The sequence below is a fragment of the Microbispora triticiradicis genome (assembly GCF_005864065.1).
Lineage (GTDB): Bacteria > Actinomycetota > Actinomycetes > Streptosporangiales > Streptosporangiaceae > Microbispora > Microbispora triticiradicis.
In genome coordinates this window covers 114658-172328 of the sequence record NZ_VANP01000006.1, presented here as the reverse complement: position 1 = coordinate 172328, position 57671 = coordinate 114658, and the positions used below count along the sequence as shown (strand labels likewise).

General features: G+C 71.2%; 46 protein-coding genes, 1 tRNA gene and 1 pseudogene (2 of these 48 only partly in view). 19 read left to right on the top strand and 29 right to left on the bottom strand.

Going from position 1 to position 57671, the window contains the following annotated elements; all coding sequences use genetic code 11:
* The 5 genes from FED44_RS17510 to FED44_RS17490 form a co-directional block, all read left to right on the top strand.
* On the top strand, positions 1 to 45 hold the final stretch of the coding sequence (locus tag FED44_RS17510; protein ID WP_138461320.1) for a PhzF family phenazine biosynthesis protein. It extends 825 nt beyond the left edge of the window; only the last 45 of its 870 coding nucleotides appear in the window; its start codon lies beyond the left edge, outside the window; its stop codon occupies positions 43 to 45.
* 105 nt (positions 46 to 150) lie between these two features.
* Complete coding sequence (gene phzG / locus FED44_RS17505) at positions 151 to 786, top strand: phenazine biosynthesis FMN-dependent oxidase PhzG (protein WP_138461319.1); 636 nt, start codon at positions 151 to 153, stop codon at positions 784 to 786.
* A 41-nt stretch (positions 787 to 827) separates the two neighbouring features.
* Positions 828 to 2513 (top strand): flavin-containing monooxygenase, encoded by a 1686-nt coding sequence (locus FED44_RS17500; RefSeq protein ID WP_244302025.1) that lies wholly within the window; start codon positions 828 to 830, stop codon positions 2511 to 2513.
* A 205-nt stretch (positions 2514 to 2718) separates the two neighbouring features.
* On the top strand, positions 2719 to 3045 hold the full coding sequence (locus FED44_RS17495) for an antibiotic biosynthesis monooxygenase (RefSeq protein WP_117410145.1): 327 nt from the start codon (positions 2719 to 2721) through the stop codon (positions 3043 to 3045).
* Positions 3046 to 3237: 192 nt separating this feature from the next.
* Positions 3238 to 4455: an FAD-dependent monooxygenase gene (locus FED44_RS17490; RefSeq protein WP_138461318.1), complete on the top strand. Its 1218-nt coding sequence runs from the start codon at positions 3238 to 3240 to the stop codon at positions 4453 to 4455.
* Positions 4456 to 4906: 451 nt separating this feature from the next.
* Here FED44_RS17490 and FED44_RS17485 read toward each other — a convergent pair whose 3' ends face one another.
* A complete protein-coding gene (locus FED44_RS17485; RefSeq protein ID WP_117410147.1) occupies positions 4907 to 5620 on the bottom strand; it encodes an FMN-dependent NADH-azoreductase in 714 nt (237 codons plus the stop codon).
* A 129-nt stretch (positions 5621 to 5749) separates the two neighbouring features.
* Complete coding sequence (locus FED44_RS17480) at positions 5750 to 6220, bottom strand: MarR family winged helix-turn-helix transcriptional regulator (RefSeq protein WP_133306161.1); 471 nt, start codon at positions 6218 to 6220, stop codon at positions 5750 to 5752.
* A gap of 86 nt (positions 6221 to 6306) precedes the next feature.
* Here FED44_RS17480 and FED44_RS17475 point away from each other — a divergent pair, with 86 nt between their 5' ends.
* Positions 6307 to 7902, top strand: coding sequence for an FAD-dependent monooxygenase (locus FED44_RS17475; RefSeq protein ID WP_138461317.1), 1596 nt, complete (start codon positions 6307 to 6309; stop codon positions 7900 to 7902).
* Between the two features lie 53 nt (positions 7903 to 7955).
* Here the strand turns inward: FED44_RS17475 and FED44_RS36475 are convergent, their stop codons facing one another.
* On the bottom strand, positions 7956 to 9206 hold the full coding sequence (locus FED44_RS36475) for a cellulose-binding protein (protein WP_187406107.1): 1251 nt from the start codon (positions 9204 to 9206) through the stop codon (positions 7956 to 7958).
* 250 nt (positions 9207 to 9456) lie between these two features.
* Between FED44_RS36475 and FED44_RS17465 the strand changes: the two genes are divergently transcribed.
* Positions 9457 to 10365 (top strand): hypothetical protein, encoded by a 909-nt coding sequence (locus FED44_RS17465; protein WP_138461316.1) that lies wholly within the window; start codon positions 9457 to 9459, stop codon positions 10363 to 10365.
* Positions 10366 to 10563: 198 nt separating this feature from the next.
* Here FED44_RS17465 and FED44_RS17460 read toward each other — a convergent pair whose 3' ends face one another.
* Positions 10564 to 11304, bottom strand: a complete 741-nt coding sequence (locus FED44_RS17460) for a hypothetical protein (RefSeq protein ID WP_138461315.1) — start codon at positions 11302 to 11304, stop codon at positions 10564 to 10566.
* 630 nt (positions 11305 to 11934) lie between these two features.
* Here FED44_RS17460 and FED44_RS17455 point away from each other — a divergent pair.
* Complete coding sequence (locus tag FED44_RS17455) at positions 11935 to 12675, top strand: trypsin-like serine protease (protein ID WP_208759034.1); 741 nt, start codon at positions 11935 to 11937, stop codon at positions 12673 to 12675.
* A gap of 80 nt (positions 12676 to 12755) precedes the next feature.
* Here the strand turns inward: FED44_RS17455 and FED44_RS17450 are convergent, their stop codons facing one another.
* Positions 12756 to 13616 carry a hypothetical protein gene (locus FED44_RS17450; protein ID WP_138461314.1) on the bottom strand — a complete coding sequence of 287 codons (861 nt, stop codon included), beginning with the start codon at positions 13614 to 13616 and terminating at the stop codon, positions 12756 to 12758.
* A gap of 23 nt (positions 13617 to 13639) precedes the next feature.
* Positions 13640 to 14161, bottom strand: coding sequence for a SigE family RNA polymerase sigma factor (locus tag FED44_RS17445; RefSeq protein ID WP_117410154.1), 522 nt, complete (start codon positions 14159 to 14161; stop codon positions 13640 to 13642).
* 412 nt (positions 14162 to 14573) lie between these two features.
* Between FED44_RS17445 and xynC the strand changes: the two genes are divergently transcribed.
* Positions 14574 to 16301: a glucuronoarabinoxylan endo-1,4-beta-xylanase XynC gene (gene xynC / locus FED44_RS17440; protein ID WP_117410155.1), complete on the top strand. Its 1728-nt coding sequence runs from the start codon at positions 14574 to 14576 to the stop codon at positions 16299 to 16301.
* A gap of 82 nt (positions 16302 to 16383) precedes the next feature.
* Here the strand turns inward: xynC and FED44_RS17435 are convergent, their stop codons facing one another.
* The 12 genes from FED44_RS17435 to FED44_RS17380 all read right to left on the bottom strand — a co-directional run bounded on the left by FED44_RS17435 (position 16384) and on the right by FED44_RS17380 (position 31211).
* Positions 16384 to 18339 (bottom strand): hypothetical protein, encoded by a 1956-nt coding sequence (locus FED44_RS17435; protein WP_138461313.1) that lies wholly within the window; start codon positions 18337 to 18339, stop codon positions 16384 to 16386.
* Entirely contained in the window at positions 18336 to 19571 is a 1236-nt protein-coding gene (locus FED44_RS17430; protein WP_138461312.1) for a glycosyltransferase, read from the bottom strand. Before FED44_RS17430 ends, FED44_RS17435 begins: the two co-directional genes overlap by 4 nt.
* Positions 19564 to 20592 carry an ABC transporter substrate-binding protein gene (locus tag FED44_RS17425; protein WP_167521503.1) on the bottom strand — a complete coding sequence of 343 codons (1029 nt, stop codon included), beginning with the start codon at positions 20590 to 20592 and terminating at the stop codon, positions 19564 to 19566. Before FED44_RS17425 ends, FED44_RS17430 begins: the two co-directional genes overlap by 8 nt.
* 47 nt (positions 20593 to 20639) lie before the next feature.
* Complete coding sequence (locus FED44_RS17420; protein WP_117410159.1) at positions 20640 to 21401, bottom strand: ABC transporter permease; 762 nt, start codon at positions 21399 to 21401, stop codon at positions 20640 to 20642.
* Entirely contained in the window at positions 21398 to 22162 is a 765-nt protein-coding gene (locus FED44_RS17415) for an ABC transporter permease (protein WP_117410160.1), read from the bottom strand. Before FED44_RS17415 ends, FED44_RS17420 begins: the two co-directional genes overlap by 4 nt.
* Complete coding sequence (locus FED44_RS17410) at positions 22155 to 22940, bottom strand: ABC transporter ATP-binding protein (RefSeq protein ID WP_208759033.1); 786 nt, start codon at positions 22938 to 22940, stop codon at positions 22155 to 22157. Before FED44_RS17410 ends, FED44_RS17415 begins: the two co-directional genes overlap by 8 nt.
* A complete protein-coding gene (locus FED44_RS17405; protein WP_165900902.1) occupies positions 22937 to 24004 on the bottom strand; it encodes a Rieske (2Fe-2S) protein in 1068 nt (355 codons plus the stop codon). The genes FED44_RS17410 and FED44_RS17405 overlap by 4 nt, the downstream gene beginning before the upstream one ends.
* Before the next feature lie 19 nt (positions 24005 to 24023).
* Entirely contained in the window at positions 24024 to 24857 is an 834-nt protein-coding gene (locus FED44_RS17400; protein ID WP_133306163.1) for a TauD/TfdA family dioxygenase, read from the bottom strand.
* Positions 24850 to 25965 (bottom strand): hypothetical protein, encoded by a 1116-nt coding sequence (locus tag FED44_RS17395; RefSeq protein ID WP_117410164.1) that lies wholly within the window; start codon positions 25963 to 25965, stop codon positions 24850 to 24852. The genes FED44_RS17400 and FED44_RS17395 overlap by 8 nt, the downstream gene beginning before the upstream one ends.
* 18 nt (positions 25966 to 25983) lie before the next feature.
* A complete protein-coding gene (locus tag FED44_RS17390) occupies positions 25984 to 27123 on the bottom strand; it encodes an amidohydrolase family protein (RefSeq protein WP_138461309.1) in 1140 nt (379 codons plus the stop codon).
* A gap of 37 nt (positions 27124 to 27160) precedes the next feature.
* The gene (locus tag FED44_RS17385) at positions 27161 to 28144 is read right to left on the bottom strand and encodes a TauD/TfdA family dioxygenase (protein WP_165900903.1); all 984 of its coding nucleotides are present in this window, start codon (positions 28142 to 28144) and stop codon (positions 27161 to 27163) included.
* Positions 28145 to 28466: 322 nt separating this feature from the next.
* The gene (locus FED44_RS17380) at positions 28467 to 31211 is read right to left on the bottom strand and encodes a helix-turn-helix transcriptional regulator (protein WP_138461308.1); all 2745 of its coding nucleotides are present in this window, start codon (positions 31209 to 31211) and stop codon (positions 28467 to 28469) included.
* Between the two features lie 333 nt (positions 31212 to 31544).
* On the opposite strand from FED44_RS17380, the pseudogene FED44_RS38465 reads away from it, so the two are divergent.
* Together FED44_RS38465 and FED44_RS17375 are read left to right on the top strand one after the other, a co-directional pair.
* Positions 31545 to 32075: pseudogene (locus tag FED44_RS38465) on the top strand (ABC transporter ATP-binding protein); the annotation flags it as partial.
* 45 nt (positions 32076 to 32120) lie between these two features.
* On the top strand, positions 32121 to 33365 hold the full coding sequence (locus FED44_RS17375) for an ABC transporter permease (RefSeq protein ID WP_464515800.1): 1245 nt from the start codon (positions 32121 to 32123) through the stop codon (positions 33363 to 33365).
* A 20-nt stretch (positions 33366 to 33385) separates the two neighbouring features.
* Here FED44_RS17375 and aspS read toward each other — a convergent pair whose 3' ends face one another.
* On the bottom strand, positions 33386 to 34684 hold the full coding sequence (gene aspS, locus FED44_RS17370; protein WP_117410169.1) for an aspartate--tRNA(Asn) ligase: 1299 nt from the start codon (positions 34682 to 34684) through the stop codon (positions 33386 to 33388).
* Between the two features lie 330 nt (positions 34685 to 35014).
* On the opposite strand from aspS, the gene FED44_RS17365 reads away from it, so the two are divergent.
* Positions 35015 to 36904, top strand: a complete 1890-nt coding sequence (locus FED44_RS17365; protein WP_208759032.1) for an ABC transporter ATP-binding protein — start codon at positions 35015 to 35017, stop codon at positions 36902 to 36904.
* Positions 36901 to 38736 carry an ATP-binding cassette domain-containing protein gene (locus FED44_RS17360; RefSeq protein ID WP_138461306.1) on the top strand — a complete coding sequence of 612 codons (1836 nt, stop codon included), beginning with the start codon at positions 36901 to 36903 and terminating at the stop codon, positions 38734 to 38736. Before FED44_RS17365 ends, FED44_RS17360 begins: the two co-directional genes overlap by 4 nt.
* A gap of 31 nt (positions 38737 to 38767) precedes the next feature.
* Here the strand turns inward: FED44_RS17360 and FED44_RS17355 are convergent, their stop codons facing one another.
* From FED44_RS17355 to FED44_RS17330, 6 genes are all read right to left on the bottom strand, one after another.
* On the bottom strand, positions 38768 to 39964 hold the full coding sequence (locus FED44_RS17355; RefSeq protein ID WP_138461305.1) for a hypothetical protein: 1197 nt from the start codon (positions 39962 to 39964) through the stop codon (positions 38768 to 38770).
* The gene (locus FED44_RS17350) at positions 39961 to 42888 is read right to left on the bottom strand and encodes a DEAD/DEAH box helicase (RefSeq protein WP_138461304.1); all 2928 of its coding nucleotides are present in this window, start codon (positions 42886 to 42888) and stop codon (positions 39961 to 39963) included. The genes FED44_RS17355 and FED44_RS17350 overlap by 4 nt, the downstream gene beginning before the upstream one ends.
* 15 nt (positions 42889 to 42903) lie before the next feature.
* Positions 42904 to 44004 carry an HNH endonuclease gene (locus FED44_RS17345; RefSeq protein ID WP_208759031.1) on the bottom strand — a complete coding sequence of 367 codons (1101 nt, stop codon included), beginning with the start codon at positions 44002 to 44004 and terminating at the stop codon, positions 42904 to 42906.
* 72 nt (positions 44005 to 44076) lie between these two features.
* Positions 44077 to 44478: a DNA-binding protein gene (locus FED44_RS17340; protein ID WP_138461302.1), complete on the bottom strand. Its 402-nt coding sequence runs from the start codon at positions 44476 to 44478 to the stop codon at positions 44077 to 44079.
* Positions 44475 to 44723 (bottom strand): hypothetical protein, encoded by a 249-nt coding sequence (locus tag FED44_RS17335; RefSeq protein WP_138461301.1) that lies wholly within the window; start codon positions 44721 to 44723, stop codon positions 44475 to 44477. Before FED44_RS17335 ends, FED44_RS17340 begins: the two co-directional genes overlap by 4 nt.
* Before the next feature lie 119 nt (positions 44724 to 44842).
* Positions 44843 to 46441, bottom strand: coding sequence for an ATP-binding protein (locus FED44_RS17330; RefSeq protein ID WP_208759030.1), 1599 nt, complete (start codon positions 46439 to 46441; stop codon positions 44843 to 44845).
* A gap of 492 nt (positions 46442 to 46933) precedes the next feature.
* Between FED44_RS17330 and FED44_RS17325 the strand changes: the two genes are divergently transcribed.
* Positions 46934 to 48199 carry a serine hydrolase domain-containing protein gene (locus FED44_RS17325; RefSeq protein WP_244302024.1) on the top strand — a complete coding sequence of 422 codons (1266 nt, stop codon included), beginning with the start codon at positions 46934 to 46936 and terminating at the stop codon, positions 48197 to 48199.
* Positions 48200 to 48336: 137 nt separating this feature from the next.
* On the opposite strand, the gene FED44_RS17320 is transcribed toward FED44_RS17325, so the two are convergent.
* Positions 48337 to 48413, bottom strand: a tRNA-Ile gene (locus tag FED44_RS17320).
* 230 nt (positions 48414 to 48643) lie between these two features.
* Between FED44_RS17320 and FED44_RS17315 the strand changes: the two genes are divergently transcribed.
* Positions 48644 to 49708, top strand: coding sequence for a substrate-binding domain-containing protein (locus tag FED44_RS17315; RefSeq protein ID WP_167521500.1), 1065 nt, complete (start codon positions 48644 to 48646; stop codon positions 49706 to 49708).
* Positions 49709 to 49793: 85 nt separating this feature from the next.
* Here FED44_RS17315 and FED44_RS17310 read toward each other — a convergent pair whose 3' ends face one another.
* Together FED44_RS17310 and FED44_RS17305 are read right to left on the bottom strand one after the other, a co-directional pair.
* Entirely contained in the window at positions 49794 to 50045 is a 252-nt protein-coding gene (locus FED44_RS17310; protein ID WP_111700015.1) for a hypothetical protein, read from the bottom strand.
* Positions 50046 to 50054: 9 nt separating this feature from the next.
* Positions 50055 to 51728 (bottom strand): sodium:solute symporter family protein, encoded by a 1674-nt coding sequence (locus FED44_RS17305; protein ID WP_244302023.1) that lies wholly within the window; start codon positions 51726 to 51728, stop codon positions 50055 to 50057.
* 186 nt (positions 51729 to 51914) lie between these two features.
* Between FED44_RS17305 and FED44_RS17300 the strand changes: the two genes are divergently transcribed.
* Positions 51915 to 52112 (top strand): DUF2795 domain-containing protein, encoded by a 198-nt coding sequence (locus tag FED44_RS17300; RefSeq protein ID WP_111700017.1) that lies wholly within the window; start codon positions 51915 to 51917, stop codon positions 52110 to 52112.
* 57 nt (positions 52113 to 52169) lie between these two features.
* Here FED44_RS17300 and FED44_RS17295 read toward each other — a convergent pair whose 3' ends face one another.
* Positions 52170 to 52994, bottom strand: a complete 825-nt coding sequence (locus FED44_RS17295) for a patatin-like phospholipase family protein (RefSeq protein WP_138461299.1) — start codon at positions 52992 to 52994, stop codon at positions 52170 to 52172.
* A 215-nt stretch (positions 52995 to 53209) separates the two neighbouring features.
* On the opposite strand from FED44_RS17295, the gene FED44_RS17290 reads away from it, so the two are divergent.
* From FED44_RS17290 to pta, 3 genes are all read left to right on the top strand, one after another.
* Complete coding sequence (locus tag FED44_RS17290; RefSeq protein ID WP_138461298.1) at positions 53210 to 55975, top strand: cellulose-binding domain-containing protein; 2766 nt, start codon at positions 53210 to 53212, stop codon at positions 55973 to 55975.
* 130 nt (positions 55976 to 56105) lie between these two features.
* Positions 56106 to 56888 carry a phosphotransferase gene (locus FED44_RS17285; protein WP_464515799.1) on the top strand — a complete coding sequence of 261 codons (783 nt, stop codon included), beginning with the start codon at positions 56106 to 56108 and terminating at the stop codon, positions 56886 to 56888.
* A 191-nt stretch (positions 56889 to 57079) separates the two neighbouring features.
* Positions 57080 to 57671, top strand: the 5' end (the start) of a protein-coding gene (gene pta / locus FED44_RS17280) for a phosphate acetyltransferase (protein WP_111700021.1). Its footprint extends 1466 nt past the window's final position; 592 of the gene's 2058 nt are visible here — the first part of the coding sequence; it begins with the start codon at positions 57080 to 57082; its stop codon lies beyond the right edge, outside the window.

The window sequence follows — 57671 nt, the reverse complement described above, 5'->3', positions numbered from 1 at the left end:
GGCGGTTCGGCCGTGACCGTCGCCCGCGGCGTGATCTACGCCTGAACGGCGCGCGGACCCGCCGGCGGATCGCCCGCGCGGCCGGGTCCGCGCCCCGTCCTCGCCATGCGGCCAGGGCCGCCCGTACCCCCACACAGCCCGGAGGCGACAGTGAGCAGCAGGTTCGAGAGTCTGACCGGCGCCATCGACCCGGCGTTCCCCGAGTACGACACGCCGCCGGCCGAGCCGATGGTCCTGGCCCGGCAGTGGATCGCGTCGGCGGTGGAGGAGGGGGTGCGGGAGCCGCTGGCCCTCGCCCTCGCGACCGCCGACCGCGGCGGCCGGGCCTCCTCCCGCATGGTCGCCGTCATCGACGTGAGCGATCGGGGTCTGGTCTTCACCAGCCACAGCTCCAGCCGGAAGGGCCGGGAGATCGCCGAGACCGGCTGGGGCTCGGGCCTGCTCTACTGGCGCGAGACCGCGCGGCAACTGATCTTCTCCGGTCCCGTGGTCATGCTGCCCGAGCCCGAGGCGGAGCGGCTGTGGAACGCGCGGCCGGTGCCGCTGCACGCGATGTCGGCGGTCTCGCGGCAGAGCGAACCCCTAGAGGACGTCGCCGGGCTCAGGGCGGAGGCGGAGCGCCTGGCGTCGTACGGAACCCCCCTGCCCCGCCCGGCGCGGTTCGCCGGATACCGCCTGGAGCCCGCCGCCGTGGAGTTCTGGTCGGCCGACGCCGACCGGCTGCACCGGCGGCTGCGTTACGACCGGGATTCCTCCGGTTGGCACATCTCACGGCTACAGCCGTGACCCCCTCCCCACAGGGACAGGAAACACGAAGGAGTGCGACCTTGACCGACTCGATAACGACCGGCCCCATAACGACCGACAAGAGCACGAACGATCAGAGCACGAACGAGCCGGGCACGACCGACTTCGACGCGATCGTCGTCGGCGCCGGCTTCGCCGGCATCTACATGCTGCACAGGCTCCGCAACGAACTCGGCTTACGGGTGCGGGCCTTCGACCGCGCCGGCGGCGTGGGCGGCACGTGGTACTGGAACCGCTACCCCGGCGCCATGTCGGACGTCGAGGGCTTCGTCTACCGCTACTCCTTCGACAAGGAGATGCTCCAGGAGTGGAACTGGACCACCAAGTACACCCCCCAGCGTGAGCTCCTCGCCTACCTGGAGGCGGTCGTCGAGAAGCACGGGCTGGGCGAGGACATCCAGCTCAACACCGGCGTCGAGAGCGCGGTCTTCGACGAGTCCCGGGGCGTCTGGACCATCGGCACCGACACCGGTGAGACCTTCACCACGCGGTACCTGGTCACCGCGCTCGGGCCGCTGTCGACGGCGAACATCCCCGACATCGAGGGCCGCGAGCGCTTCCGGGGCAGGATCGTCCACACCGGCGCCTGGCCCGACGACCTCAGCATCGACGGCAAGCGCGTCGGCGTCGTCGGCACTGGGTCCACCGGCACCCAGTTCGTCTGCGCCGCCGCCAAGGTGGCCGGGCATCTGACGGTGTTCCAGCGTTCGGCGCAGTACTGCGTCCCGTCCGGCCACGGCCCGGTCACCGACGAGTACGTCGCGGAGGTGCGGGCCGGCTACGACCTCATCTGGGACCAGGTGCGCGGCTCCCGCGTCGCCTGCGGGTTCGAGGAGAGCGAGGTCCCCGCGATGAGCGTCTCCGAGGAGGAGCGCCGGCGCGTGTTCCAGGAGTACTGGGACAAGGGGAACGGCTTCCGCTTCATGTTCGGCACCTTCTCCGACATCGTGACCGATCCGGCGGCCAACGAGGCCGCCGCGGAGTTCATCCGGTCGAAGATCAGGGAGATCGTGAAGGACCCGGAGACGGCGCGCAAGCTGACGCCGACCGACCTCTACGCCAAGCGCCCCATCTGCAACCCCGACTACTACGAGAACTTCAACCGCGACAACGTCACGCTGGTCAGCATCAAGGAGAACCCGATCAGGGAGATCACCCCCAACGGGGTCGTCACCGAGGACGGCGTGGAGCACGAACTCGACGTCCTGGTCTTCGCGACGGGCTTCGACGCCGTGGACGGCAGCTACAAGCGGATGGACATCCGCGGCCGGGGCGGCGTGACGATCCGGGAGCACTGGGAGGACGGCCCCACCGGCTACCTCGGCGTCGCCACCCACGGCTTCCCCAACCTGTTCATGGTCCTCGGGCCGAACAGCGCCTTCAGCAACCTGCCGCCGGGCATCGAGACCCAGGTCGAGTGGATCGCGGGCCTGATCCGCACGGCTGAGAAGAACGGCACGACCGTGATCGAGGCCACCGCGAGCGCCGAGGACGCGTGGACCGAGACCTGCCGGGAACTCGCGGCGTACACGCTCTTCCCCAAGGTCGCCTCGTGGATCTTCGGCGCCAACATCCCCGGCAAGAAGAACACGGTCATGTTCTACTTCGCCGGGCTGGGGTCCTACCGGGCCAAGCTGAGCGAGGTGGCGGAGGCGGGGTACGAGGGATTCGACCTGCAGGCCAGTCCCTCGCTGACGCCGGCCTGAGACCGTGCGGGGGCGTGCCCCGCGCCGACATACGAGGGTCCGGACGGCCGGGAAGGCCGTCCGGACCCTCCGCGTCCGCTTGAGATAAGCGGCATTTCCTGCTCTCCGGACGAGATATTCAGTGAGGAGTTCTCGTGTTCGAGGCCCGCGATTGTTTAACAAAGAGGCTTGACTCTAATGGTTCATTGTCGGATACGATGAAGTCATGACTGAGACCGTGATTCGCGTCGACGACCAAGTCGCAACCTTCATCAACATCTTCGACGTCGACCCCTCGAAGCAGCAGGAACTAATCGCCATTCTGAACGAGGGCACCGAGAAGGTCATGCAGCACCGGCCCGGCTTCGTCTCGGTGAACATTCTCGCCAGCGCGGACGGCACCCGCGTCGTGAACCTCGCCCAGTGGCGCAGTGTCGACGACATCAAGGCGACCATGGGCGACCCCGAGGCGCAGGCCATCGCGAAGCGGACGGCGGAGATCGCCAAGGCGGCTCCGGCGCCCTACAAGGTCATCTCCGTCCATCACGCCTGACCAGGCACTCCGCGGCAACCCACAAGCGGGTCCGGGCCCCATGCGACACACTCCGTCCGCCTCTCGGCATCGGCGGACGGACGTCGCCCGCGCATCCCCCAGAGCGGGCGGTGTCCGGGGCCCGGCCCTGACCGCACCGCCCACCCGAAGGTGACGAAGAGTAGCCACCCCCGGCCCAGGGAGCGCGACGCCATGACGACTGCCAACACCGCCGACATCGTGATCGCGGGCGCGGGGATAGGAGGGCTGGCCGCCGCGCTCGCCCTGCACGCCAAGGGGATCCACGCGGTCGTGCTGGAGGCCGCGCCCGAACTCGCGCCGCTCGGAGTGGGAATCAACATCCAGCCGGCCGCGATCGGCATACTGACTGAGCTCGGGCTCGGCGAGACGCTGGCGGCCACCGGCATCCGCACCCGCGAGCACCGCTACCTCGACCACAAGGGCACCACGCTGTGGACCGAGCCCCGGGGCGTCGACGCCGGCCACGAGCACCCCCAGTACTCCATCCACCGCGGCGAGCTGCAGATGCTCCTGCTCGCGGCCGTACGGGACCGGCTCGGCCCCGGCGCGGTGCGCACCGGGCTCCGCGTCATCTGCTTCCACCAGACCCCCTCCGGCGTCCGCGTCCTCGCGCACGACGAGAGCGGGGGAGCGGTCGAGATTCAGGCCGCCGCGCTGGTCGGCGCCGACGGGCTGCGCTCCGCCGTGCGGTCCCAGCTCCACCCCGACCGCGTCCCGCTGTCGCCCGCAGGGGTCGACATGTGGCGTGGCCTGTCCGAACTGGACGAGTTCCTCGACGGGCGGACGATGATCCTGGCCAACGACGAGCAGGCCACCCGGCTGATCGCCTATCCGGTCTCCCGGCGCCACGCGGAGCGCGGCAAGGCGCTGGTGAACTGGGTCTGCCTGGTCGCGGCCCCGTCGAAGAGCCTGGCCGGCGACGCGGGCTGGAACCGCCCGGGACGGATCGAGGAGGTGCTGCCCCACCTCGCCGACTGGGACTTCGACTGGCTGCACCTGCCCGCGATGCTCGCCCGCAGCCCCCGCATCCTGCGCTACCCGATGGTCGACCGCGACCCCCTGCCGCACTGGGGAGAGGGCCGGGTGACCCTGCTCGGCGACGCCGCCCACCTGATGTACCCGATCGGCGCCAACGGCGCCTCGCAGGCCGTCATCGACGCCGCCACGCTCGCCGCCGAGCTCGCGGAAGGCGACGACGTGGCCACCGCCCTGCTGCGGTACGAGGCCGCCAGGCGCCCCGCCACGACCGCCATCATCCTCGCCAACCGGAACATGGACGGCGCGGAGCGCGGCATCGCCGGTCGTCCCGGCCACGACAAGACCGCCGAACTCGCGACCATCACGCACCGCTACCGGGTGGCGGTGGAGCGGCGACAGCCGCTCACCTGAGCGGATGGACCGCCCGGCCGGTAGCCGCACTTATCGCCGGGCGGTCCATCCTGGCAGGCGTGACCCGCGTGGAAGGCCGTCGGCGGGAAAATCCGTCCGAGAACGTGGCCGATGAATGGCAGGACCACGCCGCGAGAAAATGGCACGTAAATCGGAATCGACCGCCCCGCGGACGCGATTCTCGATTCACCGGGCATGAAGCGTCGAGACATCCTGACAATGCGTTTACAGAATGTCTTCGGTAGGCCTGGTTACCGGGCTTCGCCGGTTACGGGTGCGGCATCGGACGCCGGACGTCAACGTGGAAACGGCCTCCCGCCGGGTCATGTCTGCGGTCCTCGTCCTTAAGACGAATCGCGGCGCGGAAAGGTGACACGCGGCGGCCGTGCGGGCGGTGTCCGCCGGTGGGCGGACACCGCCTCTCACGACAGGCCGCCGGGCGGCCGGCGCCTCACCGCGTACGGGCCGCCGCGCCGCTGCGCGCCGCACGGCCCGCCAGCTCCGACACGGCGGTCCGGGCCGTGGCCAGCGAGTCCGCCGCCAGGGGCTTGAAGCGGGCCAGGGCGGGCACGTCGGACGCCCTGGTCATCTCCGCGCCGACGAAGCAGAGGTTCTCCGGGGCCACTCCCAGGTCGGTGAAGTACGCCCTCAGGTAGGGCGTCTGGAAGTCGAAGTCCTCCCGTGGCGTGCCCGGGGCGTAGCACCCGCCGTGGGCGGTGACCACCACCACGTTCGTCCTCCGGAGGAGGTGGTCTCCCGTGCCGGCGTCGAGGAAGGCCCCCGGGAAGGTCACCCGGTCGATCCAGGCCTTGAGGGACGCGGGCACGGAGTAGTTGTACATCGGGACGCCCACCAGCACCGTCTCCGCGGCACGCATCTCCGCGATCAGCGGCAGGGTCAGCGCCCACTCACGCTCCTCGGCGGGGCCCTCGGTCATCTCCGCCACCTCCGGCAGCGCGACCGGGCCCCTTCTCTCCACCCGGATGCCGAGGGAGACGAAGGCCGGGGACACCAGCGGGACCGGTTCGGCCGCGAGGTCGCGGTACCGGTACCCCGCGCTCCCGTGCAGACACCGCCAGGTGTCGGCGTACAGTGCCGTCAACTGCCTGGTGACCGAGTCGCCGTGGTCGCTGGCGCTGGAGTCCAGGTGAAGCAGGGACGTCACAGGCTCACCTCCTGTCGCTGCGCGTGCATCGCGCACTCCCTTCCCGATACTTTCCGTCACACACCTATGACGTTCCGTAGTCGACAGAGGTGACAGGGGCGTATCGGTGGGGCCGGAGAGCGGCACGGGTCACTGGTGAGGGCGGCCGGTGAGGAGGGTCGTCACCTCCCGGGCACGCGCGTTGAGGCGTCCGACGAACTCGGTGAGCATCTCCAGCTGGCCGTCGTCGTAGCCGTCGACCACCGCGAGGAACTCCGTCTCGATCCTGGAGAAGATCTCCGTCAGCGCCGCCTCGTGCCGCCCCGTCGACCGGATCAGCACCCTGCGGCGGTCGAGGGGGTCGCGGTGGCGCTCGACGAAGCCACCGCGTTCGAGCCGGTCGATCAGCGCGGTGACGGCCGAGGTGCTGAGGCCGGTCGACTCGGCGAGCCGCCCCGCGGTGAGCTCCGGCTCGTGGCGGGCGAGGTCCAGGCACTTCAGGTCGGTCGGCCCGAGCCCGAACCGGTCCGCGATGGCCTGGTGCAGCGCCAGGCCGCGACCGGCGTTCTCGCGCATCGCGTCCATGAGGGATCGCAGCGCTTCGGATCGATGCCTTGACACGGACGCTCCATCCGGCTGAAGTAGATATCTCGATGCATCGAGATTTCCTATCGGTCGAATGAATTCTATCTGTCAGGGAGCGGAGCATGCCAGGAGAGTCCGTACCCGTCCTCGTCGCCGGGGCAGGCCTGGCGGGCCTGTCCACCGCGATGTTCCTCGGCGTCCACGGGGTGCCCGCGCTCGTCGTGGAGCGCCACACGGGCCTGTCCACCCAGCCCAAGGCGCGGGGGCAGATGCCTCACACCATGGAGGCGCTCGCCACGGCCGGGGTGGCCGGGCGGTTCCTCGCCGCGGCGCCGCCGGGGACGGACGAGAGCATCATCGTGATCGCGGAGAGCGTCACGGGCCGGGTCCTGCACGACTTCGTGCAGGCCGCTCCGGACATGTCCGCCCTGTCTCCCGCGCCGATGGGCATGGTCAGCCAGGAGCGCGCCGAGCGCATCCTCGCCGAAAGGGCCGTCGAACTCGGGGCGGAGATCAGGTTCTCCACGGTGCTGGAGTCGTTCCGGCAGGACGGCGACTCCGTCGTCGCGTCGCTCGTGGACCGCGCGACCGGACGGCGGCGGACCGTCACGGCCCGCTATCTGGTCGGCGCGGACGGGCACAAGGGCACGATCAGGGACGCCGCCGGGATCGCGGCGCACGGCAGGACCTCGTCCGGGCCGATGCGGACGATGTTCCTGCAGTTCGAGGCCGACCTCGACGTGACGCTCAAGGGCGCCGCGTTCGGCCTGTTCTACATCCAGAACCCCGCCCTGCCCGGCGGGTCGGCCACCGTGGTCACCACCGATCACCCCGGCCGCTACGTGCTGAGCTGTGTCTTCGACCCCGGTGAGGAGCCCGGCCCGGACCGGCTCACCGAGGTGATCCGCATCGCCTGCGGGGTGCCCGGCCTGGACCCGCGCGTCGTGGACGCCGCCTGGTCGTCCCCGGGCGGGCACGTCACCCGGGTCGCCGACACCTTCCGCTCCGGGCGGGTCGTCCTGGCCGGGGACGCCGCCCACCTGATGCCGCCGACCGGCGGGCAGGGCGGCAACGCCGCCGTCCTGGACGGCTATCACCTCGCCTGGCGGCTCGCGTACACGCTGGCGGGCCTCGGCGGTCCGGGCCTGGTCGCCTCCTACGACGCCGAGCGCCGGCCGTACGCCGACGTCCTCGCCGAGCAGCAGTACGCGAACATGGTCCAGCGGCACGCTCCGCACCTACGCGACGAGAGTGTCGCCGAGATCATGGATCCCGCGGTGGGACTGTTCGGGTACGTCTGCCCGTCGGGCGCCTTCGCCGCCGAGCCGGACGACGGCCGTCCCCTCTTCGAGAACCCGGCCTCGCCCTCGGGACGCCCGGGAACGCGGGCGCCGCACGTGCGGCTCGACCGCGAGGGCGTTCCGGTCTCCTCCCGCGACCTGTTCGGCACGGCGTTCACGTTGCTCGCGGGTCCGGCGGGAGAACCGTGGGAGAAGGCGGCGGCCGAGGCCGCGCGGCGGACCGGTGTCACCGTCGGGACGCACGTCGTCGGAGCCGCGGGGGGCCTCGGCGATCCGGAGGGCCGGTTCACCGCCGCCTACGGGATCACGGCCGAGGGCGCCTCGCTCGTACGGCCAGACGGCGTCGTCGCCTGGCGGTCGCGTGGCCCCGCCGCCCCCGGCGAACTGGAGGCCGCGCTGCGTACGGTCCTCGCGTGACCGGGCCGGAGCGTGACCAGGCGGCAGCGTGATCGGGCCGGGGCAGGCGGGGGTCAGTAGCCGTAGCGGCTCTTCAGGTGGCGCCAGAGGTCACGCAGCATCCACGCGTCGAACTCGGTGATGGAGGTGGCCGTGCCCGCCTTCATGAGGAAGCAGCACTGGCCGGTCGGCGTCCAGTCGTAGAAGTCGTCCAGCCCGAAACCGTGCCCGATCTCGTGCAGCAGGATGTGGATGTCGTCGCTGCCGAGGTTGTCCACGAGATACTCGCTGCCGACGCGCTGGCCCCAGTCGCCTCCCGCGCCGCCGTCCATGCCCGCCGTGAGCCACAGGGACATGTCGTAGTGGTGGGAGGCCCCGCCGGGACAGTCGGGATAGGCGCCCGACTGGTTGAAGAAGCGGCCGCAGGGCTCCGCGCACTGCGGCGCGTTCTCCCGCATGTCGCCGACGTACACGTCGACCGAGTCGTCGTCCCACTGCAGCGTGGCGCGGTCGCGGACCGCCCAGCCGACCACCTTGACCGGCACCTCGGCGTACGGCCAGCCGTCGTGACCGGCCATCACGTTCATCCACTTGCCGAACGACCTGCCCAGCGCGGCGTGGATGCGGTCGCGCAACTCAGCGGACACGGGGGCGGGGGAGTCCCAGCGGACGCAGTAGTTGATCGATCCGCCGTTGGCCATGATCTGGTCCCAGCCGAAGTTCCGGAAGCCGTACGGATCGCGGTCGCCGGACTCGGTGTGCCGCCAGACCTCGTCGAGCGGCGTGACCAGGGCGGCGGGCGGGTTCCAGCCGCTCTGGGCGGCGGCGGCGGTGTCGGCGAAGGCCTTGACCTCCAGGAGCCCGACCGCGGCCTTCCCGCTCTCCAGCACGATCCGCAGCCGGGTGGTGGTGACGGCGGGGAAGGAGGCGGTGACGTAGCCGTCCACGGTGACGGGGTAGGCGGCGGGGATGTCGGCGTAGGCGGCGCCGTCCCAGCTCTGCAGCCTCCAGGAGACCGGCTCCCGGACGCCGCCTCCGTCGTCGAAGAAATACACCTGCGCCGAGGAGATCGTCTGGGTGGAGGGCCAGGTCAGCAGGGCCCACTGTTCGCCCGCCTGCGGCCACGTGCCCCATCGGCGGTTCCGGAGGTCGTTCGAGCGCGACGGGTCGACGCCGTCGTTGATCGCGGCAACGTTCTCCCAGGGGGAGGTGTAGGAGGCGGTCGCGGTGGCCCAGGGGGCCACGTTGACGACGGCGGCGTCCGACCGCGTGGGCACCAGCAGGAAGCCGGCGAGCAACGCGACGACGGCGAACAGACGCCTCATACAGGCTCCTTCACGGCGACGTGGCGGTCCACGCACCGCTGTGGGGGGTGTGGCACGGTCTCCGAGTTTTTTCCGTCCGATTTGTGGTGTCAAGGGGGCGAATTACGGTCATGTGCCGTTTGGTGCGGCGGAATCGCGGGAGATCGCCCCGGACGTCCGCCGCCATCGCCCGTCCTGCCAGCCGTTTCACCCCGCGAAGCCTGGCGCATCCGGCGGTGAACCGGGGGAGACGCCTTTTCGTCTAGTCGGCATGAGCCGCTTCCCGTCAGCCGCCGTGGTCCTCCCCCTGGGCGTGCTGCTCGTCGTCCCGCTCGCCGCCTCCGCCTGCGGGTCGCCGCCGGACGCCGCCGCTCCCGCCGGTGACACGCGCTACACGGCGACGGGGACCGTGCTGCAGAACAAGGACCACGGGCCGCAGCTGTGCGCCTCGGTCGCGGAGTCGTACCCTCCCCAGTGCGGCGGAGCGGACATCGTGGGCTGGGACTGGAAGGCCGTCGGCGCCGAGTCGTCCGGCAGCGTCACCTGGGGGGAGTACCGGGTGGTCGGCACCTGGGACGGCTCCCGGCTCACGCTCACCGAACCTCCCCGCGAGGCCCGTCCGCCGGGGGGAGACCGCGCACCCGGGGGAGACGGTGGGCCGGGGACCGACATGACCAGTCCGTGTCCGGAACCCGCGGGCGGCTGGCGTCCGGTCGACCGGGCGAAGGCGACCGAGGAGGCCATGCGGGCGGCGATGGACCGCGCGGCGTCCGCGGACGAGTTCGCCGGCGGATGGCTCGACCAGCACTACATGGACGGAATCGACTCCCATGACGTCCGCACCATCGAGAAGATCGGCAACGACCCCAGGCGGTACGTGTTGAACCTCAGGTTCACGGGCGACCTCTCAGGGCGCGAGCGCTGGATCCGCGAGGTCTGGGGCGGCGCGCTGTGCGTGAGCGGGGCCGAGCGGACCGAGGCGGAACTCCGCCGGATCCAGCGTGAGCTGGAGGGGGAGATGCGGAGCCGGCGGTTCCTGAACCTGGCCGTGGACACCGTCGGCAACCGGGTCGGCGCCGGTGTGTACGTCGCCACACCGGAGCTGCGACGGGAACTGGACGACCGCTACGGGAAGGGCGCGGTGGTGCTGGAGGGCTTCCTGAAGCCGGTGGGGAGCTGAGCGCGTCTGTCTGCGTGACCGCGACGTCCGCGTCCGGGCCGGCCGATCCCGGCCTGCCCGGAGAACGGGAGAGCCCCGCGAGGCGGCGACCTCGTGGGGCCATGGGTCCGGCAGGTTCGATGGGCGTGGACTATCCGGTCCTTGCGGCTGTCGCTTCCTGTCTCTCCCTGCTCTTGTCCCTGTTGCCGGGAGCCGTCGTCACCGTCCGAACTCCTCCCCGCCCCGCTCGCTCTCGCGGGTGCGCTCGCGCTCCGGCCCGCGGCCACGGGTCTCCTCCCGCATGCGCTCGCCGCCGCGGGTCTCCTCGCGCATGCGCTCGCGTCCGCGCGGCTCCTCCCGGAAGCGTTCGCGTCCGCGGGTCTCTTCGCGTGTGCGTTCGCGTCCGCGGGTCTCCTCCCGGAAGCGTTCGCGTCCGCGCTCTTCCCGGGCCGGAATTCGCTCGCGGCCACGGATTTCCTCACGGCTGCGCTCGCGTCCGCGGGTCTCTTCCCGCATGCGTTCGCGTCCGCGTTCCTCCCGTATGCGCTCGCGTCCGCGGGTCTCTTCCCGCATGCGTTCGCGTCCGCGTTCCTCCCGCATGCGCTCGCGTCCGCGGGTCTCCTCGCGCATGCGCTCGCGTCCGCGCGGCTCCTCCCGGAAGCGTTCGCGTCCGCGGGTCTCTTCGCGTGTGCGTTCGCGGCCACGAATCTCCTGCCGCGTGCGTTCGCGTCCGCGTTCCTCACGTACGCGTTCCCGCTCCCGGACCTGTCCGGTACGGCCGTACTGGCCGTACCGCTGACGCTCCCGTCCACGGCACCTGCCTCCCGGGCAGGGCTGTGCCGGAGCCTGCATGGCCTGGGCGGTGGTGCCGGCGGCGTTGGCGGACTGCGCCTGCAGCGCCACCGGGGCGGCGAGGGCCGATACGGCGATCGTGCCGGCGGCCAGTGCTTCTCTGAGCATAGGTATCACTCCGTCGACTCCGTGATGTCACCGGGAACTCCGGCCACACGGAGCGCGATTCGATCCATCGAACCTTTGGATCCAGACCCTGGTTCTCACGCTATGGGTAACAAACGGCACAGTCACCCATCAAGCCGCAAACAACGCCTTCGCGCATCAGAAAGCGCAGCTTCCTCTGGTGTTTGGGCGCGTCGTTCCCCAGAGCTCACAGCCGCTTTGCGCGGCGGGCGAAAGCCTTCCGGGGAATTGCGTGAGGTTGGTTGTGCTCGCCCCTGCCGGGGCCGCCGCGTGCTCCGTCCCGTCCCGGCCGTTACCGCGGATCGCCGTCCGAAGCCGCGCCGATTGGGGAGGTTGCCGTGACCGTCGTCCCGCCTCCCGCCTGGTCGTACGCCACCACTCGCCGTGCCCGTCACCGGCGCGGACGCGCCGGGTGACGCGCACGGCATCCATGGGGCCGATCGGCGGACGGGCTGCCGACGCGGACGGCCGGGCGGGCTTTTCCCGGCGTTCTCCTGCACGTCCGTCCGGATACGCGGCCGGTAGATCTTTTCTCTGGGTTTCGGGGCAAAGCGCATAAACGGGGTACATTTGCCCATGCGTTTCGTCCCATTTGTCATGATTATCTTTTGTATGATCGTCGGAATCGCCACCCCCGCGTCGGCCATCACCAACGGCTCGGTGGACCGCGACGATCATCCGCAGGTGGGAGCCCTCATCGGCGACGCCCCGGAGAGCGACGGCACATGGGCGTACTGCACCGGCACGCTGATCTCCCCGACCGTCTTCCTCACCGCCGCCCACTGCGGCCGTCCGGGGAAGCGGACGGCGCGGGTCTCCTTCGCCGGCCGCTACGAGCCCGGGGCCAAGGTCTTCACCGGCCGCTTCGTACGCGACCCGAGGTACACGCGCGGGCACCATCTCCACGACGTGGCGGTCGTCGTCTTCCCCTCCGCGGTCCCCGCGATCAAGCCGGCCAGGCTGCCCGCCCAGGGCCTGCTCGACCGGATGCGGGACGACGGCACGTTGAAGTCGACGCGGTTCACCCCCGTCGGGTACGGCGCGCTGACCCCCACGAAGAGGGAGGGCGGGTGGCGGTTCACCTACAACGACACGCGCAACCGGACGTCCATCTCGTTCGGGCGCCTCGGCGCCACCTGGCTCAGGCTGACGCCTGACCCGGAGCGTGGGGAAGGGGGGACCTGCTTTGGAGACTCCGGCGGCCCGAACTTCCTCGGCACCGCCGACTCCGATCTGCTCGTGGCCACGACGATCAGCGGAGTGGACGACGTCTGCAGGTCGACGAACATCGACTACCGGCTGGACACCCCCTCCGCCCGGGAGTTCCTGAGGTGGTTCGTCGCTCTTCCCTGACGAGTGCGGTGGCCGTCGCGGTCACGCCGCCTCGCGGTCCCGGGCCGGGGCGGCGCCGCCCCGGCCCGGGAACCGCCTGATCAGGACTTCCCGGCGGCCGGCTTCGCGTCCCGCCCCTTGAGATCGGGGGCGGGCTCACCCTTGGCCCCGCCGGAGGCGTCCACCGGCCCGGGCACCACCTCGCCGGGGGGCGGGGCGGTGACGGTCACCGGGGTGCCGAAGCCGGCGATGTCCATGACGAGACGATGGTTGTCCTTCGGGAAGTCGAACTCCAGGCGTCGCACCCGCCCCTCGTCGTCCACGTCCACCTGGCCGGAGAGCGCCGGAGACCGGAACTCCGCGTCGCCGGATCCGGATCCGGATCCGGATCCGTCCGTCAGCGTGAAGGCGAACCGCCGCCCGCTCCACCCGGGGCCGGACGCCGGGCCGTCCTCGCGTACGTCGGTGGCCGCGCGGAGCCGCTCCAGGGCCGCCTGCGGGTCCTGCGGGGCGAGCTTGACCAGGGCGGCCGTCGGCGGCGCGTTCCGCAGTCTCTCGTCGACGCGCGGCAGCTCCTCCCATTTCGACGCGCCGGCCGGCTTCTGGTACATCAGGTCGCCGACGAAGCGGGTCTCGGACGGATCTCCCGCCTCCGCGATGACCCCGACCCGCCGGACGGGATCGAAGGCGCCGTCCCACGTCCGGCCGCCCGACTGGACGTGGATCCGGAAGCTCTCACCGCTCGTGGTGTGGAGGGCGGCGGCCACCTGGGCCTGCGCCGACGTCTGGCTCGCGGGCAGCGCCGTCACGATCACGGTCACCAGCGCGGCGGCTCCCAGCGCGGCGAGCGACGGCACCAGGACCCGCCTCGGCCGGGGGGTGATCGACGGCATGAGGTCGATGCCCGCGGGCCGATCCTCGGTGGCTCTGACGAGCAGCGTGCGCAGGTCTCTCTCGTTCATTTCCGGCTCCTCGTGTCGGTGTCTCACCGGAGACCACTCCCTTCCGCCTCGGCGTGGTTGACCACCAGGCCGGGCGATATCAGTCGCCGCATCGCGTGCAGCCCACGGTGGGTGTGCGACTTGACGGTCCCCACCGAGCAGCCCATGAGGTCGGCGACCTCCGCCTCGGGCAGGTCGGCGAAGAACCGCAGCACCAGGGCGGTGCGCTGCCGCGCGGGTAACCTGGCCAGCGCGTTCCTGATGTCCTCGGCCACCGCCCGCGTCTCACCCAGGTCCTCCGTGCTCGGCATACCGGGGTGCTCGGCGCGCGGGATCTCCCGCCGCCATCGGGCCCGCCACCAGGACCGGTGGGTGTTGACCAGGATGCGCCGCAGGTAGGCGTCGGGCTCGCTGCCGGTGTCCAGCCGATGCCAGACCTTGTACAGCTTGCCGAGGCTGGTCTGCACCAGGTCCTCGGCGGCGTGCCAGTCTCCCGTCAGCAGCACCGCCGTTCTCAGGTGATGGTCGCCCCGGCGCCGTACGAACTCCACGAAATCCGCGTCCACCCGGTCTCCTCTCGTCGGCGGATGCCACCCCGACACGCCCTGAGGCGCGATCCGGGTTGACGAGAAGCGGGAAACGCGCGGCGGACCCGGGCCGGCGCCGCACGGTCCCCGGCCCGGACCTCGGCTGAACCGGTGCAGGGCGGCGGATTCGCCGAGCTGTAAGTTTCACGGTCCGGCGAGACATTCGCACAGGTCACGGGCGTACGGGCCGCACCCCGTGCTTGACCCCCGCCAGGGGCGGAACCACACTCCGCTGGAGTGTTACCCCCTCCGCGCACCACCTTGAGCGGTCCGCATCTCCGGTGCCTCACGTGCCGGTCCATGCGAGGGAATGTTAACGCCAACATCCGGAGCCGATAAGGAACCACGACGTCAAGGCGCGGATCGGCACCGGAGACCATGAGGAGGAGACATGACGCACGACCAGAATGGACCGGTGAGCGGCGAGCGAAGGGCACTGAGCCGGCGGTCCGTCCTGACGACGATAGGAGCCGTCCCGGTCATCACGGCCACGTCGGCCGTCCTGGGGGCCACGGAGGCCGCGGCGGCCACCGCGACCGTCAACCCGTCGGCGCAGCGGCAGACGATCAAGGGCTTCGGCGGCATGACCCACGCCGCCTGGGCCGGCGACCTGACATCGGCCCAGCGGGACACGGCGTTCCAGACCGGCGAGGGCAAGCTGGGGTTCTCCATCCTGCGGATCCCCGTCGGCGAGAGCCAGGCGGACTTCGGCCGTGACCTGGCGACGGCGAAGCGCGCGGTCGAGCTCGGGGTGACCGTCTTCGCGTCGCCGTGGAACCCCCCGGCCAGCATGATAGAGACGTTCACCCGCAGCGGCCAGACCAACGCGAAGCGCCTCAGGTACGACCAGTACGCGGCGTACGCCCAGCACCTGAACTCCTTCAGCACGTACATGAAGAACAACGGGGTGAACCTGTACGCCATATCCGTGCAGAACGAGCCCGACTACGCGCACGACTGGACGTGGTGGACTACCACCGAGATGGTGAAGTTCCTGCGGGAGAACGCCGGCTCGATCAACACCAGGGTCATGGCGCCCGAGTCCTTCCAGTACGTGAAGAGCATGTCGGACCCGATCCTCAACGACGCCACGGCGCTCGCCAACACCGACATCATCGGGGCCCACCTCTACGGCACGTCCTACTCGAACTTCCCCTACCCCCTCTTCAAGCAGAAGGGCGCGGGCAAGGAACTCTGGATGACGGAGGTGTACTACCCCAACAGCACCGACTCGGCGGACACCTGGCCCCAGGCGCTCGACGTGGGCGAGCACATGCACCGCGCCATGGTGGAGGCCGAGTTCCAGGCGTACGTCTGGTGGTACATCCGGCGCAGCTACGGCCCCATGCGGGAGGACGGCCAGCTCAGCAAGCGCGGCGCCATCATGGCGCAGTTTGCCAGGTTCGTCCGCCCCGGATACGTGCGGATCGACGCGACGGCGAACCCGGCGACGAACGTCTACGTCTCGGCGTACCGGAGCGGCAACACCGTCGTCATCGTCGCCATCAACAAGAACACCTCCGCGGTGAGCCAGCAGTTCAGCGTGGCGGGCGCCGGCTCGGCCGGTGTCTCGTCGTGGGTGACCGACGGGAGCAGGAACGTCGCGCCCCAGGCGGCGACGACCATGTCGAACGGCTCCCTCACCGTCACGCTTCCCGCTCGCAGCATGACGACCTACGTGACCAGCCTCAGCGGCTCCTCGCCCTCCGCGACGCCCACGGTGACGCCGACCGTGACGCCCTCCCAGTCGCCGAGCGAGTCGCCGAGCCAGTCACCCAGTCAGTCGCCGACCGGCGGCACCGGTGCGGCCCGGGTCGCCTACACGATGAACAGCTGGAGCAACGGCTTCACCGCCAGCATCAGCATCACCAACACCGGGTCCTCGACGATCAACGGCTGGACGCTGGCGTTCACCCTGCCCTCCGGACAGACCATCACCTCGGGCTGGAACGCCACCTACTCGCCCTCCAGCGGCCAGGTGAGCGCCCGCAACGTCGACTACAACGGCACGCTCGCCCCCGGGGCCACCGTCGACATCGGATTCCAGGCCAGCCACACGGGCAACACGTCCGAGCCCACCTCCTTCACCCTCAACGGCGTCCCCTGCACGGTGGTCTGACCGCCGGAACACCCCTTGGCACCCGACCTGCGAAGGGACAGGTGCGGCCCCTCTCCTGCGAGAGGGGCCGCACCTCGCCGGGTCACCAGGGGCGTACGAGCTTCGCGGGATCGAGCCGGCCGTTCACCCGGGGGCCCCGCGGGTAGTTCACGGTGATCTCGGTCAACCTCCGCCGGACCAGGTCGTCGCGGATCGCGCGGTAGCGCTCCGCGGCCTCGGACTCCGGGGAGTGCGGAGCGAGCGGGTGCCCGCCCAGGGCCCGCCCGTACCGGCTCACCTCCTCGACCCAGACGGCGGGCTCCAGAAGGTCCGCGGCCGGCCGGGCCGCCCACCGATGGACACCGGTGGACACGGGAAGGACCATGACGTCCGGAGCCGCCGAGGGGGAGAGGCGACCGGCGAAGAAGTCGTCGGCCCAGCGTTCCGCCGCGTCCACCGCCGCCAGAGCGGGCAGCGGATCGGGCGCATCCGGGTCGAGCCTCCGATCCAGCAGGAAGGCCGGCCGGGTCACGAACTCCCCCGAGAGCCGCGGCAGCCGTTCCCGTACATCGGCGACGAGAGTGAGCCCGTGCACCGGGAACCGCTCGCATCCGGTCATCCGCAGCCACGGAGTGCCGTCGCGGGGCCCCGCGCCCGGCCGCACCACGCGAAGCGCGCAGAACTCCACCGTCCTGAGATACGCGGCGGCCTCCTCGGGCCCCGCCCCGCAGCGGGGGCAGGTGACGACCTCGACGGTGAGCGGGGGAGGGAAACGCGCCGTGCGGAGGAATCCCTCGGCCTCCCGCACGGCGAGCAGGCGGAGGATCTCCCCGGCCGGTGGCTCGTCGGAGGGGGCCGCCCGCCCCCGGTCCGCGGTCAGGCCACGGGTCAGGCCCGCGACGCCGAGATCGGCCAGGGCCGCACGCGCTCCGCCGCACAGCAACGCCCTGTCGGCGGCGGGCAGCCCCGAGTCGATCCAGCTGGTCACCGCCGCCCGCCGCAGCGGGCCGACGAGATCCGCAGGCGCGCCCGTTCCGCCGCCCGTTCCGAGGCCGGTTTCGAGGCCGGTTCCGACATCGGCCCCCAGCAGGAACGCCGCCGCCCACAGCTCCGCCGCGGTGCCCGGAGCCGTCCCCGCCTCCGCGAGGGCACGCGCCCGGTCGCGGCCGTCCGGGGACGCGAGATAGGCCTCCAGACCTCCCAGAACGTCCGCCCGGCCGAGACCGAGCACGCCGCACCAGTCACTCCACCGTCCGAAGGGATGCCGGACGAACTCCTCGCTCGTCGGCCGCAGAAAGCCGAGGAAGCAGGTGCCGAAGGCGTAGGTCACGGAGAAGTCCCAGGTGGAGGCGCCCTTCCCGCGCATCACCGCGCCCTTGTCGAATCGCGGCGGTTCCAGCCAGCGTTCCGCGGGGAGGTCCGCGCCGGGCAGGAGGACCGTGGCGCGCCGCACGCCGTGATCCAGGTTCCCGGCGACGCTGGCGACCTCGTCGTGGTCGAGCAGGTGAGGTACGGTCACCAGGACGCGGCGGTCGCGCTCACGCAGGAAGAGGTCGATCACCGTGTCGTCGTCGCGGACGTGGTCGGGGACGCCTGCCAGGTAGTCGCCGAGCTCCTTGGCCAGGCCGACCGGCAGGACGAGCCCCTGCGTGGGAACCCACTCGCCGGGGACGAGCCGCGCCCACGACGCGCCGCCGGTCGCCGCCTGGCGGATCGCGTAGGAGTTGTAGGGCGAGTTCCAGTGCGCGTAGAGGGCGAGCGCGTCGTCCGGACAGGCCGCGACCGCGGCGCGCAGATGGGCGGAGAACCCGTCCACGAGGAGCACGTCGTCCTGGAGGACGAGATGGTGGGTCGCGTCCGGGCTCCAGGCCGCCCACGCGCGCTTCGCCGTACGCAGCGGGCTGGGGAACGAGCCGGGGTCGGGGTCGGGGACCGGTACGAGCCGCAACGGAGCACACGCCTCGGCGATCCGGGGGATCCGGTCCCCTCTGGCCGGGTGGTACATGACGGCGACGCTGATGCGCGGGAACCCGGGGGGACCGGCGAGGCGATCCGTCATCGCTCCTCGCTCGGGACGGTCTCCGCCGCGGGAAGCCACCGGACGCGCCTGCCGATCCTGGCCGCCTCGCTCTCCAGGAGGTCCACCGCCCACCGGGGATAGGCGCGCAGGGAGGGGGCGAGCAGGCAGAGGTCGAAGGTGCCGGGCTCCAGCAGTGTGCGGAAACCGTGCAGCGGCAGCACCTCGATGCCGGGAGAGTTGCGGCGCGCCTCCTGGGCGAGTCCGGGAACCGGCTCGACGCAGAGGTCACCGCCGTTCACGGCGTACAGGCAGTCGGCCCCGAACAGGGCCGTGGCGGGGCCGGGATCGACCCGCCGGCCGGACGGCCGGAGCCGGGCCAGGCGGATCCGGTTCCGGGACGCGGCCCGCAGCTCGGCGAGCCGCGGATGGAGTTCGTGCGCCCAGCAGACCGTGGAGACCTCGACGACGGGATCCATGTGCTTGCGCAGCAGCAGCGCCGCGTGCTTCTCGTAGCTGGGGCGCAGCGCCGCCAGGTCGCGGGTGTGGGGGATCTCGACGCAGGCCGCCCCGCGGGCCAGGGTGAACTTCAGCCCCTTCTCGTACAGGCGCCGGCCCAGTTCGACGTCCTCACCGCTCCAGCCGACGAAGTCGTCGTCGAAACCACCGGCCAGGTGGAAGTCGGCGGCGCCGACGGACACGTTGCCGGTCCAGTAGAAGATCCACGGAGCGGCGTACCGGTCGATGTCGTCCCCGAGGCTCCGGTAGCACGGCTCCCGCATGTCCCGGTGCCGCCCGCTCAGGGTGAACCGGTCGATCAGCTCGTCGGGCGGCTCGCCGAGATCGTCCTGGGAGACCCGGTTGGCCGGGTCGTGGTCGTAGCCGAAGATGTAACCGATCACGGCCCGGCCGCCGCCCTCGTGCGCGGCCAGGTGCCCGCTCAGCAGGTGGCGGGAGGCGAGCATCCCGCTGTCGAGGAACACCAGGATCCGCCCCTCGGCCCGTGCCGCCCCGAGGTTGCGTGCCTGCCCCGCCCGGAATCCCAGGTCCTCTTGGTAGACGTAGCCGATCCGGAGGTTCCCGGCGTGGCCCTCGACCACGAGCCGGGTGTCGTCGCTCGACCCGTCGTCGGCGACGATCACCTCGTACCGGTCGCGGGGCAGGTCCTGGTGAGCCAGGGAACGCAGCGTACGGTCCAGCTCCCGCGCCCGGTTGTAGGTGGGGATGACGACGGACACCTCCGGTGCGCCGTGCTCGCCCGGCCGCTCAGCCAACGAGGGCCTCCTTCGCCAGGCTGGTGTCCAGCACCGAGGAGACGGGAGGCAGCGTGCTCACGCCGCGTGCCCGCAGACCGGCGTAGACGGGACCCGCCAGCCGGTCGGGGTCGATCGAGCCCAGGCCGCGGTCACCGGCGGCTCCGCGGATGAGCGCGGCCTGCACCTCGTTCTCCCGCCGGGCCGCCGCCGGATCGAGTCCGAGGTCCTTGCCGTACTTCTCCACGGCCAGCTTGGTCCCGAGCGCCGGGTCCTTCAGGTTGTGCCGGTACCCCCGGATCACCGCGCGCAGGTAACCGACGAAACGCGCCCGGTCCGCCGCGAGGTCGGCGCGTTTCACCGCCATGACGAGCGCGTAGTCGGGCATGCCCAGCTGCCCCTGGGTCACGCTGACCACGCGGACGCCCTGCTGTTCCAGCGCGAGTGGCTGGGCGGTGACGTAGCAGGCCATGACATCGCAGTCCCCCTTGGTGAGCGCCGTGGTGCCCGCGCCCACCGGAACCCGTTCGTAGCGGACGGGCAGTTTGTTGATCTTCAGGATCGCCTCCACCATGACCTCCGCGCCGGGTGACAGGCCGATGCGCTTGCCCACGAGATCCTTGGCGGTGCGCACCGGGTTGGACGCGAGGCTGACGAAGCCGCCCGGGCTCTCCTGGAAGACGGCGCCGATCGCGACGAGGTCGGCTTCGCTCTCCCTGGCCTTGATGAGGGCGCCGAAGTCGACCAGTGCGACGTCCGCGCCACCCGCGGTGACGACGCTGACGGCGTCGGGGATGTTCGGCCCGCCGGCGAGAAGCGGCGCCGACAGTCCCTCCTCCTTGAAGTACCCCTGTTCCTCGGCGATGTAGAAGCCGGCGAACGTGACGGTCTTCAGCCAGGATAACTGGGTACGCACCACCTTCCCGCCGTCCGCGGACCCCCCGCCCGATGACGGAGAACACGCCGTGAGCAGTCCCGCGGCGCTCAGTCCGCCGAGAGCCACGGTGGTGCGCAGGAACCCGCGCCGGGAGAACTGGTCCACTGTGAGTCCGTCCTTTTCTTGGTGCCGTTCAGTTTTCTTGGTGCCGTTCAGTTCTTGTGCAGGGAGAGGAGAGAACGTGTCCTCCGCTCGGCGAGGTCCATGACCTCGTAGGCGAGCAGGGAACTGGCCAGCGAGGTCAGCAGGATCGCCCACACCGTGGGCGTGTCCAGGAGCCCCTGGGAGCGGGCCAGCAGGGCTCCGAGCCCGTCGTTGGCGGTGAGGAACTCCGCGGTGAGCGCGGCGAGCACCCCGACGCAGGAGGTCAGCTTGGCCGCCTGCACCAGTTCCGGCAGGGCGACGGGCAGCGAGACGTACCACAGGAGCCTGCCCCGGCCGCCCCCGGTGACCCGGACGACGTCGACGAGGGCGGGCGGGATCCGCCACAGAGCGGCGCCGACCAGGGCGAACGAGGGAAAGAAGCTCATAATCGCCGCGGTGGCGACCGCGGCCGGCCCGCCGTAGCCGAAGAACGTGGCGATCAGCGGGCTCAGGGCGAGCACCGGCACACACCGCATGATCATCCCGGCGACTCGGGTGAGCGGCTCCACCATCGGGAGAAGGTGCGCGGCGATCGCCAGCGCCGTGCCGAACACCAGTCCCAGCCCGATGCCGGCGACGGCACGCGCCACGGTGAGCGCCAGCGCGCTCGGGTCCGCGACCTTGGCGACCAGGCTGTCCGCCACCTTCGCGGGGTCGGGCACCAGCAGCGCGGGCACGGCGCCGCTCAGGCGCACCAGGACCCAGACCACGGGGAGGCCGACGAGGACGACGCCGTATCCGAGCAGCCGGTGCACGCGCGCGCGGCTCATGCGACGCTCCCGGTGGTTCCGCGGCGGCGGTGGACCGTCCGGGCCAGCCGGGCGAACACCGCGTAGACGATCGAGGACACCGCGACGACGAGCACGCTGACCGTCGCCACCAGGTCGTCCTGCCCCTCACGCAGCCCCGAGACCAGGAGCACGCCGAGCCCGCGCTCGGAGCCGAACCACTCACCGATGAGCGCTCCGAGGAGGGCTCCGGGCACGGCGAACTTGACGCCCTCCACGACGTGAGGGAGAGTGCCCGCGGCCTCCACCAGACGCAGGCGACGCCACCGTCCCGCGCCGTGCACGGCGAGCAGGTCGCGCAGTCCTTGGGGGATGGTCCCCAGCCCGGCCTCGGCCGCCGAGAAGACCGGCAGGGCCACGCTGATCGCGGCGGCGATCACCGGTATGGCCTCGCGCTCCACCGACGAGGTCAGCAGCGGCCCGAGCGCGACCAGCGGGACCGCGTAGCAGATCAGCATGAGGAGCTGGAGCGGCCCCCGCGCCCCGTCCGCGGCGCCGGCCGCCCAGGCCGCCACGATCGCGAGCGCGGCCCCGGCGACCAGGCCGTACGCGGCCTCCAGCAGGGTGACGCCGGCCGACTCGATCAGCAATTCCCGGCGCGTGGCCAGAACGGGCCAGATCTCCGCCGAACCCGCGGCGCCGAAGCCGTACCACACGAGCAGGGCGGCGGACACGAGCAGCACGCCGCCCAGGAGGGGCGTGGCCGCGCGGTGAGCGCGGCCACGGAGAGACGGTCTAGGCATCGAGCGCCTCGATGCACTCCTGCACGGCGTGCCGGAACGACTCGTCCGGGACCTCGGGCCTGGGCCGTGCCATCGGCACCGTGATCTCCCTCACGATGGTGGACGGGCGGCCCGACATCACCACGACGCGGTCGGCCAGCATCACGGCCTCATCGACCGCGTGGGTGATCAGAACGGTGGTCGGGCGGACGACGGTCCAGACGCGTTCCAGCTCCCGGTTCAACCGTCGCCGGGTGATGGCGTCGAGAGCTCCGAACGGCTCGTCCAGGAGCAGCAGCGACGGCTCCATGACCAGCGCCCGCGCCAGCGCCACGCGCTGGCGCATTCCGCCGGACGCCTCGTGAGGGCGCAGGTGGGCGAGGCTGCGGAGGCCGACGAGGTCCAGGATCTCGTCGACGCGCTCCCGGTCCGGCCGCCGTCCCGCGGCGCGGTAGACGAACTCGACGTTGCGCCGCAGCGACGCCCAGGGAAGGAGGGCCGGGTCCTGGAAGGCCATGCCGATGCGGTGTTCCCGCGCCAGCCGGGCCGGTGGACCGCCGCAACAGGTGATCGTGCCGTCGGTGGGCGTCTCCAGCCCGGCGATCATCCGGAGCAGCGTCGTCTTCCCGCAGCCCGACGGGCCGATGATCGCCAGGAACTCCGAGGTGCGGACCTTCAGGCTGACGTCACTTACGGCCCGCACGGCCCGGCGGCCGGAACCGTAGCTCTTGGACAGAGCCTGACCGTGGATCGCCACATCGGTCCCGGCCGGCGAGGTTTCCTCGTCGTGTGCGCTCACCGAGCGGCCCCGTGCGTGAGGCGGACGCCCGGCCATCGGTCGTCCGGAGGGCCGGCCTCCTCGACGTAGGCCTGCCACCTGGACCGCAGCAGCCGTTCCGCCGCGGCCGCCACCGGGTTGAGCTCGCAGCGCGGTTCGTCCGGCCGGGTCTCCCACGCGATCTGCTCGCGCACCCCGATCCAGGCGTCCTGTTCCTGGATCCGGGCGAGCACCAGACGCCGGAAGAACGGCTCGGCGAACTGGCGCAGGCGCCTGGTGCCCCGCCTGGCCTTGATGTAAAGCGTGATGTAGACGGCGACCCGGTCCCGGCCCTCCGGCCGGAAGAAGGCCCACACCACCATCCCGTCGCCGAGACGCGCCTGATGATGGGGATAGTCGTAGTACACCTCCAGCGGGTAGGTCACCGTGGAGGCGTTCCGGTCGGAGCCGAGCAGCATCCGGAGCGTACGCTCCGCCCGGCTGTGCCCGCTGGTCACCTCGTACGCCCCGAAGACGCGCTGCTCGTCGGTCTCGAGGTCGCGCAGGCGCAGCCGCGACCAGGGCTGGTACTTCCGATGCAGGTGGAAGTGGGTGTAGTCCATCCCGTTGATCAGGCCGACGCCGTAGTGGTTGGGGAAGACCCGGTCCTGCCGGAACGAGAACCACTCGCCGCCGTCCCACCGCGAGGTGTCCGGCGGCTGCGGAGGCAGCGGGTCGGCGGGCTCGGGGACGAACCAGACCAGGCCGCTGCGCTCGGCGACGGGAAAGCTCCGCACCCGCAGGCGGGGAAGCGGCGCCTCCTCCTCCCAGTAGGGGATCCGGGCGAGCGCTCCGTCCGGGCCGTACTCCCATCCGTGGTAGGGGCAGACGATGCGGCAGTCGCGCACCTCGCCCTCGTGGAGCGCGACGCGGCGGTGCGCGCAGGCGTTGTCGAGACAGTGGACCGCGCCCTGACCGTCACGGAAGACGACGAAGGAACGGCCGAGGAAGCGGACCTCCCTGGCCTGTCCCGGACCCAGCTCGTCGCTGCGGCAGGCCGGATACCAGCAGCGGGGGTCCACACCGATGTCGCAGAGGTTGCTCAATCTTTCTCCTGTTGTGCGTTCACGCGGCGGCACGGATCAGGCATCGCTGCAGCCAGCGGTCCGTGCCGTCGTAGCGCGGTTGGTAGGCGGTGCGGCCGTGAACGAGGTGGGTGTTGTCGATGAGCAACAGGTCCCCGGTCCGAAGGTTGATCGTGACGGTGCGGTCCGCGATCCCCTCACGCAGCGTCCGCAGCGGGCGCTCGTACTCCTCCCCGACCGCGCACAGCGCCTCGGCGTAGTTGAAGCGGAGCCGGCCGCGCCACCGGGACGCCACCGGTTTGGGCTCGGTGACCGTGCCGTCGGGCAGGCGGAAGGCGAAGGCCGGCTCGGCCAGCGCACGGCGGGTGCCGGGATCGAGCTCCGCCCACACGTCGAGCAGGTCGCACGCCAGGGTGCCCACCCTCTCGTCCGCCCGCAGGCAGAGGAGGACGAGGGCGTCCGGCGTGTTCGGGCGGAACGCTGTCTCGGTGTGCATCTCCAGGTAGACGGCGTTGCTGGCGTTCTGCCTGGACGCCTCCCCGCGGAGCGGGTAGAGGTTCTGCACGCGCGCGCCCGCGTGCCAGTCCGCGAAGGAGATCACCTCGCCGACCAGGGACGCGAGGGCGAGCAGCGGCGACTCGGTCCCGATCGGGCGCCCCACCTCGGTGTAGGGGCGGTCGGGCGTCGGCGGCAGGTCCGCCGGTACCCATGCCCCGGTGACGTGCAGCAGGCCGGCCTCGCCCAGGGTCCGGCCGAACCGCGTCGCGGCCCGGGCCAGCTCGGGCCCGAGGCCGGACGACTGGTCTTCGCCGCCTTCGGCGACGTCCGGGGGGAGGGTCAGCAGCCCCCGGCGGTGCGGGTGGTGCTCAGGCAAGGCTGAATACCCCCGAGAAGACGGGGAGCCGGTACTGCTCGATGATCTCGTTGAACTTCACGTGTACGCGGATGAGCTCGTCGAGGTCGTAGACGAAGGGAATCTGCTGCTGCTTGACCACGAACGCGGTGAAGACCGTGGGAGAGGGGACGACCCCGAGCCCGGCGATGGTCTCCAGCCCACGCAGGGTCTCCTCGGGCGGCTCGATCCCGGCGAGAAGGCAGCTGCCGACGTTGCCGGAGCCGAACACCTCCACCGCGTCGGTGAAGATGTCCACGTAGTCCGCGAAGGTGATGTCGGCCTTGTAGCCGTGGATGAGCCGTCGCCGGTAGTCCGCGCTGACCACCTCGATCCCGCTGTTGAAGCGGGAGACGCCCGAGTCGCGCAGGGTGGTGAGATATTCGATCCGGCGGGCCCGGTTCCCGATGAGGCTCGGCGGGATGACCTGCGAGACGTAGATCCCCTCCGTGTACCCGACGTCGCGCAGCGCCGTCGCCATCCGGCAGTGGCGCTCCAGTTCGAGCGCCTCGTTCGTGATGCTGCCGGTGCACAGCCAGACGATGTCGTACTTGGTGTGGAAGTCCTCCGCGTGTTCTTCGACGTAGCGGAGGCATTCGTCGAAGTTGGCCTTGTAGCTCCCGGTCTTCGTCTGCTGGATGGCGAGCACCTCCCACTCGCTCTCCTTGAAGCAGAAGTCGCAGGAGTACGCGCAGTAGGTGTGGTAGTCGAAGACGAAACTGCGGGTGCCGTTCTCGCGGAGCAGCCCGAAGTTGTACATGCCGGTGGGCGCCCGGTCGTCGTCGACGAACTGCTCGCAGGCCACCTCGCGCTCCTCGTCGTTGATCAGCGCGCTGAGCCGCGTGCCGTCGAAGCAGAAGGGAGAGGCCTGGTTCACCCGTACGGTGATCTTCTTGCGGAAGTCGGGCCCGCTGATCACGATCTCGATCCGCGGCAGCACCTGGCCGAGGATCGGCAGCCGGATGTCTGTGGTGGCGAAACGCACTCCGTCCCGGAGGGCGCCGAGCCGGAACACCTCTTCGATCCGTACGAGATCGAGGTTCTTCAGCGTCAGCGGGATGCGGGAGTCACGAGCGGCCGCACGTCTCATGAGAGTTCTCCGGGGGAGTCATTTGTCCAGGATGCGGAGGGCGTTCTCGCCGAGCAGGGCACGGCGCAGGTCCTCGGGGAAGGCCGCCAGAACCGGGTCCCACTCCTCGCGCGGCCGGAAGGGCGTGCCGGGGTGGGGAAAGTCGGTGGCGAGGAGCACCCGGGAGCGGAGCTCTTCGGGGAGCCGGTCGAGGCGCTCGCCGAGGCCGGTCGAGAAGAAGAAGGCGTCTCGGTCGTACAGGTAGTGCCGGGGCGGGTGGTCGGGGGTGTCGCGCCCGGTCTCCCGCAGCGTCTCGAACGACTCCTGCGCGCGCTCCAGCCAGGCCGGCAGCCAGCCGATGTTGCATTCGTGGAAGGCGAACCGCAGGTCCGGGAAGCGGTCGGGGACCCGGGCGTCGAGCAGCCCCGCCAGGAAGAGCTGCCCGGGCAGGATCTCGTTGACGTGGTTGAAGAAGGCGCCTGTGCCGGGCGCGCGCACGCTGGTCGGGAGGGGCAGCGGCAGCAGGTGCGGCACGGCGACCTTGTGCAGGTGGATCACCATGCCGTGGTCCTGGGCGGCCGCCCAGAACGGGTCGAGCCGGGCGTCGAGGACCGTCACCCCGTGGGGAAGCATCACGTGCCGGAAGCCCGTCGCGGCGAGCGCGGCCACCTCCTGCGGAAACGGCGCCTCAGGGGACAGCGCCAGCTGACCCACGGGGACGAGCCGGTCCGGGGCGGCCGAGGCGAAGTCGGCCATCCAGCGGTTGTAGGCCCGCAGGTGGGCGACCGCGTAGGGGGAGGCGCAGTCCACCTCCCTGGGCCAGATGAGGCCGAGGGACGGGAAGAGCAGCGTGGCCTCGATGCCCTCGGCGTCCAGCCACCGCACCCGTGCGTCGCCGTCGTAGGACGCCGGCGGGCACGACTCCCTGAAGGACGCGTACTCCGCGCGTTCCAGGGTGTTCCAGTCCACGATGGGCTCGTCCGGGTCGTAGGGGACGCCGCCGAGCCGGCGGATGAGCCTGGAGGGTCTCCCGTGGATGAGGAGGCGGTCGCCGTCGGACGGATCACGCTCCACCCGCAGGCACGCCTCCCGGAACGCGGGGTCGACGTACTCCTCCCACAGATTCCCGGGTTCGATCACATGGCCGTCCGCGTCGACGACCGGGTAGCCGTTCCACATGGTCTGAGTCCTCGCGTCGGTCGGGGAGCCGGGCCCGCTACGGCTGGGTGGCGGGCTGGCTGAGCGCCTTCTGGTAGTCGTCGGGGTAGTTCGCGTAACGCCGATCGGAGATCAGGCGGCCGGTCTCGCGGTCGCCGTCCAGCAGGCGGGTGGTGACGAGCATGCGTTGCAGCCAGCGATCGGTCCCGTCGTAGCTCGGGACGATGGCGTTGCGCCCGTGGACGACCCGCGAGTTGTCGAGGACGAGCAGGTCTCCCGTGACCAGCGGGACGTCGGTGGCGATGGCCAGGACCCGCCGGGACAGCTCGTCCAGCGTCCGTTGCGACTCCTCGTCGATCGCGACGAGGTCGCCGACGTACTCGATCACCCGCGTGCCGTCCCGGAAACTGATGATCGGCTGCGGCTCGGTGAGCCCGCGCCCGTCGATGACGACCACCGGGTTGTCGGTCTCGAACGCGTACCGCGCCTGGGCGAGCACCGCCAGATCGGCCTCGTCCAGCGAGTCGACCACCCGGGTGATGTCGGCGACCCGGGTCTTGGCCTGACCGGTCGGATCGCCCCGCAGGCAGAGCAGGGCGAGATAGTCGGGGGACACGTCGCGGAAGGGCGTCTCGGTGTGCAGGAGGAACTCCACCGCGTTGGACCCGAACTGCAGATCGCGATGGGCCCGGATCGGGTACTTGTTGTGGACCAGATGACCGGAGTCCCACTCCAGGTAGCTGAACGGCTCGCCGAGCAGGTCGACCACGCCGGCGAGCAACGCCTCGGTGCCCACCGCGGTGAGTTCGGGCAGCGAGGAGAAGGACCGTCCTGGTGTGGGCGGCAGGTCGCGGACGATCGGCAGGTTGCGGAGGAGCAGCGCGCCGGGCGCCCGGCGGAGCCGGAGGGCCTCCACCGCCGCGCGCACCCCTGCGGGGAGCACGCCCCGGTTCCGGCGGACCTGCGCCAGGAAGGTCTCGAACTCGTCGTACGGATTGGCGTCGACGGAGGCGATCCCGGCCCTGAGGGCCTCTCTTTCCACGTCTGTAAGCTCGACGACGGGGATTTCTGTCAGCGGCTCAGTTGATTCGGACATGGCGGAAATCCGTTCCGTAGCGGAGGAGTACGCGTGCCGGGCCTGTCATTCCCGCCCGGGTCCTCGTAATTCCGGGCGCGGAAAACCGGGGCTGAGTCGATCCGGGTTCCGAGGTGCGCGGGTCATACCTCTCCTATCGCACACGCCTCCTCGGATTGCACACGCCGCCGGCCCGGCGGCCGGTTTCAACGCAGTTGATTTAACATGCCCCTTCTTGCGGCGTCATTGGGGAAAACCCTGAAACGCCGTGATCGGACGCGGATCGTCGTCAGCCGTGCCCGGGGGTCCGCCTGCCGGAGTTCATGCGCAGCGCGAGTTCGGTGCGGCTGCGCACCCCGAGCTTGCGATAGACGCTGGACAGATGGCTCTCCACGGTCTTCACCCCGATCGCCAGCTCCCTGGCGATCTCCTGGTTCGTCCGGCCCTCGGCGGCCAGCGCGGCGACCTGCGCCTCCGACACGGTCAGGCGGTCGGGCGGGGTGAGCCTCGACCGCGGCTCGCCTCTCCCCGCCCACCACTCGGCACCGATCTTGGTGAAGATCCTCGACGCCCGTTCCATGGTGCGCCGCGCGGCCTCCCGCCGGCGCAGGCGGCTCTGTGACCTGCTGAGCGCGAGCAGGGCACGGCCGAGTTCGAAGGGCGCACCGGCGGCGGAGAACTCGGCCACGGCGGCCTCCAGTTCGGCGGCTCCCCGTTTCGGGGATCCGGTGGCGGTCAGCAGCACGCCGTGTGCCCGGCCGGCGAGGCCCCGCCCCAGTGGCCGGTCGGCGACGCGCACGTGCCGCTGGATCCGCTCGACGCGCTCGGCCGCCTGGTCGTACTGTCCGACCTGCACCAGCGCCTCGACGTGGTCGGCGCCCGCCGTCGGGCAGACCACGTCGAGGACGACGCCGAGGGAGCGGGACGTCTGCTCGGCGGCGTCCAGGTGCTGGACGGCCGCCATCGGGTCGCCGTCGGACAGGTCGATGAAGCCCAGCAGGGCGCGCACCGAGAGCGCGGCCAGCCTGTTGCCCGAGGTCTGGGCGATCCGCAGTCCCTCGCCGGCCAGCAGCCGGGCCCTGCCCAGCTCGCCGTGCATGCCGAGCAGGAGCGCCTCGGTGAACAGGGCGGCGGACGTGGGGACGCCGGTCGCCTCCACCGCGCGCGCGGCCAGGTCCGCGTAGCGCGCCGCCGCGCGCAGATCACCGGCGAGGCATTCCACCTCGGTGGCCCAGGCCATCCCCCAGTCGGCGCAGGCCACGGTGCCGGCCTCGACGACCGCGGTGCGCAGCGCACCGAACACGGCCCGCGCCGCGGGCAGGTCGCCCAGGCAACGGCACAGGAAGCCGTACAGGTGCGGGACCGCGAGCGAGTGCTCCACGGGGTTGTGACGGTGTGGCACGGGCATGGCCGCCGGGGGCGGGGCACCGCGGATGAACTCGATCGTGGACAGCACGGAGACGGCCTCGCCGCGCGCGTCGTCGTTCCCGGACGCCTCGGTGAGGCGCAGCAGTTCCCTGGCATGCCCCTGAGCGGCGGCGAGGTCGCCTCTGTGCACGCAGTAGTACGTCAGGCCGGTCGTGATCGGGATCAGCAGGTCGGGCCGGCCGGCGGCCTCGGCACGGCCGCGCTCCAGACGCGTGATCGAACCCGCGACGTCGCCGGAATTGAAGGCGGCCTGCCCCAGGCGGAGGAGCATCTCCGAACGGACCGGCCCGGGCGGGCAGCGGCGCAGCGCGTCCTCCAGGATGTCCAGGGCCCGGGATCCGTCTCCTCCGGAGATCAGGTGGCCGGCGGCGTCGCGCCAGCGGCGCAGGCGGAGTTCACGCTCCCCGGGGGAGGTGAGCCGGGCGGCCTGCGCCGTCATGTCGCCCGCGGTCAGCGGGTCGCCACGGGCGGCGGTCAGCGTGGCGGCGGCGGCGAGCGTGTCGGCCACGACAGGGTCGGTATGGCCGGCGGTGGCGGCCAGGTGTCTCGCGCGTTCCTCCACGTCGCTCACCACCCGGGCCAGCCGCTGATGCATCTCCCGGCGCCGCAGTGGTCCGGCGACCTCGAACACCACGTTCCGGAGCAGCGGGTCGCGGAAGCGAAGGGACTCGTGTTCGAGCACGACGAGCCGCCGGGCGATCGCCTCCGCCAGCCCCGTCAACGTGCCGATCACGGTGCGGACGAGAGCGATCGTGGGCGTCTCGGCGCAGGCGACCACCAGCACCGCCTCCGCCACGGCCGGAGGCAGTGCGCGGACGCGCGCACGGAGCAGGCGCCGCAGACTCTCCGGCAGCGGGAGGTCGCCGGTCGGATAGGACCGCTCGCTCCACGCCCGGGCCGTCTCCAGGCCGAACAGGGGGTTGCCGCCACACGCCCTGTGCAGCCAGCGCAGCAGAGGCCGGGGGAAGGCCGTGCCGTAGCGGCTCTCCACCACGGCAGCCAGGGCGAGGGGGGCCAGCGGCCCGACCTCCCAGCAGGTGACCCGCTCGGGGGGCAGCACCCGGACGAGCGTGGGCCAGGCGTCGCCCTCCGTCTCCGCGCCGAGCGTGACGAGCAGCTTCACGGGCTCGACGGTCAGGCGCCGGAGCACGAAGGTGAGCACGACCTCGGTCGCGGAGTCCAGCCATTGGAGGTCGTCGAGGGCGATGAGCACGGGTCCTTCGGCGGACAGGTTCCTGAGCAGGTCCAGCACGGCCAGCGCCACCGCGCGCTGGTGGGGCGGCGTCCCGGGGGCCTGCTCCCACCACAGTGTGGCGGCCAGCACGCCGCGCAGCGGCTCGCGCAGACCGCGTACGGCCTCGGAGCCCTCCAGGCCGGCGAAGAGGTCGCCGAGACCGACATAGGACAGGCCGGTCTCGCTCAGGTCGGATCGGCAGGAGAGGACCCGGAACGACCGGTCCTTCGCGGCGGCCAGCGCGGCGGACCAGATGGTGGACTTGCCGACACCCACGTCTCCGCCCAGCACCCCCATGGAGGGGCCGGAGACGCCGGCGTCGAGCCACGTCTCGATCGCGCGGGCCTCGTCGGCCCTGCCGGGGACGTCCATTGATCCTCTCGACGGAAGTTTCCTCACCGGCAGCGGTCGCCGCGGCGGTGAGGAGATTCAACTACCGCGATGATCGCAACGTAACAGTTGATGCAAAACATTCAGGGTTTTCCCTGATGAAACCGCCAAGAATGTCACGTTTACTTCCTTCGGTGGAGCGGCCGCGAGTACCGCGTGCACAGGCGGACCTACGGACAACTCTCTTACCAAAAGGTACTTCTCCCTTTGAATAGCCATAATTCGGTCGAGCCTCAACTGGCCGATCCCGCGTTTGCCGGACCTTTCGCCCGGGCGCCACTGACTCTGGCTGTGGAGGGCCATGATCTGTCCCGCCGGCACGGCTCCCATCTCGCCGTGGACGGTGTCTCGCTCGCGATCCCGGCGGGCGAGCGCCACGGGCTGGTCGGGCCGAACGGCGCCGGCAAGACCACGCTGATGCGCATGCTCAGCGCCACGCTCGCACCGGACCACGGATCTCTCCGGGTGCTCGGGCACGACGTGACACGCCACCCCAGGGCCGCCAAGGCGCGGATCGGCGTGGTGCCCCAGGGGATGACGCACGACAACGAGATCCTGGTGCGGGAGAACCTCACCACCTTCGGCCGCTATCACGGGCTCTCCAGGCGGCGGGCCGCCGCGCGCGCCGACGAACTGCTGGAGATGGTGGGCCTCACCGCGCACGCCCGCGCCATGCCGCAGACACTCTCCGGCGGCATGCAGCGGCGGCTCCTGATCGCCCGTGCCCTGGTGAACGACCCGGACCTGATCCTGCTGGACGAACCGAGCACGGGACTGGACCCGGAGAGCCGGGTGATGCTGTGGGACCTGCTCGACAGGCTGTGCGCCACCGGCAAGACGCTGGTCATCACCACGCACTACCTGGAGGAGGTCGAACGCCTCTGCGACAGGGTGACCGTGCTGCGCGCCGGACGGGTGCGGCACTCGTCCCACCCGCGGCGGCTGATCGCCGCGACGCTTCCGAAGTACGTGGTCGAGCTCGATCTGCCGGCCTCGGAGGCCACGGTCGCCGGGAACAAGGCCGCCGGGAACAAGGCCGCCGGGAACGCGGTTGCCGAGAACACGGTTGCCGGGAGCACGGTGCCCGCGTGGGCCGGGGAGCGCGAGCGGCTCCGGGTGGGCAACCGCCTGCTGGTGTTCGGGGATTCGGTCGCCGACCTGACCAGGGACCTCGCGGCGGCCGGCGCCGGCGACCACCTCGTCCGGCCGGCGTCGCTGCAGGACGCGCTGCACGCCCTGGACCGGCGGGAGGAGACCACACCGGCGGATCCGGCGCCGGTGACTCCCGCCGCGCCGCCGGGCCCGGGGACAGGCCGCCGGGGTGCGGGCGACCGGCAAGGCGCGCGGCATCGCACGCGCCGTGCCCTCCCCGCGCCCTCTCCCGCCCTCGCCCGGCGGATCTGGTGGCGTGACTTCACCCTGTTCAGGAAGTCCTACCGGACCACCATCGTCCCCAACTTCTTCGAACCGGTCTTCTCGCTGGCGGCGATGGGGATCGGCCTGGGGTTCTACGTGGACGGAGCCGCCATCGGCTCGTCGTACGCGAGTTTCGTCGCCCCGGGACTGCTCGCCGTCACCGCGATGAACGGCGCCGTCTTCGAGGTCACCTACAACGTCTTCGTACGGCTCCGGCACGCCCGCAGTTACGACGCGGCGGTGACCAGCCCCGTGGAGCCGCCCGACATCGCGCTGGGCGAGCTGATGTGGGCGCTGACCCGATGCCTGGTCTACACCGGCGTCTACCTGGCGATCGTCGCGGCCCTGGGCTACGCGCCCGCGAGCACCGCCCCGCTCGCCGTTCCCGCCCTGCTCCCGCTCGGCCTGGTCTTCGCCTGCGCCGGACTGATCTTCACCGGCACCGTCCGCGCGATCAACGCCTATTCCTACTTCTACACCCTGGTGCTGACCCCGCTCACTCTGCTGAGCGGGGTCTTCTTCCCCACGAAGAGGCTCCCTCCGGTGTTGCGCGCCGTGGCCGAGGTCTCTCCGCTCCACCACGGGGTGGAGCTGTCGAGAGCCCTGGTGATCACCGGCGATCTCCCGGCCGCCGCCGGGCATCTCGGCTGGCTGGTCGCGCTCTCGCTGGTCCTGCTCGGTCCCGCCCTGTACAGCCTGCAGCGGCACCTGTGCGCGTGAACCGGAATTCGAGCCGCCGGTCAGGGCGCCAGGCGGTGCAGGTCACGCGGGAAGAGCGTGGTCCAGCGGATGTTGTCCGCCTCGGTCAGCCGGGCCACGAACCGCTCCAGCCCGAGCGCGAACCCGCCGTGCGGCGGCATGCCGTGGGCGAACGCGGCCAGGTAGCCGGCGTAGGGCTCCGGGCTCTCCCCGCGAGCCTCCAGAGCGGCCAGGTAGTCGGAGTGGCGGTGCAGCCGCTGCCCGCCCGTGACCAGTTCCAGGCCGCGGAAGAGCAGGTCGAAGCTGTTGGAGAACTCCGGCCGCTGCGGGTCGGGGTGCGTGTAGAACGGCCGCTTGCGCATCGGATAGCCCGTGACGAAGAGGAACTGCGAGCCGTACTCGCGCATGGCCCACTCGCACAGCCACCGCTCGTGCGCGGGGGCCAGGTCGGGCTCACCGCGCGGGTCCTCGTCGGTCTCCCGCGCCAGCAGTTCCTGCGCGTCGGCGAAGTGGATCGACGGGATCTCCTCCGGCACGTCCGGCAGCTTCACTCCGAGCAGCTCCACCGCGCCCGGGGCGCGCTCGGCGATGGTGGCGACCATCTCGGCCACCGCCTCGCGGACCACGGCCATGACGTCGCGGTGGTCGGTCACGAAGCCCAGCTCGGCGTCGAGGCTGGTGTACTGGGCCAGGTGCCGCGCCGTGTCGTGCGGTTCGGCCCGGAAGACGGGGCCGACCTCGTAGACGCGTTCGAAGACCCCGACCATGGTCTGCTTGTAGAACTGCGGCGACTGCGCCAGGTAGGCCTTGCGGCCGAACCAGTCGAGGGCGAAGACGTTCGCCCCGGACTCGGTGGCCGACGAGACCACCTTGGGAGTGTGCACCTCGGTGAAGCCGAGCCGGTCGAGCGCGCGGCGGTATCCCGCCACCGAGGCCGCGGAGATCTCGAACGGCGCGCGCAGCCTGGGGTGGCGAAGGGCCACCGCCGCGTTGTCGAGCACGGTGGGCAGCGCGGCCGAGACCACCGGCCGGTAGAGGTCGAACGGCGACGCGACGGCGGGCTCGGACAGCTCGCGGACCGCCGGCGAGGTGATCTCCACTCCGCCCGGCGCCTGCTGGTTGGCGGTGACGGTCCCGGTCACCTCGATCACGGTCTCCTCGGTGAGCACCGCGAGGCGTTTCACCAGGTCCGGCTCGGCGGCGACGACCTGCACCAGACCATCCCGGTCACGCACGATGGCGAAGGTCACCGACTTCAGCGCGCGGACGCGGTGCAGCCAGCCGGCGACGGTCACCTCTTCCCCGACATGCTTGGAGACCTGGGAGGACAGAATTCGCATGACAACTCCACAGACGAGAACCGTAGGTGTCCCTGTCCGGTGTGGGCGAGCAGGGACCTGTCGCTCGCGGTGCCACCACACCTTCGCCCCGCCGCCGGCGAGACCTCGTTGCGGCCCGGTCACGAGGGCCCACCGGCGGGGCATTGGGCGGCCGCCACGACGGCGCCGCCGTTCCTCCCCGCAGCTCAGAAGGGTCTTCGACCGGGGGGCGAGACCGCCTTTCCAGCGACGGCGGCTCTCTCGTGACTCGCGCGGTCCCGGCCTACTTGGCTTCGTCACAGCTTTGCTCCCGATCATAGTCGAGATCGGCTCAGGGAGCGGAAGGAACGCATGACCACGGAAACACGCGCCGCCGCGTCCGCCGCCGTGTCCACCGCGTCCGCCGCCGCGAAGCGCCGGCACGCGTTCGCGCGGCTGCTTCCCTACGCCGGGGCGGCCCCGCTGAGCATCGCGGTGGTGCTCAACCTGCTCGCGGGCCTGCTCCCCATCTCCTTCATCGTGGGGACGAGCGTGCTGCTCAGCGAGATCTCCGCGTCCATGGGGGAGGGGACCGGCGACCTCGGCGCCGTCGGCACCGCGCTGGCGCTCACGGTCGGCGCCTACATCCTCCAGCAGGTGCTCGTGCCGTACCAGGCCGCGGTGGGAGAGGTGATCGCGCGCCGGGTGGACGGCCGCTGCGCCCACCGCCTGATGACCTCGGCCCTGGCGCGGGCCCCGATGTCGGTGCTGGAGCGGGAGAACGTCATGAGCAGGCTCGGGGACGCGCGCGACGGCCTCGGCCGCCGCCCGCCCACGCCGGGGGAGGCGGTCGCGGGCGGGCTCACCCTGATCGCCAGGTACACCCAGCTGGCGGGTGCGGTGGTCCTCATCGGGATCGCGCTCTCGCCGATCGCGGGCGCCGTCGCGGCGGGCACCGCGCTGGTGATCCGCCGGGGCCAGCGCGGATCTCTCGGACGGCTCGGCGGGCTCTGGCACGAACTGTCCGGTCCGCGGCGCCGCGTCACCTACCTGCGCGACATCGGCACGACGGTCACGGCGGCCAAGGAGTTCCGGACGCTGGGCCTGATCGACTGGCACGAACGCCGCCATCGCGCGGACGCGAAGGAGTATCTGGCGGCGCTGTGGACCGGCCGGCGACGCATCCTGTTCTGGCCGTTCGTGGGCTACACGCTGGTCGGCCTGGCGGGCGGCTCCGTCCTCCTGGTCTGGCTCGGCCGTTCCGCCGCCGGCGGCGACTTCGGTCTGCTCGAACTGTCCGTCGTCCTCCAGGCGGCGCTCGTCGCGATCCGCTTCGGCGCCTTCTTCCCGGAGAGCGACGTCCAGACGCAGTACGGGCTGAACGCCTACGAGGCCCTGACCGAGTTCGAGGAACTGGCCGAGGGGAGCCAGAAGGACGTCCCCCGCGGCAGTCTGACGGCTGACGGGCTCCCCAGGCGCGGCATCCGCTTCGAACAGGTCCGCTTCCGCTACGGGGAGGGACGGCAGGTTCTCCACGGTCTCGACCTGGAGATACCGGCGGGCCGCTCGACCGCGATCGTCGGGCTCAACGGCGCGGGCAAGACCACGATCGTCAAGCTGCTGACCCGCCTGTACGACCCGGAAGAGGGCAGGATCCTCGTCGACGGGGAGGACCTGAGACGCCTCGATCCCAGGGAGTGGCAACGCCGGCTCGCCGTGATCTTCCAGGACTACGTGCGGTACGAGCTGTCGGCCGGCGCCAACATCGGTCTCGGCGCGCCGGCCGTGTCGGCCGACCGGGCCGCTCTTCTCGCGGCCGCCCGCCGCGCCGGCGCGCTGGAGGTGGTGGAGGCGCTGCCCGCGGGGCTGGACACCCCGCTCTCCCCGCGGTACAGGAGCGGACGCGACCTCTCGGGCGGGCAGTGGCAGCGGATCGCCCTGGCCAGGGCCTTCCTCGCCGTCGCGCAGGGCGCCTCGGTGCTGGTGCTGGACGAGCCCACGGCCCAGCTGGACGTGCGCGCCGAAGCGGAGTTCTACGACCGGTTCCTGGACATCACCGGCGGACTGACCACGGTGATCATCTCGCACCGGTTCTCCTCCGTACGCCGGGCCGACCGGATCGTGGTCGTCGAGCACGGCAGGGTCGTCGAGCAGGGCGACCACGAAGGGCTGCTCAGGTCGGGGGGACGCTACGCCGACCTGTTCCACCTGCAGGCACGGCGCTTCGGCGCCGACGACACCGGGACGGGATCCACCAGATGAGACGGATCGTGCTGAGCGCCGTGTTCGTGCTGCGCCTCGCCGCGGCGGTGGACCGGGGCCGCCTGCTGCGGGCCGTCGGGCTGATGACCGTCGGCTACCTGGCCACGCCCGTCATCGCCCTCGGGCTCCGGGAGTTCACCGAGGCCGCCCTGGCGAGGCGGCTGGAGGTGGCGACGTGGGTCATCGGGGGCGTCGCCGTCCTGCTCGTCCTGGAACTGATGCTCGGGCACTTCGCGCACCTGTCGTACTTCGAGGTCGGCGAACTCGCCGAGACCACGCTCAACGAGGAACTGGTGCGCCACGTCAACGGCTCTCCCGGGCTGGAGCGCCTCGACGACCCCGCTTTCGCCGACAACGTGAACCTCGTCCGGGAGGAACTCGGCAACACCCGCACCGCGGTGGAGTCAGTGCTCCAGCTGGGCGGTCTCGCCCTCCAGACAGCGCTCACCACCGTCGTCCTCGTCACGCTCGATCCGCGGCTGGCACTCCTGCCGCTGGCCGCGCTCCCCTCGGTGCTGGTGGGCAGGTGGGCACAGAACCTCCTGGAGTCGGCGAAGGAGGCGAGCGCGGAGAACACCCGCCGCACCCGCCACCTGCTCGCGCTGGCGACCGCTCCGGCCTCGATCAAGGAGATCCGCCTCTTCCACGCCGAGGCCGCGCTCCTGCGGGAGCAGGACGCCAACTGGTCCAGGACCAGCGCGGTGCTGCGGAGGGCGCACCTGCGGGCCGCCGCCCTGCGCGCGGCGGGCCAGCTCGTGTTCGCCCTCGCCTACGGCGGCGCGATCACGCTGGTGCTCTGGCAGGCGGAGCAGGGCAGGGCGGGCGTCGGCGACGTGATCCTTGTCATCACCCTGGCGGTACAGGTGAGCGTGCAGGTGGCCGGCGCCGCCACCCTTCTCACCGGCCTGCAGGGCGTGGGCAGGACGCTGGACCGGCTGACCTCGCTCCGCGATCACGGGTCGCGGGAGCACGAGGCAGGGGAGCGGGGGTCGCGGAAGCGCGGCCACGCCACACCGTCCCGGACGTCGCCGGTGCCCGGAGCCGTTCCGGCCGTGCTGCGCGAAGGGATCCGGCTGGAGAACCTGAGCTTCGTCTATCCGGGCACCGGCAAGGTGATCCTGGAGGATCTCAACCTGACGATCCCCGCCGGGGGGTCGGTGGCGCTGGTGGGCGAGAACGGCGCGGGCAAGAGCACCCTCGTCAAGCTGCTGTGCGGCCTCTACCAGCCCACCTCCGGGCGGATCCTGGTGGACGGGACCGACCTGCGCGACCTGCCGGCCGGGGAATGGCAGGCGAGAGTGGCGTCCCTGTTCCAGGACTTCGCCCGGTTCGAACTGCTGCTGCGGGAGAACGTGGGGGTCGGCGACGTCGCCCGGATGGAGGACGAGCAGGCGGTCCTGCGGGCCGTCGAGCTGGCGCGGGCCGGCCGGATCGTGGCGTCGGTGCCCGGCGGGCTGTCCGGGCTGCTCGGCCACGGCTACGGCCAGGGCACCGAGCTCTCCATGGGGCAGTGGCAGACCCTGGGACTGGCCCGGAGCCAGATGCGCGAGGACCCGCTCCTCCTGGTCCTGGACGAGCCCGCGGCGGCCCTCGACGCCGCCGCCGAGCACGCGATCTTCGAACGCTACGCCAACCTGTCGGCCGACACCGGCCGGCGATCCGGCGGGATCACCCTGTTCGTCTCCCACCGCTTCTCCACCGTGCGGATGGCCGACATGATCGTCGTACTGGACAGGGGCCGGGTGGCGGAGAGCGGCGACCACCGGGCGCTGGTGACGAGGCGAGGGCTCTACGCGGAGCTCTACGAACTCCAGGAGCGCATCTACCACTGACCGCACCGGAGAGGCGGAACGGCGGCCGTTCTCACTCTTCGAGGTCGAGGACGCCGTATCCGGCCCTGCGGGCGTGCCTGCGCAGATCGTCGATGGTGACGTCGGCCTCCGGTTCGAGCTGGCGGCAGACGCGGCCGAGGAACGCCGTCACCTCCGGCACCGTACGGCGGGTCGCCGTGGCGTAGGCCAGCGCCCGGGTGAGGACGGCCCTCGTCCGCGTGGGGACGTCGTCGCACCACAGTTGCAGGACGTGGCTGCGCGGCGCCACGTACGCGCCGAGCATCGCCAGAGAGAAGGTGCCCTTCCCGCGCGTCCCGTCCTCGCGGTCGGAGTAGCGGTCGGTGTAGCGGGACGGGGGGAGGACGAGCCGGAAGCTGTGGTGGTCGACCCAGGAGAGCGACTGGGGGGCGATCCCCCGTTCGCGCATCCACTCCGCGAAGTGGTCGCGTGGGTGCTCCGAGTCGGCGCTCTCCATCACGTGAGCGGCCGTCGGCCAGGAGTTGAGGATTTCCTCAAGGTGATCGTCCCGCAGATCGGCGACACCGGAGTAGACGAGCGTCCTGAGCCGGTGACCGTCGTGAGCCCTGACGGCGTAGCAGGGCAGGAAGGCCCGGCCCACCTCCAGGACTTCGAGGTTGAGCAGTTCGTCGGGCAGGTCGTATTCGCCCCGGTCGTGCCGCCGGGCCAGTTCCTGGACGGCTCCGGGGCGGAAGCCGCACGCCTCCGGAAGGAGGCGGAAGGTCCGCTGGGCGTGGCCGGTGTCCCGGTCGAGGATCCGGACGCCGTGGGCGTAGTGGGCGGTGCGGAGAGGCCCGCATCCTACGCCGTCGAAGTACAGGCGGAGCCGTTCCTGCTTCTCCGTGTAGCGGCGGTCGTCACGGACCGACCGCAGGCCGCGCTCGGTGAGGAAGAGGGCGTCGGCGGTGCCGTACAGATGGCCGATGCCGCCCAGGAAGCGCAGCACCCGGTCGACCGTGTGCTCGGTCAGGCCCAGGAACACGGCGATGTCGGCACGGCGGGTGAACCCGCCCTCGGCGATGGCGAGACCGACGTACCGATCGAGCAGGTCGAAGGGGTCGCGTTCCTCGACGGTCGCGGAGAGCTCCGCGGCGTGCAGGGGAAACGCGAGCGCGTGGATCCGTAACGGACGGATCCCGGGCAGGCCGGCGGCGTGCTCCAGCGCGCGGGTCTGGGCGTAGAGGATCGTGTCGGCCGGCGCACTGCTCATGGGTTCTCCCCGAGGCGTCGCATGACCTCGCGGTAGCTCCGCAGATCTCCCGTGGCCCGCACATGGTCGTGCAGCGCCCGCGCCAGGTCACGGAAGCCCGGGTCGGTGGCGTTGAGGAGGGTGGAGAGATCCCCGACGAGGATCAGCCGCTGCTTGGCCCGGGAGAAGGCGACGTTGGAGCGGCGCACCTCCCGGAGGAAGCCGACACCGCGGCGCGGATTGCTGAGAGTGAAGCCGAAGAGGATCGTGTCGTGCTGGCCGCCCTGGAACGAGTCGACGGTCGCCACCCGGCGGGCGACGGCGTCCTCGTCACGGACCTGCCGGGCGAGCAGGGAGGTGACCAGGCCGATCTGGGCCGCGTACGGCAGGATGACCGCCCAGTCGTCGGACCTGGCGTGGTAGTGGGCGGCCAGGAGTGTCAGCAGCCGGGCCTCGCAATCGTTGAGCCGGCTGTCCTTGGGCCAGGGCTCGTCCTCGCGGGGTTTGCGGTCGCCTCGCTGCCGCTGCGGAAGCTCCGCCGTGTCGATGAACGCCACGGGCGCGGCGAACAGGTCGTCGTGGTGAACCCGTCGCACGTCGGTCTCCAGCAGCCCGCCGTAGAAGTGCCCGGAGATGAAACGCGCCAGGCTCTCGGGCATCCGGCGCTGGAAGCGCAGCACCTCTTTGTTCTCCTGAGGCGCCGAGGGGAACAGCAGCTCGAAGGCGCTGTCGGTGACGAGCCGGGCCAGCTCGCGGTCGCCGGGGTGCTCGGCCGCCACCCAGGCGACCAGCCGGTCGTCGGGCAGCGGCGGCAGCTGGACATGGTCGCCGACGAGGACGGCCCGGCGCGCCCGGACCAGCGGGACGAGCAGGTCCGCCGTGCTGATCTGGCCGGCCTCGTCGACGATGGCCAGGTCGAAGTCGACGCCGTCGAGATGCCCGCTCGTCGCGGTGCCGATACAGGTGGCTCCGATCACATCGGCGTACCGGACGAGCTCGCCGTACAGCTGATCGGTCCGCCGTTCGAGCTTCTCCCTCCAGGAGGTCAGCAGGTCCAGCCGTCTGCGCATCAGGCCGAGCGCGGAGCCGGCGGCGGACAGGAAGGCGGCCAGCCTCGCGGGGTCGGGGGCGATCTCGGGATGCTCGCCGTCGAGCAACTCCCGCAAGGACGTGGCGACGCGCTCGGCCCGCTCGGCCCGTGACCGCTGTTCGGCCAGATCGCGCTCATGGGCCTGGCGCGCGGCCACCAGGTCGGGGTGCGTGGCACGGACGTGATCGAGTTCGGCGGCGACCCGCGCCAGGTCCCGCGCGATCGCGTCGAGCGTCCGGCGGATGCCCTCGGCCTCGGCGCTCGCCCTGGACCGGTTCGCCTGGAGCCGGGTGAGCCGGCGCCGGAAGAACAGGCCGACCAGCGGAAGCTCGGCGGCTCGCCGGGCGCGGGCCAGTGCCCGGTCGAGCCGCTGGAGGTCGTGGACGCGTTCGGTGAGCAGCTCCCCGTGGCGGCTCCCCGCGTCGTCCAGGGACGCCGCCCGCCGTTTGAGGTCGGCGGCCACGACGTCCTCGCGCTCGTCGGCGGCCGCGGCGCTGCGCCGGACCTGGGCTCCGGCGTCGTCGAGACGCCGCATGTCCTCGGTCAGCTGCCGGAACAGCGCGTCCGCCGGGCCGTCCGGCGCCGCGGCGCCGTAACGGGCGAGAAGGGGCTCGGTACGGCCGGCGATGAGCCGCTGCAGTTCGACCGCCCGCGCCTCGAGTGTCAGGTGCTCGCAGCCGGGGGTGATGCCGTCCTCCCTCCCGACCCGCAGCACCAGCAGGTCCTCCGGCAGGTCCTTGAGCACATTGTCGACCGCGCGGTTGGTGAAGGAGGAGATGAGGACCTTGCGGTGCTCCTCCGCGCAGGCCAGGACGACCTGCCGGATGGTGTGCGTCTTGCCGGTGCCGGGGGGTCCCTGGATGAGCGCCAGGTCGGGAACGGTCAGCGCTTTGCGGAAGGCGCTGAGCTGGCTGGCGTCCAGGGGTTCACGGGGACGGCTCCGGAGCGCGGGGGCGAAGGTCTGGAACCTGCGGTCGACCAGCGCCGTCAGCAGCAGCGGGTTGCGGGCGCGGCCCTCCCGCAGGATCTCGATGGCCTCGCGTTCCTTGTCGTAGGTGATGAGGTTCGGCGTCTCGGCGAACGCGCCGCTCTCGGGGATCCGGGCGAAGTCCACCGGCCGTTCGAACCGCACCGTCGCCACCGCCTCGTCGATCCGTTCGATCCGGCCGCGTAGGTCGGGCTCGCCGTCGATGTGGACGCGGGTGCCCGCCGTCAGCCGGTTGGCGTCGATGAGCTGGAAGGAGTGCACCGACCGGGCGGAGCGGCGGGTCGCGGCCACCGGGGTGACCCGCCGGTACGGGACGAGACGGCGGGCGTCCCCGGCCGACGCCTCGATCCGCCGTCCCTGCTCCACCAGCGTGGTGAGACGGTCGAGATAGGCGGCGTGGGCGGGCGGGAGCGTGGGCTCTCCCCCCGGCGGCACGCCGACGCCGGCGCTCCAGGCGCTCTGGATCATCGGCCAGCCGGAGGAATGACGCAGGTCGTGCGGGCTGTCGAAGACCCGCCAGCGCCCGGCGCGCAGCAGCAGGGCGCCCCGGACGATCTGGTCATGGTCGTCGAAGTGCATCGGATGGATGCCGCCGACCCAGTAGCCGCGCAGGTCCCGGGTGGGGAAGAGCATGAGGGCGTACCGGCCGTCGACATAGATCTTGAGGAAGTCGCCACGGTCTCCCCGGCCGCGCTGCAGGCGGGCGGGGACCGGATTCTGCGGCCCGGCCGCCCACAGGTCCCGGCTGATCCCTTCCATGCCCGGCAGGAGGGGGTGGCGTTCGCGCTGTTTGACCAGCGTCCCGGGGAACTTCTGCGACCAGACCAGACCGGCCTCGGCACCGAGGTCGACGATCCTTCCCTCCACCGTCTGCTCCTTCGTTCAGATGCGGAGACCTTCGCCGAGCTCCAGGATGTGGCCGCGTTCGGCCGGGTCGGAGGACAGCGCCCGATCGAGAGCGTGGGCGAAGCGCTCCGGCACGGCGGGGTTCAGGACCGCGGCCGAGACCAGCGGTATGGGCGGACGCCCGGTCACGATGACGTGGATCAGCTCGGCCAGCCGGCGGACGTCCTCGGCGGGCTCGGCGGGCTCTGCGGCCTGATCGGGGCGCAGGAACGCATGGCCGGCGTCGCGCAGGAACAGCGACCCCGCCCGGTCGGTCATGATCGAATCGGGGCTGACGGCGCCATGGGCGAGCCCTCTGTCGTGCAGGGAGGCCAGCCCTTCGCACAGCCCCGCGACTCCGCTGCCCAGGACGCGTACGGCCTCGGCCTCCCGGCCCCGGCCGTCGTAGAAACCGGCGAGGGTGGTGAACGAAGGAACCGCGGTGACCAGCACCGCCGTCTCCGGCGTCACGGACGCGGCGACCCGCGGCGGCAGGCCGGGGAGCGCTTCGGCGAGCAGGCCGGCCTCGCCGGCCAGAGCGGCGCGCCATTCCAGGACCGCGGGACCGGGCGACCTGGCGGCGATCCTGCGGATCCAGACGTGACCGCCGTCCGGCGTGAGCGCGAACGCCCGGGACGCGATCGCCGTGCCGTCCGCGGACCTCTCCTCCTCGGGATCTCCCGCGACGTGGTAGGCGACGCCCTCGATCTCGACGGTGCCGCCGATGCCGGCCGGCTCTCCGCCGGGTCGTCTCCGCGGCTCCGGCCGGGATCGCTCGACGACCACCCACCCCTCATGCTCGGCCTTGATGGCGCGCAGATAGGGCTCCGGCCACAGATCCGGCTCCTTGTCGATGGTTCGATGACAGCTCGGGCACAGCAGCATGAGATTGTCGAAGCCGTCCACCTCGGCCGGCCTGGCCGCCTCCCGGCGAGGCCCGTCGGGGGAGTGCGGCGCGATGTGGCCCATCTCGCCGATGTGGCGGGTGCCGCCTTCGATGTCCAGAGGCCTGCGGCATATGGTGCATTTTCTGTCGGTCGCGTCGAAGAGCGCGCGCCGAGTTTCATCGGGAATGCGCCTGCGCTGAGCTTGCGCCACCCGAAGATAGTAGCGATCCGAACTCATCCGGATCAGATCGTTCAACGAAACCCGAGCGCTCCGGTAACGCGTTCAGATGCCGATGAGCCGGACGCGGCCGCCGCACAACCGGGCCATGTCGTCGATGTCGGAGGTCAGCATTGTCACGGGGCCCGGCTGACGCAACGCCATCTCGGCGATCGTCGCGTCGATCGCGTACTTGTGGCCGTGCAGGCCTGTGGCCTTGAGCAGTTCAGCGGACCTCTTCGCCGCGCTCTCGGTCACCGGCTCGACCTTCACCCGGGAGAGCACCCACTGCAGGCGCGGTACGTCCACTCGTGCGTGGCTGACTTCCACAATGGTGTTGGCGCCGACAACGAAATCGGCACCCATGGAATGTAACACCTGGAACATTGCGAGGATCTTGCGATCCTGCGCGATCCAGGCGGAAAGCCCTTGAGAGTCGAGGACGACGGTTTCGACGTGATCGATCACGCCGCGCTCGCTGGACCGCCGGAATCGGCCGTCCCGAAGATACTGACGCGGGCCTGGGCCAGTTCCTCCTCGGTGAACTCCCCGTGTTCCTCCTGGTGACGCAGCAAGTCGGTGCCCAGGAGTTGGTGTCGCAGTTGGCGTGCCACCGCCTCGGCGACATACCCGGAGACGTTGTCTGTGATCTTCCTGAGTTCGGCGACCTGCTCGTTCGGCAACGTCACTGTGATGCGCGTCGTATCGGCCATAGGGCAATCATACTGCGGTATGCGTTTCAGTGGGACCGGTCTCGGGCCGGATCTCCGAATGGCGAAACGGGTGAGGCCGGCTGTAGAGGGGGCGGCCCCGCAGGGCTTGATCAACCCCGTCAGACGCGCAGGACGGTGACCTGGCGGCCGGAGGGGGTAGTCGCCTGCTCGAAGCCGCCGCGTTCCTTCCAGGGCGGGGCCTCGGGGCGGCGGTCGAAGATCACCAGGACGCCGGTGGAGAGAGTGAGCCGGTCCAGATAAAGGTCGAGCTGGGCGAGGCCGTCGGACGTCGGGTCGTTCTCGCCTGCTCGCCTGACTTTCAGTTCCATGGCCTCTCGCTGAATGTGCCGTTCGCCTTCGGGGCCGGTGTAGGGCCAGCGGATGAGCACGTCCAGTCGTTTGGTGCCGGCGGCGTACTCCCGGTCGAGGTGGCCGCCGCCGTTGACCAGGCGGTGCAGGAAGGCCATGAGGATGATCTGGCAGGCAGCCTCGTGGTAGCCCTCCTGCCGGACGAGGACCTCGCCGTGCTCGCGCCAGAAGACGACGAACTCCTTCAGCAGGCGCGGCAGGTCGAATCTGCCGTCCGGCAGTACGAAGCTGTGCGGATCGGCCATCACGTACTGCTCCGACGGGTCGCCCAGCACCCGCAGGATGACCTCCCGATAGATCGGGTTCGCCACCTCCAGTGGGGGTCTCTGCCTGATCAGGCCAAGGTCGCGTACGTAGGACAGGTCGTCGGAGAAGCCGGGCTCGACGTGGGGGAAGACCCCGGCCACGACCGGCTCCAGCACCCGCTTGACCCGCGGCTCGTGCAGCCGGGCCACCAGAGAGTCCAGATGGGTGGCGCGCGCCCGGATCAACCGCTCCTTGGCCTCCTCCACCTGCCCGGCGGTGATGGCATCGGCCACCCCCATCCGCACGGTGATCTCATAGGCGAGGGCGTTGACCAGCCACGGCTGTCCCTGTGTCAGCTCGAAGACCCGGTCCAGCGCGTCCTTGGCGAACTCCTGGCCGGTCGCCTGCGTGTGCCGGCCGTAGAGTTCGGCGATCTGGTCGGCGCTGAAGTCGTCCAGGCGCAGCGACTCGGTGACGATGTTGAACGGGCTGGCCGGGTTCGACCGTCCGGGTACGCCGCCCGAGGCGACCTTGTAGTCACGCACGTCGCGCAGCCCGCACAGCACCACCGACGCGGGGAACGGACGGCCTCCCGGCCGTGCGTTGTGGCCGTCGCGGAGCTGGCTGAGGATGCTGACCATGCTGTTGCCCTGCAGGGCGTCGATCTCGTCGAGGAACAGCACCACCCGGCGCGGGCAGCGGCGGCACCACTCCGTCAACGCCGAACCGAATCGGGTGCCCGCCGGAGCTTGCGGCCAGGTGTCCGGCGGCAGCAGTTCCTCCGGCCAGGCCGCCCACTCGGCGGCCTGGCGGAGGGACGTCAGCAGAATCTCTTCCGCGGCGGCGTAGTCGTCTCCGGCTGATTCGGCGCGCTCGCAGGAGAACATCAGGGCGGCGATGTCGCCCTCGGCGTTCAGCTCGGACGCCAGGGCGTCGAGCGTGGTCGTCTTGCCGGTCTGCCGGGGCGCGTGCAGTACGAAGTAGCGATCCATCTCGATGAGCGCGCGCGCCTGCGGGAGCCGCGGTGTGGGAGGCAGCATGTAGTGGCGCCGCGGGTCGCACGGGCCCGTGGTGTTGAAATACTTCGCTCGCGGTGTCCGCATGATTACATTCTGCCACCTGCCTCGTCCGGTGCGCGGGCCCATGCGGGACGTGATGGCCGCCCGGGCTCCTGCTCATGCTCGGGCGATCACCACGGAGCCGAGGCCCCCGGCCGGAGGGTGGCCGGGTGCTCAGTCTGTTGATCGGTGTGACCGCGTACGCGTGATGTCGGACCGCAAGCCGGCTGCGGTGAGCCATCCGGCGACGATGACGATCAGACCGATGCCGAGCCTTGGTACGGCGGCGCTCACACACTGCTCGTGCCATGCGGCAGTGAAGGCACTGCCGGCCGCTTCTTCCATCGAGCCCGGGCGCCGGGGAACGAGTGACCGCTACTCCCCAGGATGTAGCCGGGCGCGGCCTGCTTCCCCGGTGCCAGGCTGAGATGTCTTCCTGGGCAGGACGACCGCTGACCGGTCCGAAGGCCACGATGTCCGGATGTACGCGAGGGGACAGTCCCCGTCGCGCCCAGGGATCACGAGAGGACGGATGGCGTGAAGATCGGACTGATGGCATTAGCAAGCGTGGCCATGGTGGGTGTCGGCGCCGGCATGGTGACGGCGGTGCCCGCGACCAGCGAGACGGCAGTCGTGCGGGCCGCCGCGACCGGCTCGGTGACAGGCGTCGATCCCGCGAGGCTGAAGTCCGCCCTGGACGATGTCCACCGCGCGGGGATGCCCGGTGTGTTCGCCGAGGTGCGCTCTGACGGCCGGGTCTGGCGCGGTGCCTCCGGGGTGGCCGATCTGGAAACCGGCCGTCCCGTGACGCCGGGCATGCTGCAACGCGTCGGCAGCCTTGCCAAGACCTTCGTCGCGGCCGCGGTCCTGCAGCAGGTCGAGAGGGGACGAGTCGAGCTCGACGCGCCGATCGGCCGCTATCTGCCGCACCTGATGCCGGGCGAACGTGGCAGGAAGGTCACTGTCCGGATGCTGCTCAACCACACCAGCGGCATAGCCGAATACCTCGGCTACGCGTTCCCATCCCTCCAGAGGTTTCCTTCTCTGCCGGACATGTCGCCCAAGAGCCTGGACGACAACCGGTTCAAGCGGTTCACCCCGGTTGAGCTGATCGGGATGGGACTCAGGGCCCCCGCCGTCGGCGAGCCCGGAGGCTCGCCGGGGGTGTACGCCAACACCAATTACCTGATCCTCGGCGAGCTCCTGGAGAAGGTGACCGGTACCACCGCCGAGACGTACATCACCCAGAACGTCATCAGACGCGCCGGGTTGCGGCACACCATGTTTCCGGCCGGGCCGCGGGTCGATGGACCGCACCCACGGATGTACGAGGCGTTCTTCGGCTTGATCGACCCGCCGCGCGACTACAGCGTCTACGACATGTCCTGGACAGGGATAGGGGCCTCGCTGGTGTCCACGATGGAGGATCTCAACCGCTTCTACGGCAAGCTGTTCGACGGCAAGATCGTCAAGCCGTCATCGCTGGCCCAGATGCGGCGTACCGGCCCTGTCATCAGCCAGTCCGGGCAGATGATCTCCTACGGCCTCGGCCTGCACGAGCTTCAGATCCCGGGTTGCGGCACCTTCTGGGGCAACGACGGGACGGTCTGGGGCGCGGAAACGCAATCCTGGATCCGCGCCGACGGCCGGCGTCAGATCTCCGTCGCGATGAACCTCGCGAGGTGGAACACGATCGGTTCTTCGGGGCAGCCGCAGCGCCATCCCATCGATGACGCGCTGACGGCCCTCAAGCGGCAAGCATTGTGCGGCGACGAAGACGCCCCAGCTGAGAACGCCTCGTAAGAGGTGAGGCCGCTCATCCTCCGGCAGTTCTGGACGGCCGAGCCGGACATGTGAGCGAGGCGGCTTCCGGCGGCATGTACGGACAGGCGTGACCATTGGATCATGCGCAGGTCGGACCGCTGATCGCTGGCCGTACGTGGTAGGGCGGGTGGGACTTGAACCCACGACCCACGGATTATGAGTCCGATGCTCTGACCGGCTGAGCTACCGCCCCGCAATGGTGGAGTCTCTCACAACTTAGGGCAGGAGGGGATGCGGGCGCGGAGGGGAGCGACGCCCTTCGGCCCACGGCGTAATCCCCGCCTCCGCTGATCGTCCGCTGGTGCCGCTGGGTGGTCTGGGAGTTATGGGGCCATTGTCCGGGTATGTGATGCGAGAGGTGGTCAGGCTCCACACACGACGGCTCTGCGAAACGTGGCTCCGCAACGGATCGGGGGTGTCCCGGTGGGGAGACGGCTGGCGGGCGTCTGCGTGCTTCTCCTGGCGTCGGTCTCGGCGTGCGGACAGCGAGGGGAGGAGCGGGAAGCGGGCCTCGGCGCCATCGGGACCATCCGCGAGGGCTTCACCGTCGGCCTGTTGCTTCCCCGCGAGGGGCCCGAGCGCGCCCTGTTCACCCGCGCCTTGACGGCTCGCTGCCCGCGCTGCCGGGTCGAGTACGCGAACGCCGCCGGTGACCGGGCCCGGCAGGGCCGGCAGATCGGGCGGATGCTGGCGGACGGCGTCCGGGTGCTGGTCCTCGGCGCGGTGGACCCCGGCTCCGCCGCCCCCTGGGTGGCGCGGGCGAAGCTGGCCGGGGCGAAGGTCGTCGCGTACGACCGGCTCGCCGACGGGCCGGTGGACGCGTACGTCTCGACCGACCCGGCACGGGCCGGCCGGATGCAGGCCCTGGCCCTGCTCGGCGCGATGAAGCGTCCCGGGAAGGGCCCCGGGCCCGTGCTGCTCCTCAACGGACCGCCGGGCGATCCGTACGCGGCGGCCGTGAAGCGCAGCCTGCACGCGGTGCTGGACGGCCGCGTGACGATCGCCCGGGAACGGGACCTGGCCCGGCCCGGTGACGCGGCGCGCGAGGTGGCGGCGGCCCTCGCGGCGCTCGGCGGACCCGCGAAGGTGGCCGGCGTCTGCTGCCCGGGCGATGCGGCGGAGGCGGTCGCGGCCGCGCTGGCGCGAGCGGGCGCGGCCGGGGTCCCGCTGGTCGGGCAGGGCGGGCGGACGGGCGTCCCGCGGCGGGCGCCGGCGCAAGCCTCGACCGCGACCGTGCGTGCCGACGTCGCCGCCGAGGCCGCCGCCGCGGCGAGACTCGCCGTCGAGGTGGCGGGCGGCAGAACCGTGTACGGCACGGCCACCGTGTCCAACGGCACCACGGCCTCGATCCCCGCCGTGCTGGTGCCTCCCGTCGTCGTCACGAAGGACTCCGCGGCCGGACCCCGGAACGCCGGTCCCGAAGCCGCCGGTTCCGCCGGTCCCGCCGTTCCCGAAGGCGCCGCCGGAGCGGTGGTCCGTCCGCGCTGACCGCGTCATCGGAATGCGTCATCGGATACGACGAGGGCCGCGGTCGGGACGACCGCGGCCCTCGTGTCCCGGGAGGGGATCGGCCTCACTCCTCGTCGCCGGAGGAGGCGTCGGACGGCGCGGGGGCGTCGGACGGGCGCAGGCGCTCCCACAGCAGGAAGGCGCCGCCGACCACGAGCATGGCGATGCCCGTCCACAGGTTGATGCGGATGCCCTCCGCCTTCTGGATCTCCTGGGCGCCGTCGAACAGGCCGGTGACCGTGAGGATCAGTCCGTACAGCAGGAACAGACCACCGATCACGCGGCGGATGTCGAAGAGCCGTTGCGGGGCGGCCATGGGAACCTCCTACAGGAAGGGCAGGTAGAACGCCGCGGCGAGGACGACCGCCCCGGCGCCGAGGATCACGGGGGAGCGGTACCAGGCGGCGTCTCCCGCCAGCGCGTCGTCCGAGACGGACGCGTCGCTCAGGCCGTAGACGAGCCCGCGCAGCTCGCTCTGCGGCTTGGGGGTGGTGACGAGCGTGACCACGACCGAGACGACCGCGTCGACCACGAAGGCGATGCCCGCGCCCCAGAAGCTCGCGTTGAGTTCGGTGCCGAAGTCGAGCACGCCCGTCTTGTAGAGGATGTACGACGCGAAGGCGCAGACGGTGCCGCTCAGCAGGCCCCAGAAACCCGCCCACGCGGTCATCCGCCGCCAGAACAGGCCGATGATGAACGTCGCGAACAGCGGGGCGTTGAAGAACGAGAACAGCGACTGCAAGTAGTTCATGATGTTGCTGAAGCCCGCCGCGATGAACGCCGCGCCGATCCCCGCGACGATGCCGCCGGTGGTGGCGATCCGGCCGAGCCGTACGTACCACTCGTCCGAGTGGCCGCCGTTGACGTGCGACTTCCAGATGTCGTACGTGAAGACCGTGTTGAAGCCGCTGATGTTGGCGGCCACGCCGGCCATGAACGACGCGAGCAGGCCGGTCACGGCGATGCCGAGCACGCCGTTCGGCAGGAACTCGTTCATCAGGAGCGGGATCGCCTCGTTGTACGTCGGCCCGCCGTCCTTGCCCAGGTTGCCGAACAGCACCACCGCGACGAGGCCCGGGATCACGGTCACGATCGGGATCACGAGCTTCGGGTACGCCGCGACGATGGGGGTGAGCCGGGCCGCGTTGGTGTTGCGGGCCGACAGCGCGCGCTGGACCTCGGCGAAGTTGGTGGTCCAGTAGCCGAAGGACAGCACGAACCCGAGACCGAGGACCAGGCCGATCCAGTTGGCGCTCATCGGGTTGTCGGTGCCGCCGGTCTGCGCCCAGGTGTGCAGGCCGCCCTCGCCGAGCACGCCCTGCTTGACCTTCTCGCCGAGGCCGGAGAAGCCGCCGACCCGGGTCAGGCCGATCACCACGATCGGCACGAGCGCCGCGACGATCACGAAGAACTGCATGACCTCGTTGTAGATCGCCGAGGACAGGCCGCCGAGCGTGATGTACGCGAGCACGATCGCCGCCGACACGATGATGGACAGCCACAGCGGCCAGCCGAGCAGGGCGTCCATGACGAGCCCGAGCGCGTACAGGTTGATCCCGGCGATGAGGATCTGCGCGAGGGCGAACGTCGAGGCGTTCAGCAGCTGGGTCGCGCCGTTGAAGCGGCGGCGCATGAACTCGGGGACGCTGTGCACCTTCGACCGGTAGTAGAACGGCATCATCACGACGCCGAGGAACACCATCGCGGGAACCGCGCCGATCCAGTAGTAGTGCACGGTCATCAGGCCGTACTGCGCGCCGTTGGCGGCCATGCCGAGGATCTCGGTGGCGCCGAGGTTGGCGGACATGAACGCGAGGCCGGTGATCCAGGCGGGAAGCGCGCGGCCCGAGAGGAAGAAGTCCAGGCTCGTCCGTACGGCCCGCCTCGCGGCGAAGCCGATTCCCAGTACCACGAGGAAGTACAGGGCGAGGATCACGTAGTCCAGGAGGTTGACGTCGAGCCGCAGATCCTGTGCGGCCAGCAATTGGGCATCAGGCACGCAACGCCAGCTACCCTCACGCCTCCCCGTCTCACAAAGTGGGCTCGTGTATACCCAATCGTGACAAAACCGCAGGTGAGGGCCCGGTAAAGCCGGTTTCGGGCGTCCGCCGCGGCGTCCCGCGTGGCCGGGCGGACGAGCGGGTAGGCGAGCAGGTGAGAGGACACGGACGAAGGGAGACAGGTCATGGCCGACGCCCCGAACCCGATCCAGTTGCAGAAGCACCTGAAGGGCGTGGACTACCCGGCCGGCAAGTCGGACCTGATCAACACGGCCCGCGACCAGGGGGCCGACGACACCGTCCTGAACGCGCTGGAGCGCATCCCGGACCGGGAGTACGACGGCCCCAACGCGGTGAGCAAGGCGGTCAGCGAGGCCGGATGACCCGAGGCCGGGCGGGGGCGGCGCGCGGACGCGGTTCCGCCGCCGCCCTCAGCCGGGTCAGGCCCAGATGCCGGCGAGCGGAGCGGCGACGGCGGCGGCCTGGTCGAGCCCCGCCCGGAAGGCCGGCCCCCACAGCCGCGGGTCGAGCACGTCGGCGCCGAACACCTCCCGCGACGCCCCGTCGGGATGCACCGTGTACGCGGCGTCCGCGCCGGCCTTCAGCAACTCGGCGTCGAGCACCTGCCTGGGGGTCAGGTGACCGAGGGGCTCCAGCACGACGATCGTCCGCGCTCCGCCCGCCAGGTCGGCGTTGGTCGCGGAGCGGACCCCGCCGTCCACGTAGTGCCTGCCGCCGATCTCCACCGGCGGGAAGACCATCGGCACCGCGCAGCTCGACGCGACCGCGAGCACCAGCGGCGCGCCGGCCGACCGGTCCCATACGACGAACTCGCCCGTCGCGGCGTCCACGGCGGTGACGCGCAGGTCGCGGTCCGGCCACTCCTTGACCGGGAGCCGCTCGCCCACGGCCGCGAGCCGTTCCGCCTGGTGGTCAACCCGGGCCGCCAGGGCCATCTGCCCGACCCGGCGCCGGGCCTCGCGGCGGTCCAGCGCGGGGTCGGACATGACGGCGAACGCCTGCATGATCGCGTCCATGTCGACGGCGGGCGGCGGTCCGGTGTCCACCTCGGCCTGGTGGGCGATCGTCTCCTCCAGGTCGGCTTCGGTGGCCACCAGCGTGCCGACGACCGACCCCGCCGAGGTGCCGACGATGCGGTCCGCAGTCCCCAGGTCCACGCCGAGGCGGCGCAGGCCGGTCACGATCCCCGCCTCCCAGGCGATCCCGGCGACACCTCCGCCGCCCAGTACGAGAGCTGTAGTCATGACCGGAATTATGTTCTACCTCCGGGAGCGAACGGGAAGCGGCCCCCCTGGTGAAACCGGTTTAGATTTTGTCTGGACGTCAAACTATTGACGGCGCTTCGGCCGATGTGTGACTCTCTCGTTCAGATTTCCATGCACGGAGGAGAAGGACGGTCAGGGTCCCCGCCTGATCGTGCATGGCCGGTTGTCCATGCCCCCCGGAGGGAAAACCGTCCATGCGAAGACTCGCATCCCTGCTCGTGATCGCCGCCATGGCGCTGGTCACGGCCGTGATCAGGATGGCGCCGGTGTCGGCCGTCGCCGCCGATCCGTACACGTTCAAGAACGTGCAGATCGCCGGGGGCGGCTTCGTTCCCGGCATCGTGTTCAGCCCGGTCCAGAAGGACCTCATCTACGCCCGCACCGACATCGGCGGCGCGTACCGTTGGGAGCAGTCCAGCCAGACCTGGACGCCGCTGCTCGACTGGGTCGGCCAGTCGAACTGGGGCTACAACGGGGTCGTCAGCATCACCCCCGACCCGGTGGACGCCAACAAGGTGTACGCCGCCGTCGGCATGTACACCAACAGCTGGGACCCCAACAACGGCGCGATCATCCGCTCGTCGAACAAGGGCGCCTCGTGGCAGGTCAGCCCGCTGCCGTTCAAGCTGGGCGGCAACATGCCCGGACGCGGCATGGGCGAGCGCCTCGCGGTGGACCCGAACAAGAACAGCGTCCTGTACTTCGGCGCGCCCAGCGGCAACGGCCTCTGGCGGAGCACCGACTCCGGCGCCACCTGGGCCAAGGTGACCAACTTCCCCAACGTCGGCAACTACGTCGCCAGCCCCGGAGACGCGTACAACGGTGACAACCAGGGCGTCGTCTGGGTGACCTTCGACAAGCGGACCGGCACCTCGGGCAACGCCACCCAGACCATCTACGTCGGCGTGGCCGACAAGAGCAACACGGTCTACCGGACCACCAACGGCGGCACCTCGTGGGAGCGGGTCGCCGGGCAGCCGACCGGCTACATCGCCCACAAGGGCGTGCTCGACACCGCCAACGGCTACCTCTACATCGCCACCAGCGACACCGGAGGCCCGTACGACGGAGGCAAGGGCGACGTGTGGCGCTACGCCACCGCCACCGGCACCTGGACCCAGATCAGCCCGATCCCGTCCAGCAGCGGCGACGACTACTTCGGCTACAGCGGCCTGACCATCGACCGGCAGAACCCGAAGACCATCATGGTGGCCACGCAGGTCTCCTGGTGGCCCGACGCCATCTTCTGGCGGAGCACCGACAGTGGCGCGACCTGGACCCGCATCTGGGACTGGACGTCGTACCCCAACCGCAGCTTCCGCTACAAGATGGACATCTCGTCCGCGCCGTGGCTGACCTTCGGGACCAACCCGCAGCCTCCGGAGGTCACGCCCAAGCTCGGCTGGATGAACGAGTCGGTCGAGATCGACCCGTTCAACTCCGACCGGATGATGTACGGCACCGGCGCGACGATCTACGGCACGACCGACCTCACCAAGTGGGACTCCGGCGGCCAGTTCACGATCAAGCCGATGGTGAAGGGCCTGGAGGAGACCGCCGTACTCGACCTGATCAGCCCGCCGACCGGCGCCCCGCTGATCAGCGCGCTCGGCGACATCGGCGGCTTCCGGCACACCAACCTCGACGCCGTGCCGTCCATGATGTTCACCCAGCCCGTCTTCACCTCGACCACCTCGCTCGACTACGCGGAGACCAACCCGAGCGTGATGGTGCGGGCCGGAAACTTCACCGACTCCGACCGGCCGAACGACAGCCACGTCGCCTTCTCCACCGACGGCGGGGCCAACTGGTTCCAGGGCACCGAGCCGGGCGGCGTCAACAACGGCGGCACGGTCGCCGCGGCGGCGGACGGCAGCCGCTTCGTGTGGTCGCCGGCCGACCCCGGCATCCAGGTCGTCTACTCCGTCGGTTACGGCAACAGCTGGAGCGCCTCCACCGGCGTCCCGGCCAACGCGATCGTCGAGTCCGACCGGGTGAACGCGCAGAAGTTCTACGCCTACTCCGGCGGCAAGTTCTACGTGAGCACCAACGGCGGCGCGAGCTTCAGCGCCACCGCGGCCACCGGCCTGCCGACGACCGACGTCCACTTCAAGGCGCTGCCCGGCAAGGAGGGCGAGATCTGGCTGGCCGGGGACGGCGGCCTGTGGCACTCCACCAACTCGGGCGCCTCGTTCACCAAGCTGTCGAACGTCAGCGACTCGATCAACGTCGGTTTCGGCAAGGCGGCGCCCGGCAAGTCGTACCAGGCGCTCTACCTGGCCGGCGCCGTCGACGGCGTCGACGGCCTGTTCCGGTCCGACGACACCGGCGCGAGCTGGGTGCGCATCAACGACGACCAGCACCAGTACGGCAACATGGGCGAGGCCCTGACCGGCGATCCCCGGATCTACGGCCGGGTCTACCTCGGCACCAACGGCCGGGGCGTCATCTACGGCGACCGGAACGGCACCCCGCAGTCCCCGTCGGCGTCGCCCTCGGCCTCCCCGTCCGCGTCGCCGTCTCCCTCGCCGTCGCCGTCGCCGTCTCCGTCTCCCTCGGCGTCGCCCTCGCCCAGCCCGTCCCCGAGCCCGTCTCCGAGTGCGTCCCCGTCCCACTCGCCCAGCCAGTCGCCCTCTGCGACCCCGTCGGGCGGCAAGTCGTGCTCGGCGACGTACAAGGTGGCCAACCAGTGGCCGGGCGGCTTCCAGGGCGAGGTCACGGTGAAGAACACCGGCACCGTGGCGATCAGCGGCTGGACCGTCAAGTGGGCCTTCGCGAACGGCCAGACGATCAGCCAGCTCTGGAACGGCACGGTGAGCCAGTCCGGGGCGGACGTCACGGTCACCAACGTGAATTACAACGGCTCGCTCAGCCCCGGGGCGTCCACGGTGTTCGGCTTCCAGGCGAGCTGGAACAACACCAACGCGGTCCCGGCCACGCTGACCTGCACCGCCTCCTGAGATAACGCGACGACGGCCGTACGGGCGACTTCCCGCCCGTACGGCCGTCTTTTTCGCGTGGCGGCCCCGGCGAAGGGCCTCCGGGGCCGGAAAGGGGTGGGGTGCGCCATGGCAGAGCTGATCTACTGGCGTGGTGCGGGGATTGTCGGGGGAGTGGGGCGGGACGGGGTGGGACAGCCAGGCGCGGATGGTCGGAGAGCGGTGGGTGGAGCGCCGCCCCAGGAGGCCGGAGGTGGCCGGGCGACTGCTCATGGAGACCCGCCTGATGCCATGGCTCGCGCCGCGGTTACCGTTGCCCGTCCCGTTACCCCACGTCCTGTGGCGGGAGCCCCTGGTCGTACGGCATGAGGTGATCGTCGGTGAGCCGCTCGAGACCTTCGACGCCGCCGGCGGCCGCGCCCTGGGCGCGTTCCTGCGCGCACTGCATGCGACCGATCCCGTGGAGGCCGTGCGGCGTGGTGCCCCGCCCGCGCGAGAAGCACTGCGGGAGCGGGCGGTCATGGTCGAGGACTTCGGCACGCGTGTCGTACCGCTCCTGCCGGGGGACCGGCGAGGCGCCGCCCGGTCGTTACTGGACGCCGTGGCCGCGCTGCCCGCCACCGCTCTGGTCCACGGCGATCTCGGGCCCGGACATGTGCTCGCGCGGGACGGCGTGGTGAGCGGTGTCATCGACTTCAGCGACGCGCACGTCGGCGACGCGGCGCTCGACCTGGCGTGGGCGCTCCACGGTGCCCCTCCGGTCTTCTCCAGGGCCGTGGCGGCGGAGTACGACGTCGCCGCCGAGGTCGTCGAAAGAGCACTGCTGTGGCACCGGCTCGGGCCATGGCACGAGGTCACGCATGGTCTCGGCATCGGCGACCCGGACACCGTGCGTAGCGGCCTGGACGGCCTCCTCGCCCGTCTCCCGGCCTGAGCAGGCCCCGGGCCCATCCTCCCGACGGGAGGACGCCTCGGGGGAGGTGGAACGCCCGGGGCTGCTGGGAAGAGGGGGTACCGATGTGCCGTTCGGCTGCCGCGCCCGTACGGCCGGTCGCGTAGATTTGCCTGGGCGGGCCGTCGGGCCGCCCAGAGGCAGGGGTGGCCGGACACAGGGGTGACTGCGCGATGGCGATCGGGGTTTACGTCGCGGCCGGCGACGCGAGGAGCAACAAGGGCACGATCGCCCTCGGCATGATCGAGCTCCTGACCCGCCAGGTCGGCACGGTGGGCGTGTTCCGGCCGGTGGTCCGGGCGGGCCGCGAGGACAGCCTGGTCAACACCGCGCGGAGCCGCTTCGCGATCGGCCTGTCCTACGACATGTGCACGGGCGTCACCTACGAGGACGTGCACGCCGACGAGGACCGCGCGGCCGGGGAGATCCTGGCCCGCTACCGGGCGCTGGCCGGGCGGTGCGACGCGGTCGTGGTGATCGGCACGGACTACACGGACGTGGGCGCGCCCACCGAGTTCACGTTCAACGCCCAGCTCGCCGCGAACCTCGGCACGCCGGTGATGAACGTGGTCACCGGTCTCGACCGCACGCCCGACGAGATCGCCACGGCGGTCGAGATGTCGCGCAAGGAGCTCGCCGAGCGGCACGCCACCGAGCTGGCCACGGTCGTCACGAGGGTGGCGCCCGCCCTGGTGGACGAGGTCGCCGCCCGCGTCCCCGCGTACGTGCTGCCGGAGGTGCGGCGGCTGTCCGCCCCGACGGTCA

Coding starts and splice junctions, on each gene's coding strand:
- FED44_RS17290 (WP_138461298.1), top strand. CDS start 53,210: ATGCGAAGACTCGCATCCCTGCTCGTGATCGCCGCCATGGCGCTGGTC.
- FED44_RS17475 (WP_138461317.1), top strand. CDS start 6,307: ATGCCAGGAGAGTCCGTACCCGTCCTCGTCGCCGGGGCAGGCCTGGCG.
- FED44_RS17415 (WP_117410160.1), bottom strand. CDS start 22,162: ATGCCTAGACCGTCTCTCCGTGGCCGCGCTCACCGCGCGGCCACGCCC.
- FED44_RS17455 (WP_208759034.1), top strand. CDS start 11,935: ATGATCGTCGGAATCGCCACCCCCGCGTCGGCCATCACCAACGGCTCG.
- FED44_RS17355 (WP_138461305.1), bottom strand. CDS start 39,964: ATGAGCAGTGCGCCGGCCGACACGATCCTCTACGCCCAGACCCGCGCG.
- FED44_RS17295 (WP_138461299.1), bottom strand. CDS start 52,994: ATGACTACAGCTCTCGTACTGGGCGGCGGAGGTGTCGCCGGGATCGCC.
- FED44_RS17395 (WP_117410164.1), bottom strand. CDS start 25,965: ATGAGACGTGCGGCCGCTCGTGACTCCCGCATCCCGCTGACGCTGAAG.
- FED44_RS17390 (WP_138461309.1), bottom strand. CDS start 27,123: ATGTGGAACGGCTACCCGGTCGTCGACGCGGACGGCCATGTGATCGAA.
- aspS (WP_117410169.1), bottom strand. CDS start 34,684: ATGCGAATTCTGTCCTCCCAGGTCTCCAAGCATGTCGGGGAAGAGGTG.
- FED44_RS17435 (WP_138461313.1), bottom strand. CDS start 18,339: ATGACGGATCGCCTCGCCGGTCCCCCCGGGTTCCCGCGCATCAGCGTC.
- FED44_RS36475 (WP_187406107.1), bottom strand. CDS start 9,206: ATGAGGCGTCTGTTCGCCGTCGTCGCGTTGCTCGCCGGCTTCCTGCTG.
- FED44_RS17450 (WP_138461314.1), bottom strand. CDS start 13,616: ATGAACGAGAGAGACCTGCGCACGCTGCTCGTCAGAGCCACCGAGGAT.
- FED44_RS17310 (WP_111700015.1), bottom strand. CDS start 50,045: ATGGCCGCCCCGCAACGGCTCTTCGACATCCGCCGCGTGATCGGTGGT.
- FED44_RS17300 (WP_111700017.1), top strand. CDS start 51,915: ATGGCCGACGCCCCGAACCCGATCCAGTTGCAGAAGCACCTGAAGGGC.
- FED44_RS17420 (WP_117410159.1), bottom strand. CDS start 21,401: ATGAGCCGCGCGCGCGTGCACCGGCTGCTCGGATACGGCGTCGTCCTC.
- FED44_RS17330 (WP_208759030.1), bottom strand. CDS start 46,441: ATGCGGACACCGCGAGCGAAGTATTTCAACACCACGGGCCCGTGCGAC.
- FED44_RS17495 (WP_117410145.1), top strand. CDS start 2,719: ATGACTGAGACCGTGATTCGCGTCGACGACCAAGTCGCAACCTTCATC.
- FED44_RS17365 (WP_208759032.1), top strand. CDS start 35,015: ATGACCACGGAAACACGCGCCGCCGCGTCCGCCGCCGTGTCCACCGCG.
- FED44_RS17360 (WP_138461306.1), top strand. CDS start 36,901: ATGAGACGGATCGTGCTGAGCGCCGTGTTCGTGCTGCGCCTCGCCGCG.
- FED44_RS17490 (WP_138461318.1), top strand. CDS start 3,238: ATGACGACTGCCAACACCGCCGACATCGTGATCGCGGGCGCGGGGATA.
- FED44_RS17380 (WP_138461308.1), bottom strand. CDS start 31,211: ATGGACGTCCCCGGCAGGGCCGACGAGGCCCGCGCGATCGAGACGTGG.
- xynC (WP_117410155.1), top strand. CDS start 14,574: ATGACGCACGACCAGAATGGACCGGTGAGCGGCGAGCGAAGGGCACTG.
- FED44_RS17460 (WP_138461315.1), bottom strand. CDS start 11,304: ATGCTCAGAGAAGCACTGGCCGCCGGCACGATCGCCGTATCGGCCCTC.
- FED44_RS17465 (WP_138461316.1), top strand. CDS start 9,457: ATGAGCCGCTTCCCGTCAGCCGCCGTGGTCCTCCCCCTGGGCGTGCTG.
- FED44_RS17335 (WP_138461301.1), bottom strand. CDS start 44,723: ATGGCCGATACGACGCGCATCACAGTGACGTTGCCGAACGAGCAGGTC.